The organism is Shewanella halotolerans, assembly GCF_019457535.1.
In the GTDB taxonomy this organism is placed as follows: Bacteria; Pseudomonadota; Gammaproteobacteria; order Enterobacterales; family Shewanellaceae; genus Shewanella; species Shewanella halotolerans.
On sequence record NZ_CP080417.1, the window covers coordinates 1208691 to 1266361 of the forward strand.

Here is a 57671-nt window from a genome sequence, read left to right on the forward strand (position 1 = left end):
TCGAAATCATGGATGATTTCGTAGAGCATCCATGGATGGACTTGCTGCGAGCCAAAAGCGTGTTTGCACGAAAGGTATGCTGAAGGCAATTGATACACCATGAAGTGGTGACATTCCATAACCTTTCAAATACCAGAGTCTGGTAGAGGCTCAAATCAAGGCGTGCTCTATTACGCTAAGGCATTAAATTCTACCTTTACGAAGATAACCCCCTAAATTTCGCCAACAAAAAAGGCGTCTTGTTAGACGCCTTTTCTCATCTGTTACCTAGTTCCGCTATCTATTACGCTTTCTCTGGAATACGTTCCAGTACGGCGAGGAGTAGCTTCCAGTATTGCTCGACGGTCTCAATTAACACCATCTCATCTGGGCTGTGTGGGAAGCGGATGGTGGGGCCAATGGAGACCATATCCATCTCTGGGTAAGGCTTCTTGAACAGACCACACTCCAGACCCGCGTGGATCACCATGATGACGGGTTCCTTGTTGTAGATAGACTCATAGGTGTCTTTCACAATCGCCATCACAGGAGAGCTGCTGTCTGGCTTCCAGCCTGGGTAGGCACCGCTGAATACCACTTCGGCACCGGCCAGGTTGCTCAGGGCGGTGAGGTAGCCTTCGACTTCTTCGCGGCCCGAGTCGATCAGCGAGCGGATAAGGCAGAGGATGCTTACCGATTCGGCTTCTGTGGTGATCACACCAACGTTGAGCGAGGTCTCGGTCACGCCTTGGATCTCGTCGCTCATGCGCATCACGCCGTTAGGGCAGGCGTTTAGCAGGTCGATCAGTGTCTGCTGAGTGGCTTCGCTCATCACCTGGGTGGCGGCCGGGATCTCGCTGAGGGTCAGCAGCATGTCAGGGTCGGCGATGGCCAGTTCCTGACGGACCAGATCTGTGTATTCCTGGATCAGAGTTTCCAGGCGTGGCAGGTTTTCGCTTGGCAGCATGAAGCTGACGCTGGCCTCACGTGGGATGGCGTTACGCAGCGAGCCGCCGCTGAAGTTGGTCAGTTCCAGTGCCAGTTCGTCGGCATGGTTAAACAGGAAGCGGGCCAACAGCTTGTTGGCGTTGCCGCGGCCTAGGTGAATGTTCACCCCTGAGTGACCGCCCTTCAGCCCAGATAGGGTGAGGGTGTAGGTCGACAGACTCGGCTCGGCCGCCTGCCATACCATAGGCACAGTGATCTGGGCATCGACGCCGCCGGCGCAGCCCATGTAGATCTCGCCTTCCTGCTCTGAGTCTGTGTTGATCAGGATCTCGGCGTCCAGGTAACCGGCTTCCAGGCCGAATGCACCTGTCATGCCTGCTTCCTCATCTATGGTTAACAGGACTTCCAGTGGGCCGTGTGGGATGTCGTCGCTGCCGAGGATAGCCAGCGCAGAGGCCATGCCGATACCGTTGTCTGAGCCCAGGGTGGTGCCCTTGGCCTTAACCCACTCGCCGTCTACATAGGCTTCGATAGGATCTTTCTCGAAGTCATGCACCTTGTCGGCATTTTTCTGCGGCACCATGTCGATATGCGCCTGCAGGGCCACGATCTTGCGGTTTTCCATGCCAGGGGTTGCCGGCTTCTTGATGATCAGGTTACCGACCTTATCTTCGACAACGCTGAGTTGTTTGTCTTTGGCCCAGTTTTGGATGTATTGGCTTAGTGCCTGCTCATGCTTGGAAGGGTGGGGAATGGCGCAGATCTGTTCAAACCACTGCCAAAGTGCCTGAGGTTGCAATTGACTTAATGTGCTCACGGACAAACTCCTCTGTAATAAAGGTCTTTGAGGTCTAATTTGGCGATAGTCTATCATAGACTCTAGTGGTGCGGGGGCATGAAAGCGGGTAGGTATCCCTCAAGTGTCATACTAAGTTGCCACCCGCCAAAAGCCGCCTTAGGGGGCGGCATCATTATTTTCATTTGGCATTGGCGCCAGATAGGACAATAATGCCAACACTCACGGCGATTTAACCTTGCTGGACATGGCCTTAACCCAACCCTCAAACCTTGGGTAAGCGGCCTTACAGAGATGGCAGGGGTTAGTATTGTCTTTAGTGAGAGGTTGATATTCATGATAGGCAGGCAAAGATCTGTCAAAGCTCAGGGCGCTTATATGGCTTATATAGGTGCCAGTTGATTCGGCTAAGACCGAAAAACCGCTAGATGAAAAGGATGAGGCATGACCGGGGTTCAATTTATAGATGTAACAGATTCAGAAGCCATTTTTGACGATAACCAGTGGGATGCCGTAGTACTGGTAACCCATGGCCTAGACGCTATCGCCCAAGAGGAGCTGGCCATGCTCGCCAGCCATGGCGCCCAGGTGGATGCCAGGGTAGGGCGCTCGACCACGCTGTTGTTTGCCCCCGGGCTGGCCGGTGGTCGCCTGATTGTGGCGCCGGTGGCAGATGGCGACAGTGATATTCAGGATGTGCGCGGCTATAGCGACGCCGCTCGCCAAGGCATAAAAGTAGCCTTCGATGCCGGCGCCAGACGCCCGCTGCTGATCGTCACGCCATCGACTCAGGCGAGATATGCGCAGTCCATGGGGGTTGCCGCGCTGGGTTGTGCCCAGGCGTTATGGCAGTCGCTGGAGCGCCGCGAGGCACTGGGTGAGATGGATAACATCTCTAAGATCGGCCTGCTGGTGGATGATAAGGCCGCTGAGCTGCTTAGCGCCATCGAGGCGGGTAAACACTTGGCGCGCGACCTTTGCGGCACTGAGCCTGAGCGCATGTCGGCGCCCGCCTTTGCCCAGTATTGTGTCGATGCGCTTAAGGGGCTGGGGTTGACCATGTCTGTGGTCGAAGACAGAGACGTGCTCGAGCGCGACTATCCGCTGCTGAGCGCCGTGGGCCGCGCCTCTTTTGCGGTCTCAAGGCATCAGCCTAGAGTGGTCAAGCTGGAATATAAGGCCGAGGGGCCTATCGAGCGCAGCTACTTCTTTGCCGGTAAGGGCGTTGTGTATGACACGGGCGGGGCCGACCTTAAGGTTGGCGGCGCCATGGCGGGGATGAGCCGCGACAAGGGCGGCGCGGCCGCGGTTGCCGGCTTGATGAAGACCCTGGCCTTGCTGAAACCTAAAGGCGTTCGTGTGGTGGCCGAGCTTGGCCTGGTGCGTAACAGCATTGGCAGCGAGGCCTTCGTGACCGATGAGATCATTACCAGCCACGCAGGTGTGCGGGTGCGTATCGGTAATACAGACGCCGAAGGGCGTTTGGTGCTGGCGGATCTGCTGTCGCACCTCAGACTCAAGGCCCAGGACGCGGTGGCGCCGCAGCTCTTCTCGGTAGCGACCCTGACAGGCCATGTGGTGCGCGCCTACGGTGGCTATACTGCCGTGGTTGAAAATGCCGTGGCGCGTCAGCAGCAGGTGGGTGACAGCCTGCAGGCGATCAGTGAGGCCTGGGGTGAGCCGATAGAAGTATCGCGCCTGCGCCGTGACGATTATCAGAAGATAGTCGATCCTTCTGGCGCGGCGGATGTGCTGTCGTCCAACAACGCGCCTTCCTCCGTGACAGCCAGGGGCCATCAGTATCCCGCCGCCTTTCTGCTGAAGGCCTCAGGGTTGGAGGCCCACGGCCTGACAAGCGACAAGCCGCTGGCCTACACCCATGTGGATATTGCGGGTAGTGCGACCGAGGGTGACCCCTTGTATGGCACGCCTACCGCGGCGCCACTTGTCAGTTTGTGTCAGCTGATCCGTGGCTGAACCAAGCAGACCCTAGCCTAGCTGGGCGCAAAATTTGACCGGGGCAAGCATAGGCTTGCCCCTTTTTGTTGCCGGATCACAATAGGGTGAAAAAGCGTGATCTCGACCCGCCTCGTAATGGAATTTTGATGTAGTAAAATTACAGTTTGAAGGGTTTTTTAAAAAAAATAGAAAAAAAGCTTGTAATAAAACTACATTTTAATATAATGGCTCTCGTTGGTTAGACACAGTGTCTTCCACCTCAAAGTCTATCCAGGATGGATAACTCTCCAAGGAACCGAGCGACAAGTTGACTGCGGCATGGCCCCGGAAATGAAAGGCCTGCCAAGTTTCACTAGAGATTATTTTTTCAACTTTGTTAGGAGTTAATGACTATGTCTTATACAGGAATTCAGCACGTTTATTGGCAGAATACTTGGTTTTGTACCGATGCCCTTCGCGGTGGTCTGTACGCTATGACTTTTAAGGGCTAACTACCCCTGAGATCATTTGAACCTAGTTCACTTGATTAAAGTAGTTGCATCATCCATCAACCTTACCCCATTTGGGGATTTTTAGACTCAAGTTGTCTATTGCTCATTGAGCGGTAGGCCAGTGTAACCCGCTAGCGCGGTAACTCTTTCCTTTCGGAACACTTGAAACATGTCTCGCCTGCTCTTTGAGCAGGCTTTTTTTTGCCTGAAATTTGTCATCTCTGTCTCGCATCCCCGGCGATAAATCTGGCGTAGATCACCTTTATGCAATCGTCTCGAGTCATGGCTCTAATCTGGCTCGCGTTTGCGCAATTATTGCGTATATAATCGTCGCTTGTTATCAAGTCGTTAACTTGGTTTCAACTTTTACCCTACCTAAATAAACCATAATTAAATCAAGGAACCTCGTTCCATGTTAGAAAAAGTCTTTAAGTTAACCGAGCACCAGACAACGTTAAAACAAGAGGTGGTGGCCGGATTGACCACCTTTTTAACCATGGCCTATATCATCTTCGTCAACCCCATGATGTTGGCCGATGCGGGCATGGACCATGGCGCCGTGTTCGTCGCCACCTGTTTGGCCGCGGCCGTGGGCTGTCTGGTGATGGGCATAGTGGCAAACTATCCTATCGCCTTGGCTCCGGGCATGGGGCTCAACGCCTTCTTTACCTATACCGTCGTTGGCGAGATGGGCTACAGCTGGGAGACGGCGCTGGGCGCGGTATTCCTCTCGGGTATCTGCTTCCTGATATTGTCTTTGGTGAAGATCCGCGAGTGGATCGTCAACAGCATCCCTATGTCGCTGCGTCTGGGGATCGCCGCCGGTATCGGCCTGTTTCTGGCGCTGATTGGCCTCAAGAGTGCCGGCATAGTGGTGGCCAGCCCCGCGACTCTGGTGACCATGGGCGATGTGACCGCCTTGCCGGCGGTGATGTCTGTGCTGGGCTTCTTCATCATTATCGCTCTGGTACACAGAGGCTATCAGTCGGCGGTGATCATCAGCATCCTGGGGATCACGGCGCTGGGCCTGCTGCTGGGGGATGTGCAATATAGCGGCATGATCTCGACGCCACCGTCGATTGCGCCCACCTTCATGAAGATGGATCTCTCCAATGTGCTTGAGATCAGCATGCTCTCCGTGGTGTTCGCCTTCCTGTTTGTGGACCTGTTTGACACCTCTGGCACCCTGGTGGCCGTGGCTCAGCGTGGCGGCTTCCTCGACGACAGAGGCAGACTGCCGCGTCTCGGCCGCGCCCTGACCGCCGACAGCAGCGCCACTATCGCCGGCGCCATGTTAGGCACCTCGACGACTACCAGTTATATCGAGAGTACGGCCGGGGTGAGCGCAGGTGGCCGCACCGGACTCACCGCCGTGGTGGTGGGGATCATGTTCCTGCTGTCGCTGTTTATCTCGCCGCTGGCGGGCATGGTGCCGGCTTACGCGACTGCGGGCACACTCTTCTATGTCGCCATCCTGATGATGTCTGGTTTGGTGCATGTGGATTGGGAAGATCTCACCGAGGCGGCGCCTGTGGTCGTGGTCTGTATCCTGATGCCGCTGACCTTTTCGATCGCGACCGGCATAGCCATGGGCTTTGTCGCCTATGCGGGGATCAAGCTCTTCAGCGGTCGCTACAAGGATCTCTCTTTGGGCGTCTTGGTGCTGGCGGCGCTGTTCCTGGCTAAGTTTATTTATGGCTAAGTCTATCTATGGCTAAGTTCTTCTATGGCTAAGTTCATCTATGCTTAGGTTTTTGGCAAGAGCCAAATTTAGCTTAAGTTGACTGCCAGTCAGCTTAGATTAAAGGTCATACAATGTATGGCCTTTTTTATGGGCTTTTATTGAAGGAAAGTAGACTGGCTCTAATCTTTTATCTTACCCGCTACCATTTGCCCTGGGGATTGGGTATAACTTGGGGTTCGGTTTTTTTCTGTCTAAATGTCAATGAACTTAAGTGAGATAGGCTACCGCCGTGTGGTGGTAAAGTTGGGCACTAGCGTGCTCACCTCCGGATCGCGCCAGCTGGATAAGGCGCATATGGTTGAGCTGGCCAGACAAATGGCCAAGCTGATGAAGTCGGGTGTCGAAGTGGTGCTGTGCACCTCGGGCGCCATCGCGGCCGGACGCGAACACTTAGGTTACCCCACACTGCCGGATACGGTCGCCAACAAGCAGCTGCTGGCGGCCGTCGGCCAGAGTCAACTGATCCTCGCCTGGTCACAGCTGTTTAGCATCTATGGGCTGCATGTGGGCCAGCTGCTGCTGACCCGTGCCGATCTGCACGACAGGGAGCGTTATCTCAACGCCAGAGACTCACTCAACGCCCTGCTGGCCAACGGCATCATTCCTATCATCAACGAGAACGATGCGGTGGCCACCAACGAGATCAAGGTGGGTGACAACGACAACCTGTCGGCTCGGGCGGCGCTGCTGTGTGATGCAGACTTGCTGATCCTTTTGACGGATCAGAAGGGCCTGTTCGATGCCGACCCAAGGGCTAATCCTGATGCCAAGCTTATCAAGCAGGTGGTCAATATCGACGACAGCCTGCGCAGCCTGGCGGGCGGCGCGGTTTCCGGCCTGGGCACAGGCGGCATGGCGACTAAGCTGCAGGCGGCGGATATTGCCCGCCGCGCCGGAGTCGAGGTGGTGATCGCCTCGGGTCATCATCCTAAGGTGATCTTAGATGCCGTATGTCAGCTGCCGGTGGGCACCCATTTTACCGCGCTGGAAAATCCGCTGGAGAGCCGCAAACAGTGGATCTTGGCCGGCCCGGCGACCAAGGGCCGGCTGGTGCTGGACAGCGGCGCCATTAATGCCGTGACCCTGAAGGGGCGCAGCCTGCTCTCGAAGGGGATAGTGTCGGTGAGCGGTGTGTTCGACCGCGGCGCCACCCTGCAGCTGGTGGATGAGCAGGGGCGGGAGCATGCCAGGGGCATGAGCCGTTACAGCGCCAAAGATCTGCAGAAGATCGCCGGTAAACATTCGGATGAAATTGAGTCGCTGCTGGGCTACGACTACGGCGATGCCATAGTGCATCGTAACGACATGGTGGTCCTGTAAGGTTTTCGGCAGAGTCAATCTGTGCAGATTAAAGATGAGTGGAACAGAAATGATGGACGATAAACAGCAGTACTTAAACATACTCGGCGAGCAGGCCATGGCGGCCAGCTACGCCATGGCGAGCCTCTCGGCTTCGCAGAAGCGCGACTTGCTTAGGGCAATTGCCGCCAAGCTTACCGATAAGCGCGCGCAGATAGTTGCTGCTAATCAGCAGGATGTGGCCAAGGCACGGGAAAACGGCCTGAATGATGCCATGATAGACAGACTGCTGCTGGACGAGTCGCGACTATCTGGCGTGATTGCCGACATCGAAAACGTGGTGGCCCTGGCCGATCCTATCGGTAGCGAGTTGGAGAGTCAGCTGCTGGATAACGGGCTGCGCTTGTCCCGCCGCCGGGTACCGCTTGGCGTGCTCGGGGTTATCTATGAGGCGCGCCCCAATGTGACCGTAGATATCGCCGTGCTGGCGCTCAAGACGGGCAATGCGGTGATCCTGCGTGGTGGCAAGGAGACCCTGGCTTCTAACCTGGCATTAAGTGAGGCGATCAGGGAAGCCATTAGCGAGCAGGGGCTGCCGAGCGATGCGGTGCAGCTGATCCAAGATCCAGACCGTGCCCTGGTCTCTGGTTTACTCAAGCTCGATAAATATGTGGACATGATAGTGCCCCGAGGTGGTCAGAACCTGCAGCGCCTGTGCGCCGAGCAGGCGACCATTCCGGTGATCCTTGGTGGTATCGGTATCTGCCATCTCTATGTGGATAGCGAGGTGGATCAGCTAAAAGCCATCGAGGTGATCGCCAATGCCAAGGTGCAGCGCCCGACCGTGTGTAACGCCCTGGATACTGTGCTGGTTCACCAGTCTATCGCCCAAACTTTCCTGCCTAAGCTCTATGCCCACCTAAGTGCACTCGGCGTGAGTTTCTATGCCTGTGAACAGGCCGAGGCGATAGGCAAGGATGCAGGCACTGTCACTCATAAGGCGAGCGATGAGACCTTTGGTACAGAGTGGCTGTCGCTGAACCTGGGTGTCAGGGTGGTGGATGATATGGATATGGCGATCGCCCATATTCGCCGCTTCTCCAGTGGCCACTCCGAGGGGATATTGAGCGATAACATTCCTGCCACGGCCCGTTTCATCAACGAGGTGGATGCGGCGGCCGTGTATGTCAACGCCAGTACCCGCTTTACCGATGGTGGCCAGTTTGGCCTGGGCGCCGAGGTAGCGGTATCGACTCAGAAGCTGCATGCCAGAGGCCCGATGGGGCTCGAGGCGCTTACCACCTATAAGTGGATTGGCGTCGGCGACTACACCGCCCGCGGTTAATCGGGCTAACAGCCTGCAGTTTAAAGGAGCCTTAGGGCTCCTTTTTTTTGCTTCGCTAAGTTCTATATAAGTCACTTTATTTAAATCACTTTATCCCTGTAGCTTTATCTCAGTCGCTTTATCCCATGATCGGTAGTGATGAAATTGACCAGATCCCTTGGTGAGTTTCGCAACTTGTTTGGGGAAAACCTTAAATCAAAAATGCAGAATCACCATAAATTGGCACAATTACAACGAGTTACAGTTTTGGCATCTTGCTTGCTTTGTCTTAATCAATCTCACAGGGAGTCGGTTACGGAGCTTAAGATGAAAAACAACATGGTTAACAAGGCATTGGTAAGTTTAAGTCTGCTAGTAGGTTTGATGAGCGTGGGCGCTCAGGCGGCCTCTAGCATCACACTCAACGATGAGTTCGACTATCGCGGCCAGAAGGTGGCGCTGGACATGGATGTGGGTCAGGCGGAGCTGATCGCCGGCGACCAGGATAAGGTGCGGGTCGAGGTGGTCGTAAAAGCCAACGATTCGAAATGGTTTGGCTTCTGGCAAAACAGCGATGTGAGCTCGGCCAAGTTCGATATTCTCGACGACGGCGACAAGCTGGTGCTGCGCCTGGCGGATCAGGATGATGTGAACCAGAAGTGGCGTGTCTATCTGCCCCGTAACGCCGCGCTCAAGGTGGATGCCGGCGTGGGCGAGGTGATCGTCGATGGCCTGAGTGCCAGCATAGAGGTGGAACTTGGGGTAGGCCGCGCGGAGATCACGCACCAGGCGAGCTTTGGTGATGTGTCGCTCGAGTCGGGCGTGGGCGAGGTGAGCATTCGTGACGGTGGTCAGCGCCTCAAGGTAAATCAGAACTTGGTGAGCCAGAGCTATCATCAGCAAGGCACAGCCGGCGATGACCATCTGTATGTCTCGGTGGGTGTGGGCGAGATAGACGTGCGCAACTAGCCACCGAAAATCATTAAGCGATAAGCGTAAAAAAACCGACCCTAGGGTCGGTTTTTTTATGCAAGAGCGTCTATCTCTGACAGCTTATGTTAACCGATGACTTTAGTTCTCCGGCGTCAGCGCAGGGGCTGTTTTGGCGCGCAGGCGTTTAAGCTGAGGCAATAGCTGCTGCAGCGCCAGCGCGGTCAGGATAAGTCCCAGGCCGATAAAGGTCGACGGGGTGATGGTCTCTTGCAGGATCCAGGCGATGAAGCCCACCGAGAGCACGGGGGTGATGAAGACCAGGGTACTCATGCTGGCGGTGCGATCCGCTTTTTTCAGGGCGACCAGCCAGAGGACGAAGGTGACTCCCATCTCAAACAGGCCTACATAGATGCCGGCGCCAAGGGCCTTGAGATCCCAGCTCGGCAGCGACTGGGTCAGCAGCAGGGTCACCAAAATAAACGGCAGTCCCACCAAGAAGCTCAGCAGCAGGCTCACCACAGGGTCGCCCTCATCCTTAGTGTTGACTATCCAGTAGAGGGACCAAAGCAGGGTGCTGGTGAGCGCTAGCAGTACCCCGGTAGCACTCTCGAAGCGCACGCTGGTGATCTCGCCATTGGTGGCGATAACGAAGACACCCAGATAGGCGATCAACGCCGCGGTGAGATCGCTCTTGCGTAGCTTCTGTTTCAATAGTGGCACCGCCAGCAGCGGCAGCAGTATGGCCCAGGTGTAGTTGAGTGATAGCGCTTGCTGGGCGGGGAGCAGGGCGTAGGCCTTGAACAGCACCAGATAATAAAGGAAGGGATTGAGCAGCCCGGTCTGCAGGTAGAACCAGGGACGACTGTTAAATTGGCGCTTAATGAGGTGCAGCTTACCGGTCGCGGCGAGTATGACGCCTAGGGCGAGGATAGAGGTCGAGACGGCGACAAACACTAGCTGTAGGGGCGTAAAATGGCTCAGGGCCAACTTGAAGGCGGTGGCGACGGTCGACCAGAGTAAGATGGCCGCTAAGGCATAGAGATAAGCTTGGTTGGATGATTTCACTGAACCTTCTCACTAAACGAGACAACTAAAAAAATCCCACGCGCCTAGGGCACAGAGGGAGTTTTACTTCGATTGCATGCATTATACGCTTCTTGTTGGCCGCCCGGCAGCTTTTAAGATCAAAAAAATACTCAATTAAGTTAATTTTTATCTTTCTTGCCCTTGTATTCCCAATTGCTGTCCCAATATAGGGTGTTAAGGAAAGATATTGGCTCGGAAAATTAGGCTTGAAAACGAATTCGCCTATCCCCATATCTGAATCAGATAACAAAGTTAGCGTAAGTTAAAAGTTTTTTGGAGGACTCCATGGGTAAAATTATTGGTATCGATTTAGGTACAACTAACTCTTGTGTAGCTGTACTTGATGGCGATAAAGCACGCGTAATTGAAAACGCGGAAGGCGATCGCACTACCCCGTCGATCATCGCATATACAGGCGAAGAAGTATTAGTTGGTCAGCCTGCGAAACGCCAAGCTGTAACAAACCCAAAGAATACCTTCTTTGCTATTAAGCGTCTTATCGGTCGTCGTTTCAAAGATGACGAAGTACAGCGCGACGTAGACATCATGCCATTTAAGATCATCGCGGCAGACAACGGTGATGCATGGGTTGAAGCGCACGATAAGAAGATGGCGCCGCCACAAGTTTCTGCAGAGATTCTGAAGAAGATGAAGAAGACTGCCGAAGACTACCTGGGCGAGCCAGTAACTGAAGCGGTAATTACCGTTCCGGCTTACTTTAACGATTCACAACGTCAGGCTACCAAAGACGCCGGTCGTATCGCGGGTCTGGAAGTTAAGCGTATCATCAACGAGCCTACTGCTGCGGCACTGGCTTACGGTATCGATAAGAAGCAAGGCGACAATATCGTTGCGGTATACGACTTAGGTGGTGGTACTTTCGATATCTCTATCATCGAGATCGATAGCGTAGATGGCGAGCAAACTTTCGAAGTGCTTGCAACAAACGGTGACACTCACTTAGGTGGTGAAGACTTCGATAACCGTCTGATCAACTACCTGGCCGACGAGTTCAAGAAAGAGCAGTCTCTGGATCTGCGTAACGATCCACTGGCGATGCAGCGTCTGAAAGAAGCTGCCGAGAAGGCGAAGATTGAGCTGTCTAGCACCACGCAGACTGAAGTTAACCTGCCATACATCACGGCAGATGCGACAGGCCCTAAGCACTTAGTGGTTAAGATCACTCGCGCCAAGCTTGAGTCTCTGGTTGAAGACCTGATCCAACGTTCACTCGAGCCGCTAAAAGTGGCACTGGCTGACGCAGACCTGTCTGTATCAGACATCAACGAAGTGATTCTGGTGGGTGGTCAAACCCGTATGCCTAAGGTACGTGCAGAAGTTTCTGCCTTCTTCGGTAAAGAGCTGCGTCAAGACGTTAACCCTGATGAAGCGGTTGCTATCGGTGCTGCGGTTCAGGCGGGTGTACTGGCCGGTGACGTGAAAGACGTACTGCTGCTAGACGTAACGCCTCTGTCTCTGGGTATCGAAACCATGGGCAGCGTGATGACTAAGCTTATCGAGAAGAACACCACTATCCCGACTAAGGCTAGTCAGACCTTCTCAACGGCCGATGACAACCAGAGCGCGGTAACCATTCACGTGCTACAGGGTGAGCGTAAGCAATCTAGTGCTAACAAGTCGCTGGGTCAGTTCAACCTGGAAGGTATCGAGCCTGCACCACGTGGCATGCCACAAATTGAGGTGGCCTTCGATATCGACGCCGATGGTATTCTGCACGTATCTGCGACCGACAAGAAGACGGGCAAGGCACAGAACATCACCATCAAGGCCTCTTCTGGTCTGAGCGATGAAGAAGTTGAAGCTATGGTACGTGACGCTGAGGCGCACGCCGATGAAGACGCTAAGTTCGAAGAGCTAGTGACTGCACGCAACCAGGCTGACGGCATGGTTCACGCAACTAAGAAGCAGATCGAAGAAGCGGGCGATGCACTGCCAAGCGAAGACAAAGAGAAGATCGAAGCAGCGATGGCTGAAGTCGATACAGCCACTAAGGGCAACGACAAAGAAGCTATCGAAAAGGCAACGCAAGCCCTGATGGAAGCGTCTGCCAAGCTGATGGAGATCGCTCAGGCTAAGGCGCAAGCTGGCCAAGGCGAGCAGGCTCAGCAGTCTAACGAAGCTCCTGCTGATGATGTTGTCGATGCCGAGTTTGAAGAAGTTAAAGACGACAAAAAATAATTCAGGCCCAGCCTAAATTATTTCCAGCGGGCGTTATGGGGTAACTCTAACGCCCGTTCGTACAACTTAAGGGGCAGTTGATCTTTTTAGATTGAACAAAAAGTAAACCTAAAAGGTCAACAGACCCTAGCGCAGAAAGTATGAGACTATGTCAAAGCGAGATTATTACGAAGTATTGGGCGTAGGTCGCGACGCCAGCGAGCGTGAGATTAAGAAGGCCTATAAGCGCCTCGCCATGAAATTTCACCCGGACCGCAACCCAGGTGACAAGGCGGCTGAAGCCAGCTTCAAAGAGGTAAAAGAAGCCTACGAAATTCTAACCGACAGCGATAAGAAGGCGGCCTATGACCAGTTTGGTCATGCGGGTGTCGATCCTAACCGCGGCGGTGGAGGATTTGGCGGCGGCGCCGACTTCGGTGATGTATTCGGTGACGTATTTGGTGACATCTTCGGTGGTGGACGCCGTGGTGGCCAGCGTCAGGCGGCGCGCGGCTCAGATCTGCGTTACAACCTGGAACTGTCACTGGAAGAGGCTGTACGTGGCCTGACCAAAGAGCTGCGTATTCCGACCTTAGCCACCTGTGATCTTTGTGATGGTAGCGGCGCCAAGAAAGGCAGCTCACCGACCACATGTGGTACCTGTCACGGTCAGGGCCAGGTGCAGATGCGCCAAGGTTTCTTCGCTGTGCAGCAAGCCTGTCCTACCTGTCATGGCCGCGGTAAGATCATCAAAGATCCTTGCGGTAAGTGTCATGGCGAAGGCCGCGTAGAGAAGAGCAAGACGCTGTCGGTGAAAATTCCTGCGGGCGTGGATACCGGCGATCGCATTCGTCTGTCGGGCGAAGGGGAAGCGGGCGAGTTCGGCGCGCCTCCAGGGGATCTCTATGTGCAGGTCACAGTGCGTGAGCATGCCATCTTCGTACGTGACGGTAACAACCTCTATTGCGAGGTGCCTATCTCATTTAGCACGGCGGCATTGGGCGGTGAGATCGAAGTGCCGACACTCGATGGCAAGGTCAACCTGAAGATCCCATCGGAAACCCAGACGGGTCGTATGTTCCGTCTGCGTGGCAAAGGGGTTAAGTCGGTGCGCAGCCATGCGGTCGGCGACCTGCTATGTAAGGTGGTGATGGAAACGCCTGTGAATTTGAGCGACAAGCAGAAAGAGCTGCTACGTGAGTTCGATAACACCCTGACGGGTTCGTCAAAGAAGCACAGCCCTAAGGCGGAAGGCTTCTTCGATGGCGTGAAGAAGTTCTTTCAGGACTTGAACAGCTAAGCCTTGCTGATACACAATTAAAAACCTCGCAATGCGAGGTTTTTTTATCGCTAGATGTTTTATACCAATCGTAGTAAATAATTGATCATACTAGTTTGTTAAAACGCCCGATAACTGCGTTACTATTTTTGATTGTAGAAGAACTACGTATCGAAAAATTCCGCCTTGTTCTCGAGCGTTTTTCCTGCACTATTTCTGAACACTTACTTACCGTGATTGGTATTAGCTATCTTTAAATAGCCAAGAATAAAGTTTCATAACGAGAAGGGATAAGAGATGAAACAGTTAACTGCGGCGCTGGTAATACTTTTATTAGCCGGCTGCGCCACCACACAATCGCCCACAGGGCGTAAACAGACCCTGCTGTTTTCAGCCCAGCAGATGGATCAGATGGGGGCCGAATCTTTTGCCGAGATGAAGAAGCAGCAGAAGGTGAGCCTGGATAAGCAGGTCAATCAGTATGTGGCCTGTGTGGCCAACCGCATCACCTCGGTATTGCCGGGCCGTCAGCCCAACTGGGAAGTGGTGGTGTTCGAATCGGATCAGGTGAACGCCTTCGCCTTGCCTGGAGGGCATATCGGCGTCTATACCGGATTGCTCAAGGTGGCGAAGAGTCAGGATCAGCTGGCGACCGTTATTGGCCATGAGGTGGCCCACGTGCTGGCCAATCACAGCAACGAGCAGGTGTCACGGGCGCAGATGACAGGCGTTGGCATGCAGATCGCCGGCGCCGCCATCGATGTCAGCGGCTTGAGCAACAAAGACCTCTACATGTCGGCCCTGGGCCTGGGCGCTCAATATGGCTTTATCCTGCCTTATGGCCGTGCCCAGGAGAGCGAAGCAGATGTCATGGGCGTCGAGCTGATGGCCAGAGCCGGGTTTGACCCCAGCCAGAGCATTAGCCTGTGGCAAAACATGGCCAAGGCGGGAGGCAGTCAGGGCCCAGAGCTGCTGTCGACCCATCCGTCCCATGACCACCGCATCGCCGATCTGCAGCAGATGCTGCCGGAGGTGACGCCGCTGTATCGAGCCGCGAGCGCCAGTGGAAAAAATCGCTGTGACTAGGGTCAATTTTTGGGTTTTTTATCACAGTCTGTGATAAAATCCGCCGCGAAATTAATTGAATAAATGAGAGTACAATCATTATGTCTGATAAGTTCACCACAATTGAACAGCACGCCAGCTACGGCGTTGGCCGCCAATTAGGCGAGCAACTCGCAGCTAACTCATTCGAAGGTATCGATATTTCAGCTGTTCAGGTTGGTCTGTCAGATGCGTTTGAAGGAAAAGAGAGTGCTGTCTCTATGCAAGATCTTCAAACTGCATTCACTGAGATTAGTCAGCGTATTCAAAAGGTTCAGGAAGAAGCTGCCGCGGCTGCATCGGCCGAAGGCGAAGCTTTCCTGGCTGAAAACCAAAAGCGTGACGGCGTTGTGACCCTGGAGTCTGGTCTGCAATACGAGATCATCACCGAAGGTTCAGGCGACAAGCCAAGCTATGATTCGACTGTGCGTACTCACTACCATGGTACTTTCATCAGCGGCGACGTATTCGACAGTTCAGTACTGCGCGACCAGCCTGCCGAGTTCCCAGTCTCTGGCGTGATCGCCGGTTGGACCGAGGCACTACAACTTATGCCTGTTGGTTCTAAGTGGAAGTTGTATGTACCGCATCACCTGGCCTATGGCGAGCGTGGCGCAGGTGCCTCAATTCCTCCTTATTCGGCACTCGTGTTCGAAGTGGAATTGCTCGACATTATCTAATCGAAATAGCCTAAGCGTTTGCTTAGGCTTTTTTTTGAAATGATTTGGCGTTAGCCTTGTGCTCAAATAACCGCAGCAAATGTTTAGGAGAATTAGATGACAGAGCAAGTAAGAGTGGCGATAACCGGTGGCAGTGGTCGCATGGGCCGAACTCTTATTGAATCGGCAAAACTCAGCAGCAACATCTATTTAGGTGCGGCGGTTGAGCGTGCGGGTTCCACATTGATAGGTGTCGATGCGGGCGAACTCGCCGGTGTGGGCGCGATGAATGTTGCCATCACTGATTCGCTGGACAATGCCGTAGACGATTTCGATATCCTGATCGACTTTACCTCGCCCGAGGCCAGTGTGGTGCATACCGACTGGTGTTCTCGTAACGGTAAGGCGATCGTCATCGGCACCACAGGTTTCAATCATGCCCAGAAAGAGCAGATTGCCGCCTACGCCGAGAACACGCCTATCGTGATGGCGCCTAACATGTCTGTGGGGGTCAACCTGATGTGGCGCTTGCTGGAGCTGGCCGCCGAGGTGATGGGCGACTACACAGATATCGAGATCATCGAGGGTCACCACAGACATAAGAAAGATGCGCCGTCGGGCACTGCACTTAAGATGGGCGAGGTGATCGCCGAAGTCTTGGGGCGCGACCTGGAAAAATGCGCCGTCTATGGCCGTGAGGGGATCACCGAAGAGCGTAGCCGTGAGACCATAGGCTTCTCTACCATTCGCGCCGGTGATTTGGTGGGTGAGCACACCGCCATGTTTGCCGATATCGGTGAACGTCTGGAGATCACCCATAAAGCCTCGAGTCGTATGACCTTTGCCAACGGTGCCATGCGCGCCGCATTTTGGCTGGGCGATCAGGGCCCCGGATTATACGACATGCAACAGGTCTTGGGCCTGAAGGATTAGTATTTAAAAAAAACGCCAATTTGGCGTTTTTTTTTGAAAGAAAGTACCGCTTATCTATAGACGAACTTCACAATTACCTATAAAATTGTCGGAATTTGTCAAAATTTCGTATTTAAGCGGAAGTTGGTATTTTAAAAGCAAAATAAAACCTTATTATTCAATGGCTTGGCTCTTTTCGGAGGTCGCGTTGACAAAGTCTGCCTTACTCGTACTCGAAGATGGAACCGTATTCTCTGGCACTGCAATCGGTGCTGATGGACTCGCAGTTGGTGAAGTGGTATTTAACACTTCCATGACGGGTTACCAAGAGATCCTCACGGATCCTTCCTATTCTCGTCAAATTGTTACTCTAACCTACCCGCACATTGGTAACACTGGTACCAATAGTGAAGATACCGAATCTGAAGCCGTCCATGCATGTGGTCTGATCATCCGCGATCTACCGCTACTGGCGAGCAACTTCAGAAATCAGCAATCCCTCAGCGATTACCTAAAAAGCAACAATGTTGTAGGCATTGCCGATATCGACACACGTAAACTAACACGTATCCTCAGGGAAAAAGGGGCACAAGCGGGTGCCATCTTAGTGGGTGACATGGATGAAGCTAAGGCGCTGGCGGCTGCCAAGGCGTTCCCTGGCTTGAAAGGCATGGACTTGGCCAAAGAAGTGACCACGCAGAAGCAATACCAATGGCGTAGCGGTAGCTGGCGTCTGGTGGGCGGCCTGCCGAGTGACACCCCTGAGTCAGAACTGAAATACAAGGTCGTGGCCTACGACTACGGCGTTAAGCGCAACATCCTGCGTATGCTGGTTGACCGCGGCTGCGATGTGACCGTAGTACCGGCGCAAACCCCTGCTGCTGAAGTGCTGGCGATGAATCCAGATGGCATCTTCCTGTCAAACGGCCCTGGCGACCCAGAGCCATGTGACTACGCCATCGAAGCGATTCAGGCTTTCCTCAAGACTGACATACCACTCTTTGGTATCTGCCTTGGCCATCAGCTGTTGGCACTGGCCTCAGGCGCTAAGACACTGAAGATGAAGTTTGGTCACCATGGTGCCAACCACCCGGTGAGCAACCTGGAGAAGGGCAACGTGATGATCACCAGCCAGAACCATGGTTTTGCTGCCGATGAGACCAGCCTGCCGGCCAACGTTAAGGTGACCCATAAGTCGCTGTTTGATGGCTCGTTGCAGGGTATTCACCTGACCGACAAGCCAGCGTTCAGCTTCCAGGGCCACCCTGAGGCAAGCCCGGGTCCGCACGACGCCGCGCCGCTGTTCGATCACTTTATCGAGTTGATCGAAGAATATCGTCATAACGCCAAGTAGTCCGGGAGAAAGTTTCAGCAATGCCAAAACGTACAGACATAAAAAGTATTCTCATCCTGGGGGCCGGCCCGATTGTTATCGGTCAGGCATGTGAGTTCGACTACTCGGGTGCCCAGGCGTGTAAGGCGCTTCGTGAAGAGGGTTACCGGGTTATTCTGGTGAACTCTAATCCAGCGACCATCATGACAGACCCAGAGATGGCCGATGCCACTTACATCGAGCCTATCCACTGGGAAGTGGTGCGCAACATCATCGCTAAGGAACGTCCCGATGCGATTCTACCGACCATGGGCGGTCAGACGGCACTGAACTGTGCCCTGCGCCTCGAGGCAGAAGGTGTGCTGGCCGAATTTAACGTCGACATGATCGGCGCGACCGCCGATGCCATCGACAAGGCCGAAGACCGTAGCCGTTTCGATGCGGCGATGAAGAAGATTGGTCTCGAGTGTCCTCGCGCCGGTATCGCCCGCAGCATGGAAGATGCCTACGAGGTACTCGAACAGGTTGGTTTCCCTTGTATTATCCGTCCATCATTCACCATGGGTGGCTCGGGTGGTGGTATCGCCTACAACAAGGAGGAGTTCGAGGAGATCTGTTCTCAGGGGCTCGAGCTGTCACCGACCAACGAACTGCTGATCGATGAGTCGCTCATCGGTTGGAAAGAATATGAGATGGAAGTGGTTCGTGACCGCAACGATAACAGTATCATCGTCTGCTCTATCGAAAACTTCGATCCTATGGGCGTGCACACCGGTGACTCAATCACAGTCGCACCGGCGCAGACCCTGACCGACAAAGAATATCAGCTGATGCGTAACGCATCACTGGCGGTTCTGCGTGAGATTGGCGTAGAAACCGGTGGTTCAAACGTTCAGTTCGGCATCAACCCGAAAGATGGCCGTATGGTGATCATCGAGATGAATCCGCGTGTATCGCGTTCATCTGCCCTGGCATCGAAAGCGACAGGTTTCCCTATCGCCAAGATCGCCGCTAAGCTGGCGGTGGGCTTCACCCTGGATGAGCTGAGCAACGACATCACTGGCGGTGCAACGCCAGCCTCGTTTGAGCCTGCCATCGACTACGTGGTTACCAAGGTGCCACGCTTCAACTTCGAGAAATTTGCCGGTGCAAATGACCGTCTGACCACTCAGATGAAGTCTGTGGGTGAGGTGATGGCGATCGGTCGTACCTTCCAAGAGTCGCTGCAAAAAGCACTGCGCGGCCTCGAGGTAGGCGTTAATGGCCTGGATCCTATCGTCGATGTCGAAGATAACGATGCCCTGTCGCGCATTCGCCACGAGCTGAAAGAGCCGGGCGCCGAGCGTATCTGGTATATCGCCGATGCTTTCCGCGCCGGTCTGAGCATGGATGCCATCTTCAAGCTGACCAATATCGACCCTTGGTTCCTGGTGCAGATTGAAGAGCTGCTATCACTTGAGAACCAAGTGAAAGAAGCTGGCATGGCTAGCATGGACAAAGATTTCCTTTACAAGCTCAAGCGTAAAGGTTTCTCCGATGCGCGTCTGGCGGCCCTGATGGGTGTTAGCGAGTCTGAGATGCGTAAGCTGCGTTACCGTTACGAAGTGTACCCAGTGTACAAGCGCGTTGATACCTGCGCCGCCGAGTTCTCAACCGATACCGCCTACATGTACTCGACCTATGAGGAAGAGTGTGAGGCTAACCCATCTAACCGCGACAAGATTATGGTGCTGGGTGGTGGTCCTAACCGTATCGGCCAGGGTATCGAATTCGATTACTGCTGTGTGCACGCGGCGCTTGCCCTGCGTGAAGATGGTTACGAGACCATCATGGTCAACTGTAACCCAGAGACAGTCTCTACCGACTACGATACCTCTGACAGACTCTATTTCGAATCTGTGACCCTGGAAGATGTGCTGGAGATCGTCCGCATCGAGCAGCCTAAAGGGGTTATCGTACAGTACGGTGGTCAGACACCGCTGAAACTGGCTCGTGACCTGGAAGCCGCCGGTGTGCCAATTATTGGTACCAGCCCGGATGCCATTGACCGCGCCGAAGACCGTGAGCGTTTCCAGCAGGCGATTCAACGCCTGGAGATGAAGCAGCCGGAAAACGATACCGTCACTACGGTAGAGGGCGCAGTGATCGCCGCCGAGCGTATCGGGTACCCGCTAGTGGTACGTCCATCCTACGTACTGGGTGGCCGCGCGATGGAGATCGTTTACGACGAGCAAGACCTGCGTCGTTACTTCAACGAAGCGGTTAGCGTCTCTAACGCCTCACCAGTATTGCTGGACCGCTTCCTCGACAACGCCACCGAGGTGGATATCGATGCGGTATGTGACGGCACGACCGTAGTGGTTGGCGCCATCATGGAGCATATCGAGCAGGCGGGTGTTCACTCGGGTGACTCGGGGTGTTCGCTGCCACCATACACACTGAGCCAGGAGATCCAGGATCAGATGCGCGAACAGGTGCGTAAACTGGCGATGGAACTCGGCGTTGTGGGTCTGATGAACGTGCAGTTCGCGGTACAAGACAACACCATCTACATGATCGAGGTTAACCCGCGTGCGGCCCGTACCGTACCATTCGTCTCTAAGGCGACGGGTGTTCCTCTTGCTAAGATAGCCGCGCGCGTCATGGCCGGTCAGAGTCTGGAAGAGCAGGGCTTTACCAAAGAGGTGATCCCACCTTTCTACTCGGTGAAAGAAGTGGTGCTGCCGTTCAACAAGTTCCCGGGTGTTGACCCGCTACTTGGCCCTGAGATGCGCTCTACTGGTGAGGTCATGGGCGTGGGTGCTACCTTCGCCGAGGCTTACGCCAAGGCTGAGCTGGGTGCGACCTCTGAGGTGCCTAAGTCGGGCCGTGCGCTGCTCTCTGTACGTAACAGCGATAAGAAGCGTGTTGCCGACTTGGCCGCCAAGCTGATTGAGCTGGGCTATGAGATCGATGCCACCCACGGCACAGCAGTCGTGCTGGGCGAGGCGGGTATCAATCCTCGTCTGGTGAACAAGGTACACGAAGGTCGTCCGCACATTCTTGACCGTATCAAGAACGATGAGTACACCTATATCGTGAACACTACCGAAGGCCGTCAGGCGATCGAAGACTCACGTCAGCTACGTCGTGGCGCGCTGCGTTACAAGGTGAACTACACCACGACCTTGAACGCCGCTTTTGCGACCTGTATGGCGCACTCTGCCGACAGTCGCACCAATGTTACCTCAGTGCAGGAGCTGCACCAGCGCATTAAAGGCTAAGGGTTAACCCTTACGAAAAGGCCGCGCAAGCGGCCTTTTTTATGGGCATTCAATTGGTTGAAATAGATATAACAAGGCAATCTCGATACTGGGCTAATGGCACCATCTTGCTTGCCTTGCGCGCGCCATGGAACACACAGTTCTGAGGGCGCGCTAACAAACTCTTGGGGATCCGATAGCTTCTCTATGCATCAGGGTATAGAATAGATGGATTCCAAGCGTTCTTTATTCCTGGTCAGTGGCCCAAGTGGTCAGGCTGACTAGGCTGCTTTTGTTTTGAGGAGACGAGTGTTCCTATGAATAAGGTTCCAATGACAGTTGTTGGTGCAAATCAACTGCGTGAAGAGTTAGATTTTTTGAAGTTTGAGAAGCGTCCAAAAATTGCCGAGGCCATTGGGATTGCGCGTGAACTGGGCGATCTGAAAGAGAACGCCGAATACCACGCTGCCCGCGAAGAGCAGGGGTTGTGTGAGGCCCGCGTGCGCGATATCGAAGGCAAGCTGTCTCACGCGCAGATCATCGACGTGACCAAGATGGAAAACACAGGCCGGGTGATTTTCGGCACCACGGTAACCATTTTGAATCTGGATACCGAAGAGGAATTTACCTACCGTATCGTGGGTGAAGATGAAGCCGATATTAAGGCGAACCTTATTTCTGTGACCTCGCCGATCGCTCGCGGCCTGGTGGGTAAATCGGAAGGGGATGAAGTCTCTATTCAGACCCCGGGTGGTATGACAGATTATGAGATCACTGCGGTAGAGTATATCTAAACTGATTTATGCTCGATTCATGCCCACAAAAAAGCCGCTATCGATAGCGGCTTTTTTGTGGGCATGAGTCCAGGAGTTATTTAGCTCTTGGTACGGCAATCTTCATCTCTGGAGATTGACGGAATAGGACCAATACGTGACCGATAAGCTGAACCTTTTCAGCTTGAGTTTCGCGTACAATGGCGTCAACGACTGCATTTTTTAGCTCTCTGTCTCCAGAGGCAACTTTCACTTTGATTAATTCATGATGAGAGAGTGCATTATCAATTTCAGCCAGTACACCTTCAGTCAGGCCATTGGCACCAAGCTGCACAACAGGCTTGAGGTTATGCGCTAAGCCTTTTAGATGCTGTTTTTGTTTGGTTGTTAAGTTCATTTCTACCAACTTTATGCTGAGTTACTGTTGAAAAACCGCTATTCTACCCTCATATAGCCTTTGTGTAACTCATATTTGTTGCGGATTTTAAATGTCAGGTAAAAAACGAACAGCCAGTTCCACCCGTTGGATGCAGGAACATTTCGATGATCATTATGTTAAGTTGTCGCAGAAACGGGGATTGCGTTCGCGCGCTGCGTTTAAAATAGAAGAGATACAACAAAAGGATAAGCTGATCCGCCCCGGCATGACAGTGGTGGATCTCGGGGCTGCTCCAGGGGGCTGGTCGCAGATCGCCGTCAAGCTGGCGGGAGAGACAGGTAAGGTTATCGCCTGCGATATTCTGCCTATGGACCCAATTGTCGGTGTCGATTTCCTGCAAGGCGATTTTCGTGAAGAGAAGGTGCTTAACGCCTTACTCGAGCGCGTAGGCGATGCTAAAGTCGATGTTGTATTGTCGGATATGGCACCTAATATGAGTGGTACGGGCGGCGTAGATCAGCCGCGCGCCATGTATTTGGTGGAGCTGGCACTGGATATGTGTCATCAGGTGTTGGCACCAAATGGTAGTTTTGCTGTCAAAGTCTTTCAGGGGGAGGGCTTTGATGAGTATATGAAGGCGGTGAGAGAGGCATTTACCACCGTTAAAACACGTAAGCCAGACTCGTCGCGACCGCGTTCGCGTGAAGTCTATCTTGTGGCGACAGGTTACAAGTTGTAGTAACCTAACGTCAGTAACCGCAAGACTGTATGAGGTCTAGTAATTTTGAGTGATATGGCAAAAAATTTAATTCTCTGGGTTGTCATCGCCGTCGTGCTGATGTCAGTGTTTCAGGGCTACTCCCCCTCTTCATCGAACTCCATGAAGATGGATTATTCAACTTTCTTGGATGATGTTCGCTCCGGCCAGATCAACACCGTCGAGGTGAAGAGTGACCAGCGTACCATCGAGGGTACCAAAAGAACCGGGGAAAAATTTACCACTATCATGCCTATGTATGATCAGGATCTGATCAACGATCTTGACCGTAAGGGTGTGACCATGAAAGGTCAGGAAGCCGAAGAGTCAGGTTTCCTTACACAGATCTTCATCTCTTGGTTCCCTATGCTGTTGCTCATCGGGGTATGGATCTTCTTCATGCGCCAGATGCAGGGCGGTGGCGGAAAAGGCGCCATGTCTTTCGGTAAGAGTAAAGCCAAGCTGATGAGTGAAGATCAGATCAAGACTACCTTCGGTGACGTCGCCGGTTGCGACGAAGCCAAGGAAGATGTCAAAGAGCTGGTCGATTACCTTAAAGAGCCGACTAAGTTCCAGAAACTGGGTGGCCGTATTCCTACCGGTGTGCTCCTCGTAGGTCCTCCTGGTACGGGTAAGACCCTACTTGCCAAGGCGATTGCCGGTGAAGCCAAGGTGCCTTTCTTCACGATTTCCGGTTCTGACTTCGTTGAAATGTTTGTCGGTGTCGGTGCCTCTCGTGTCCGTGACATGTTTGAGCAGGCGAAGAAGTCTGCGCCTTGTATCATCTTCATCGATGAGATCGATGCCGTAGGTCGCCAGCGTGGCGCGGGTGTCGGTGGTGGTCACGATGAGCGTGAGCAGACCCTTAACCAGATGCTGGTTGAGATGGATGGCTTCGAGGGTAACGAAGGTATTATCGTTATCGCCGCGACTAACCGTCCGGACGTATTGGATGCCGCCTTGCTGCGTCCGGGTCGTTTCGACCGTCAAGTGGTGGTTGGCCTGCCAGACGTACGTGGTCGTGAGCAGATCCTTAAGGTACATATGCGTAAGGTACCTCTGGCCGATGACGTTAAGGCGAGCGTGATTGCTCGCGGAACGCCAGGCTTCTCTGGTGCCGATCTGGCTAACCTGGTCAACGAAGCTGCGCTGTTTGCCGCCCGTGGTAACCGCCGCGTAGTGGGCATGGAAGAGTTTGAGAGCGCCAAAGACAAGATCATGATGGGCGCCGAGCGTCGCACTATGGTGATGTCTGAAGAAGAGAAAGAGATGACCGCCTATCACGAAGCGGGTCACGCTATCGTCGGCTGTCTGGTGCCTGAGCACGACCCTGTGCATAAGGTGACCATCATTCCTCGCGGCCGAGCCCTGGGTGTGACCTTCTTCCTGCCTGAGGCCGATGCCATCAGCCAGAGCCGTCGTAAGCTCGAGAGTCAGATCTCTGTGGCCTATGGTGGACGTATTGCCGAGGAGTTGATCTACGGCAGTGAGCGTGTCTCTACCGGTGCCTCTCAAGACATCAAGTATGCGACTACGATTGCGCGTAACATGGTGACTCAATGGGGCTTCTCTGAAAAGCTGGGTCCCGTGCTATATGCCGAAGATGAGGGCGAAGTGTTCCTCGGTCGTAGCATGGCTAAGGCGCAGCATATGTCGGATGAGACCGCATCGATTATCGACCTCGAAGTGAAGCAGCTGATTGACAACAACTATGGACGCGCGCATCAGTTCTTGACCGATAACATGGATATCCTTCATGCGATGAAAGATGCCCTGATGAAGTACGAGACCATAGATTCAACACAGATTGACGATCTGATGGCTCGCCGTGAAGTGCGCCCGCCAGCCGATTGGAACATGGATGAGAATGGTTCTAACGGTAAGGGTAAAGGTGGCCACGGTGAAGCGGTTACTTCGCCAGAGCCTGGCGAAACGCTTGCCGCTGAACCGGCAAGCGAGCCGAAAGAAGGTGATGAATCACCTGTGATTAAGTAAGCTTTATTGCGATAGGTAAAACCCATAATGTCAGAAAACCCCGTCAGGGGTTTTCTTGTTTCAGTTAATCAGTAAGAGATTAAGGAGCCTGTTTTGCAGCAAGGGTTTCAACTCGTTTGTGGTAATAAGCGTCTGGATCTTTCTCAGCCTAGGGTGATGGGGATCCTCAATGTTACTCCGGATTCATTTTCAGACGGTGGCCGTTTTACCAGCATAGAACGTGCTTGTCGTCATGCCGACACTCTAGTCGGTGAGGGCGCCAGCATCATAGATATCGGCGGTGAGTCGACCCGCCCTGGTGCGGCAGAAGTCAGCGTGCAAGAGGAGCTGGATAGGGTGCTCCCCCTGGTGGAATATGTCAGTGCCAATCATGATGTGTGGATCTCGGTCGATACCAGCAAGCCAGAGGTGATGAGTGAGGCGGTTGCCGCCGGCGCCCATCTGATCAACGATGTTCGCGCCTTGCAGGAGCCTGGCGCCTTAGCCGTGGCCGCCAAGCTGAATGTGCCTGTCTGTTTGATGCATATGCAGGGACAGCCCAGAACCATGCAAGATGCGCCGGTGTATCAGGATATCATAACGGATGTCAGTGCTTTCTTTGAGGAGCGTATCGAGGCGTGTCTGGATGCCGGAATCGCTAGAGACAATCTGTTGCTGGACCCAGGGTATGGCTTTGGCAAGACGCTGTCACACAACTATGAATTGTTAAACCGTCAGGCCGAGCTTAAGGCTTTCGGTCTGCCGTTGCTTATCGGCCTGTCTCGCAAGAGCATGATTGGCAACCTGCTTAATGTACCGCCGAGCGAGCGTCTGGCGGGCAGCCTGAGCGCCGCGCTCTTGAGTATTCAGCAGGGGGCACATATTATTCGTGTCCATGATGTAAAACCGACCATGGATATGATCGAGGTCATGCAGGCTTGCGCCAATTATCAGGCATTATAGAGTGATGCGCGGCGCTAAGAGCGGCCGCGTCAACTGGATTAAATAGGAAAGACCCTGGGATGGGGCAGAGGTAATAACAAGTGAGAAAATTCTTCGGAACCGATGGTATCAGAGGCAAGGTGGGCGCGGGTAAGATGACCCCGGAATTGGCGCTCAAACTTGGCTGGGCGGCGGGGCGTGTATTATCCCGCGCCGGCACTAAGAAGGTGATCATAGGTAAGGATACGCGTATTTCAGGCTATCTGTTCGAGTCTGCGATGGAAGCCGGCCTGTCGGCCGCTGGTTTGAATGTGATGTTGATGGGCCCTATGCCGACACCGGCTGTGGCCTATCTGACCCGTACCTTCAGAGCGGAAGCCGGTGTGGTGATCAGCGCATCTCACAATCCTTACTATGATAACGGTATCAAGTTCTTCTCTACCGACGGTAGCAAACTGGATGACGAGGTAGAGCTAGAGATCGAGCGAGAACTGGAAAAGCCGCTGGAGTGTGTCGAGTCACACCTGCTGGGTAAGGTGTCGCGTATCGAAGACGCCGCCGGTCGTTATATCGAATACTGTAAGGGTAATTTCCCTGCCGAGCATACCCTCAACGGCCTAAAGATAGTGGTCGACTGTGCCCACGGGGCAACCTACCACATTGCGCCGAGTGTGTTTCGTGAGCTAGGCGCCGAGGTGATCACCATAGGTGACAAGCCAGATGGCATCAACATCAACCATGAGGTGGGCGCTACCTCTATGGGTAAGATCCGCGAGACAGTGATCGCCGAGAAGGCGGATCTGGGTATAGCACTGGATGGCGATGGTGACCGCATCATGATGGTGAATCGCCATGGTAAGGTGATCGACGGTGATGAGATCCTCTATATCCTGGCCTGTGATGCTCAGGACCGCGGCGTGCTAAAAGGCGGCGTGGTCGGTACCCTGATGTCTAACCTGGGGCTGGCTCTTGCGCTCAAGGCCCGTGATATTCCCTTTGCCCGCTCTAAGGTGGGTGACCGTTATGTGATGGAGCTGCTCAAAGAGAAAGATTGGCGCATCGGTGGTGAGAACTCTGGCCATATCCTGAACCTGGATCATGGCACCACGGGGGATGGTATCGTCGCCGGTATTTTGGTGCTGGCGGCCATGTGTCGTAAGCAGGCGACCCTTGAGGAGCTGACCGAAGGCATTAAGATGCTGCCGCAGGTGCTGGTGAATGTCAGATTCGAAGGCACTCACAACCCGTTAGAGGCCGATAGCGTATTGAGTGCTCAGGCGGAAGTGGAAGCCAAACTTGGTGAACGTGGCCGCGTATTGCTGCGTAAGTCGGGCACAGAGCCGCTGATTCGTGTCATGGTCGAAGGCGATGTAGCCAGTGATGTAAAAGCCCACGCAAACTATATTGCCGAGGCTATTAAGGCGTTGGTTTAAGGCCCTTGTACAGGATTTAGCCTTGCCGGGTTAAATCCTGTGCTAATCATCCCTCGCAAGGATAAAAAGTAATCGCTTCGACACTTTATCGCAAAAATTCGAGATTTAGGTATTGTAACTTAACAAGTGGTTCGCTATTATTCAGCCCGCTTTCAGAAGGAGACAGTGATGGCACTAAGACGCCCAATGGTCGCTGGTAACTGGAAAATGAACGGTACTGCGCAACTAGCGCAAGAGTTGTTTACCAAGTTTGCTACCAAGCTTCAAAATGATTCTGCGGAAGTGGTCTTGTGTCCACCAAGTATTTTTCTTGAAAGTGTTCGTCAGCAACTCGATGCTAACAAAGAAGCCTTAAACGGCTGCTTGGTTAGAATGGGTGCCCAAAACCTGAGTCAGCATGACTTCGGTGCCTATACAGGCGAAGTCTCTGGGCAGATGCTGAAAGATTCTGGATGTCGCTATGTGATTATCGGTCACTCCGAGCGTCGTAGAATGTACGGCGAAACAAGCGATATCGTGGCGGAAAAATTTGCCGCCGCACAGAAGCATGGTTTGACCCCTATCTTATGTGTAGGTGAGTCGGGTCCAGCGCGTGAAGCAAGACGCACCTTCGAGGTGATTGCAGAAGAGCTGGATGTGGTCATCGAGAAGAATGGCACCATGGCTTTTGATAATGCGATTATCGCCTATGAGCCACTTTGGGCCGTAGGGACAGGTAAGAGCGCTACGCCAGAGCAGGCGCAGGAAGTACATGCGTTTATTCGCAAGCGTCTCTCTGAAGTGTCTCCGTATATCGGAGAGAATATCAGGATTTTGTACGGTGGTAGCGTAACGCCGAGTAATGCAGCAGATCTATTTGCTCAGCCTGATGTAGATGGTGGACTGATAGGCGGTGCTAGCTTAAACTCTACCGAGTTTTTAAGTTTATGTTCGATAGCGATGAGCGCATAATATGTACGAAGTTCTAATGGTTATTTACTTGTTGGTTGCGTTGGGCCTGATTGGCTTGATCCTCATCCAGCAAGGTAAGGGAGCTGACATGGGGGCCTCTTTCGGCGCCGGTGCATCAGCCACTCTGTTCGGTTCTTCTGGTTCGGGTAACTTTTTGACCCGTTCCACAGCGATACTGGCAATTGCCTTCTTTGCCCTGAGTCTGACGATTGGCAACTTGAGCGCAAACCACGCTAAAACAGAAGAATCTTGGAAAGATTTAGGTGCCGATGCGGCGGCCGTAACTGAACAAGTTACCGATGCAGCAAAAGACGCACAAAAGTCAGAAGATAAGATCCCTGACTAATCGCTCGAAAGAGCAAGGCGCGACTTAGATTTGACCCAAGGTTGATTTAGGTAGCGTGACTGGAAAAGATGAGTCTCCTCAAACTCACAAAAATTCTTAACCAGTCGAAGTAACGATCACATGCGGATGTGGTGGAATTGGTAGACACGCCATCTTGAGGGGGTGGTGAGCCTAGCTCGTGAGGGTTCAAGTCCCTCCATCCGCACCAAATTTAGATTGAGCCTAGCTTGGTCTGAATCGATAAAGTGGCAGAGGTTTCTGCCTTTATCATTGCAAATATTGTTCACAATCAATATAATTGCAGCAGTTGACGCGGGGTGGAGCAGTTTGGTAGCTCGTCGGGCTCATAACCCGAAGGTCGTCGGTTCAAATCCGGCCCCCGCAACCAGCTTCCCAGTGATGAAGCAGCGCTTCATTTCTGTTACAGGTTCTGAATGATATGACCTCGTGATTACGGGGTTTTTTGTTATCTGGACTTTTGAAATATCGTCATTTGATGATGTCGTACTGGGGCTTTATGCCCTTTTTTGTTTTTCGGGGGGTAACCTTGGCAACTTTAGAAAGTAAGCTGGAACAGATGCTTATCGCACCAGTTGAAGCATTGGGCCATAGTCTGTGGGGATTGGAATATGTACAGGCAGGCAAGCATTCAGTGCTGCGTGTATATATAGATAATGAAAACGGCATCTTTATCGATGATTGTGCCGATGTCAGTCGCCAGATCAGTGCTGTGCTCGATGTCGAGGACCCGATTTCGACCGAATATACACTAGAAGTTTCCTCACCGGGTGTCGATAGACCATTATTTACTGCAGAGCAGTATGCACGATACCTAGGTGAAACCGTAAAGGTACAACTGACTATGCCTGTCGCTGGTAGTCGTAATTTAAAAGGGACCGTCGCGGGCGTTGAGGGGCAGATGCTGACCCTTACCGTAGATGGCAACGAACTGATTATTGCCCTGGATAACATCCGCAAGGGCAACTTAATCGCTAAGTTTTGATGGATTCGAGCTGAACGAGGCAAGAGAATGAACAAAGAGATTCTGCTAGTCGCTGAGGCGGTTTCAAATGAGAAGGCCGTGCCACGCGAAAAGATTTTTGAAGCGTTGGAGATTGCGTTAGCGACGGCTACCAAGAAAAAATATGAAGGCGATATCGAAGTTCGTGTCGCTATCGATCGTAAGACAGGCGAGTACGAAACCTTCCGTCGTTGGATGGTGGTTGAGGATGAAGGTCAGGCGCTGGAAAATCCTTTCCGCGAGATCACCCTGGAAGCGGCCCGTTACGAAAACCCAGAGATTCAAGTGGGCGAGTATATCGAAGATGAGATCGAGTCAGTCGTCTTCGACCGTATCACCACTCAAACCGCTAAGCAGGTAATCGTACAGAAAGTACGTGAAGCCGAGCGTGCACAGATCGTCGACCAGTTCCTGGAAAAAGAAGGCGAGCTGATCACGGGTGTGGTGAAGAAGAGCAACCGCGAGAGCGTCGTTGTGGATCTGGGTAACAACGCCGACGCCGTGCTGTTCAAAGAAGATCTTATCTCACGTGAGAGCTTCCGTCCTGGCGACCGTGTTCGTGCGCTGCTCTACGCCGTGCGTCCAGAGGCGCGTGGTGCACAGCTGTTCCTGACCCGTACCAAGCCAGACATGCTGATCGAGCTGTTCCGCGTAGAAGTACCGGAAATTGCCGACGAGATGATTGAGATCATGGGCGCCGCTCGTGACCCAGGTTCTCGCGCTAAGATTGCGGTCAAGTCTAATGATCGTCGCATCGATCCTATCGGTGCTTGTGTGGGCATGCGCGGCGCGCGTGTTCAGGCCGTGTCTAATGAGTTAGGCGGCGAGCGCGTTGATATCGTGCTTTGGGATGATAACCCAGCGCAATTTGTGATCAATGCGATGGCGCCGGCCGATGTGGCTTCTATCATAGTCGACGAAGATAACCATTCTATGGATATCGCCGTTGAAGCCGACTCGTTGGCGCAAGCTATTGGCCGTAACGGTCAAAACGTACGTTTGGCGACTCAGTTATCGGGCTGGGAACTAAACGTGATGACAGTGGAAGATATGCAGGCTAAGCATCAGGCGGAAAGCGCCAAGATTGTTAACCTGTTCGTCTCTGCACTGGATGTCGATGAAGATTTTGCTCAAGTACTGGCAGATGAAGGTTTTACCTCACTTGAAGAAGTTGCCTACGTACCTGAGTCAGAGTTGCTTGAAATCGACGGTTTCGACGAGGAGATCGTTGAGGCACTCAGAGAACGCGCTAAGGCTGCGATCTCTACACGGGCTTTGGCATCCGAGGAAGCACTTGACGGTGCTGAGCCAAGCGAAGATTTACTTGCCCTAGAAGGTTTAGAGCGTCACTTGGCGTATGTGTTGGCAAGTAAAGGCGTGATTACGCTTGAAGATTTAGCCGAACAAGGCATTGATGATTTGATCGAGATTGAAGAATTAACAGAAGAAAAGGCTGGTGAGCTCATTATGGCGGCCCGCAATATCTGTTGGTTTGGCGAAGAAGCTTAAGTCGATCAACAGAGGGGATTTTACAGATGGCAGATACCACAGTAGCAAAACTGGCCGAGGAAGTAGGGAAGAGTGCTGATCGATTAGTTGAGCAGTTTTCTGAGGCAGGAATTAAGAAGAGTAAAACAGATACTGTTTCTGAAGAAGAAAAGCAGAAGTTGCTTGAGTTTCTTAAGAAGCAACACGGCGGCGATTCAGCGCCAACCAAGATGACACTGCAACGTAAATCCATTTCGACACTGAGCGTGTCGGGTAGTGGTGGTCAGTCTAAAGATATCAAGGTAGAAGTGCGTAAGAAGCGTACCTTCGTCAAGCGCGACCCGGCGGCAGAAGCCGAGGCGGAAGCTAAGGCCAAGGCAGAAGCTGAAGCCAAGGCAGCTGCCGAAGCAGAAGCTAAGGCAAAGGCTGACGCGGAAGCCAAGGCGAAAGCTGAAGCAGAAGCCGCAGCAAAAGCTAAGGCTAAGGCCGAGGCAGAAGCTAAGGCGAAGAAGGCTGCCGAAGGTAAGCCTGCTGTTGAAGAAACAGCAGAAGAGAAAGCCGCCAAGGTGGAAGAAGCTCGCCTGTTAGCGGCTAAAGAAGCTGCCGCTAAGGCTAAGGCGGATGAAGAAGCTAAGGCTGCAGCCGAAGAAGCACGTCGTCTTGCCGAAGAGAACGAGAAGCGTTGGGCAGAAGAAGAGCGTCTGCGTAAAGAATCTGAAAACAGCGCCGATCACCATGTGACCACATCGACTGAAGCGCGCGCCGCCGAAGATTCGGCGGACAGAGATGCCGAGCGACGTGGTCGCCGTGCGCGTAAGCCTGCCGGTGGCAAGAAAGAGCCTATCGGCAAGAAGCGTGGCGGTAAAGAAGCCCGTGGTGGTCGTAACAACCGTAATCAGCGCAATGCGCCAGAGTCGATGGACCATGGCTTTAACAAGCCTGCTGCGGCCGTTACCCGTGACGTGACTATCGGCGAAACCGTAACGGTTGCCGAGCTGGCACAGAAGATGGCGGTTAAGGCGACCGAGATCATCAAGCAGATGATGAAGATGGGCTCTATGGTGACCATCAACCAGGTGCTGGATCAGGAAACTGCGCAGCTGGTAGCCGAAGAGATGGGCCACAAGGTGGTTCTGACTCGCGAAAACGAGCTTGAGCATCAAGTACTCGCCGATCGTGACGGCAACGTTAAGGTTGAGCCTCGTGCACCGGTTGTGACCATCATGGGTCACGTTGACCATGGTAAGACATCGTTACTCGACTATATTCGTCGCGCTAAGGTGGCTTCTGGTGAGGCGGGTGGTATTACCCAGCACATCGGTGCATACCACGTAGAAACCGACAACGGCATGATCACCTTCTTAGATACCCCAGGTCACGCCGCGTTTACCGCGATGCGTGCACGTGGTGCCAAGGCGACCGATATCGTGGTATTGGTTGTTGCAGCCGATGACGGCGTGATGCCACAGACCATCGAAGCGATTCAGCACGCTAAGGCGGGCGGTGTACCGCTTATCGTTGCGGTGAACAAGATTGATAAGCCAGAAGCGGATCCTGATCGCGTTAAGTCTGAACTGTCTCAACATGGCGTGATGTCAGAAGATTGGGGTGGAAACAACATGTTCGTTCACGTATCTGCCAAATCTGGTGAAGGTATCGACGAGTTGCTGGAAGGCATCTTGCTTGAAGCCGAAGTACTAGAACTGAAAGCGGTACGCGAAGGCATGGCTGCGGGTGTGGTTGTTGAGTCTAAGCTAGATAAGGGCCGCGGCCCAGTAGCGACCATCCTGGTCCAAGAAGGTACCCTGAAGCAGGGCGATATCGTTCTTTGTGGTCTTGAGTACGGTAAAGTCCGTGCGATGAAGGATGAGAACGGTAAGTCGATCACCGAAGCCGGTCCATCGATTCCCGTTGAGATCTTAGGTCTTTCTGGTGTGCCATCTGCCGGTGACGAAGCGACCGTTGTTCGTGACGAGCGTAAGGCACGTGAAGTGGCACTCTACCGTCAAGGTAAGTTCCGTGACGTTAAGCTGGCCCGTCAGCAGAAGTCTAAGCTTGAGAACATGTTCGCTAACATGACAGAAGGCGAAGTCCAAGAGCTGAACATCGTCCTTAAGGCCGACGTACAAGGCTCGCTGGAAGCGATTTCTGACTCACTCAACAAGCTGTCTACCGACGAGGTGAAGGTTAACATCATCGCCAGCGGTGTAGGTGGATTGACCGAGACAGATGCGACTCTGGCGGCTGCGTCAAACGCTATCATGGTTGGTTTCAACGTTCGTGCCGATGCACAGGCGCGTAAGACGATTGAAAGCGAGAGCGTTGACCTGCGTTACTACAGCGTTATCTATCATCTTATCGATGAAGTTAAGGCGGCGATGGGTGGCATGTTGGCACCTGAGTTCAAGCAAGAGATCATTGGTCTTGCCGAAGTGCGTGACGTGTTCAAGTCGCCTAAGATTGGTGCTATCGCAGGTTGTATGGTTACCGAAGGTACCATCAAGCGCAGCGCGCCAATCCGTGTACTACGTGACAACGTGGTGATCTTCGAAGGTGAGCTTGAATCACTGCGTCGCTTTAAGGATGACGTTAACGAAGTTCGTAACGGTATGGAGTGTGGTATCGGCGTGAAGAACTATAATGACGTCAAAGTTGGCGATCAGATTGAGGTCTTCGAAACGGTCGAAATCGCTCGAACCTTATAATACCAATCACAGTAAGTATGTGAGCAGAAATAGCGTATGAAAAACGTTTGAGAAAAGGCAGAATTTTTCGATAAGTAGTTAGACTACAATCAAAAATGCTAACGCAATTATCGAACGTTTTAATACGCTAGGATGATTAGCTATTTACTACGATTGGTATCAGTATCAAGGGGCGGCGCAAGCCGCCCTTTTTGTTCAGGCATGACCCAGAGTCAAGACGCGACCCAAATAGCAGCGGTTGCAGCTTTACCAAGCCGGTCACCTGTTTTTGAGATGGCAAAATATTATGGCAAGAGAATTTAGTCGTACTCGTCGCATCGCTCAGCAGCTGCAACAGGAGCTGGCTCAGGTGCTGCAACGGGACATCAAAGATCCGCGTATCGGTATGGTGACGGTCAACGACGTCGATGTATCTCGCGATCTGAACTACGCCAAGGTCTATGTCACCTTCTTCGAGGAAGACAAGGCGGTTGTAGAAGAGAAGCTGGCGGCGCTGGAAGCGGCTGCGGGTTATGTTCGCTCTCTGGTGGCGGGTCGTATGAAGCTTAGGGTTATGCCCGAAATCCGCTTCATCTATGATGCGTCGCTGATCGAGGGGATGCGCATGTCTAACCTGGTGAGTCAGGTGATCACCAAGGATAAGGCTAAGGCGGTTGAACACGGTCGTGAAGACGAAGAGCAGGACAATACCGAGCAGGACGATAAATAATGGCGCGTAAACCTAGAGGTCGCTTGGTCGACGGCATAGTGCTGCTGGACAAAGACACGGGAATGAGCTCCAACTTCGCCTTACAGAGAGTAAAGCGAATCTATAACGCCGCCAAGGCGGGTCATACTGGCGCGCTGGACCCTTTAGCGACCGGCATGCTGCCGATCTGCCTGGGTGAGGCCACCAAGTTTTCGCAGCATCTGCTCGATGCCGACAAACGTTACCTGGTGACCGCCAAGCTGGGTGTGCGCACAGATACCAGCGACTCTGACGGTGAGGTGGTGCAGACGCGCCCGATTAACTTCACCGAGCAGCAGCTCGAAGAGGCGCTGGAGCATTTTCGTGGTGAGACCATGCAGGTGCCCTCTATGTACTCGGCGCTCAAGTATCAGGGCCAGCCTCTGTACAAGTACGCCAGAGAAGGCAAAGAGGTGCCGCGCGAGGCGCGTCCTATCAACGTCTTCGAGCTTAACTTTATTAAGCTTGAGGGTGACGAGCTGACCTTGGACATCCACTGCTCCAAGGGGACCTACATCCGTACCATTACCGATGATCTCGGTGAGATGCTGGGCTGTGGTGCTCACGTCATCATGCTGCGCCGCACAGGCGTTGCCGGTTATCCTTACGATAAGATGGTGACACTGGAGCAGCTTGAGGCCTTGCTTGCCAAGGCGCAGGAAGAGGAGCGTCCGCCTAAGGAACTACTGGATCCCCTGTTGCTGCCCATGGATACCGCGGTGAGCGGCCTCAAAGAGATCAACGTCTCCGATGAGCTGGCCCATTATCTGATGAACGGTAATCCGGTTCAGGTGGCTAATTTGCCCATCGATGAGTTGGTGCGTATCACCCTAGGTGAGGCGAAACAGTTTGTCGGTATCGGACAGATGAACGACGATGGCTTGCTGGCGCCTAAGCGTCTGGTGGTATTGCACGACGAGCAGGCTTGAGGCTTGCTAAATGGCGCTAAAATCGGTACTATAGCGCGCTCTCTTTGGCTGAGTTAGTGATCGGCTGAAGTTTCTATCTATTTTTGGAGAAAAAAATGTCACTAAGTAAAGAAGTAAAAGCACAAATCCTGGCTGATTTCGGTCGTGGTGAAAATGACACTGGTTCTACTGAAGTTCAGGTTGCTCTGCTAACTGCACAGATCAACCACCTACAAGGTCACTTCAAAGAGCACATCCATGATCATCACTCACGTCGTGGTTTGCTTCGCATGGTTAACTCTCGTCGTAAGCTTCTAGCTTACCTGAAGCGCACTGAAAACGAGCGCTATCAAGAGCTTATCAAGAAGTTAGGTCTACGTCGCTAATCTATCGATTAGTGCTGTAGTGGAAAAAGGAGGCTAAGCCTCCTTTTTTTATGCCTGATTTTCGGAAATGGCTTTAGCTAATCGCTGTGGTGACATTAAAGCGACGATTAAAGCTGACTGATGCTGGCGGTGTTGGGGGCGATATAGCGGTTCTCGAATTCGCTGATATCCAGCGGCTGGCTGTAGTAGAAGCCCTGGCCTATCTCACAATCCATCTGTTTTAGCCAGTTAAGCTGCTGCTCATTCTCAATCCCTTCGGCCACGATATGCAGATTTAGCTGCTTGCCGAGCATCAAGATAGTCGAGGCGATGGCGCTCTCGTTAGGCAGATCCGTCACGAAACAGCGATCTATCTTCATGGTGGTGATCGGCAGATGACGCAGGTAGGAGAGCGAGGAGTAGCCGGTACCGAAGTCATCGACCGCGATTCCAAATCCTGCGCCCTTGAGCTGCTCCAGTTTATGGATGGCGAGCTCGATATCATTCATCAGTGAGGTCTCGGTGATCTCCACCTCTAAAAGACTGGGGTCTATCTGGTATCTCAGCGCCAACTGCTTGATGTCCGGCACCAGGCTGGCATCGGCAAACTGCTGCGAGGCGACGTTGACCGCGATGGGGATGGCGTAGTTGTAGCGCTTACGCCAATGTTTCAGGGTGCGGCAGGCCTCTTCGATGACCCAGCGCCCCAGGGGGATGATGATGCCTGTCTCTTCGGCCACAGGGATGAAAGACATGGGGCTGATGAGTCTGCCATCTTTCTTCCAGCGAATCAGCGCCTCACAGGCGATCACCTTGCCGGTCTTGATATTAAACTTGGGCTGAAAATGCAGCAGGAACTCGTTGTTCTTCAGGGCGTCGTGCAGGGAGGCCTCGGTTCTCAGACGCACCGCGGCCCGCTCAGTCATCTGCTGCTTGAAGAAGGCCCATTGATTAGAGCCAGCCGCCTTGGCGCTGTACATGGCGATATCGGCGTGGCGGATCAGATCTTCGGCGCTCAGACCATCGTCGGGGTAGATGGAGATCCCCACCGACGCGGCGGGATGTATGGTGTGCTCATTCAGCTGTAGTGGCACGTTGAGCTGCATCAGCAGCTTGTCGACAAAGTCGGCGGCCTGATCCGGGGTTCTGGCGTCTTCGGCCAGGATGACAAACTCATCGCCGCCGAGACGCGCCACTGTGCCGCGATCGCCGACGACCCGCTCCAGCACCCTGGCTATACGGGCCAGGAACTGATCCCCCAGGGCATGGCCCAGCGAGTCGTTGACGTTCTTGAAACGGTCGAGGTCGATAAACAGCATGGTAAATTGATGCTTGTGCACCCTGGCGCGCTGAATCGATACCGCTATGGTTTCCAGCAGTAGGGTGCGGTTAGGCAGACCTGTGAGGGGATCCCGGGTCGCCATGCGCCGAAGCTTGCTCTGGGTCTGGCCAAACTGGATTAAGATTTGATTAAATTTTGATGTCACCAGGCCCAGCTCGTCATCCTGGTGGGCGGTTGACGTGGGCAGCAGGTTTTCGTCCGGCAGCTCGGGGTCTATCTTATCAATCGCCTCACTGATCTGGGCGATCGGCTTGGTGAGGAAGCGGTGGAAGATGATGGACAGCGCCATGGTGACCAAGAGTGCCCGGGCCAGGGTGGCCAGAAAGCTAAAGCGTAACTGGGAGAAGAGGGAGTCGGTCAGCTCCTGGGTGTTATAGAAGATGGTCAGGGTGCCGATGATCTGCTGCTTCTCTGTGCCCTCGAAGAAAGAGGGACGGTAGAGGGTGCGGCTTATCTGTTTCAGGTCGCCAAACAGCTTTTCACTGAGCTTACGCACCAGCGGGTTGTCGGTGAAAGGGTTGTTCATGGAGACAAACATGCTGCCATCGTCGAGCTCGATCACCGCCTCGCCCACATGCTCGACCTTGAGTACCCCTTCGAGGGTCTGAGTGGCGAGATTGTCATCCAGTGCCCAGACGGCGTTGGCGGCGGGTTGTTCGATGGAGTCCAGCAGCTCTTCCTGGGCGACCATGAGTTGTTGACGGGCCGAGACACCGACTAAGGCGACTTCGACGATAAAGATGGCAACGGCAAAAAATAACGCTGAAAACACGACCAGTGTCGTCTGTTTCCATGTTAAGGATTTAAACCGAGCGCTCATTTGCCACCCCTTGTTCCTAGTGACCAATCACATTCTATTTTCAGAAAAAGCAGCGATAGACAGAAATTTATCTTTATCTAACCACTTTAGAGAAAAGATTCAGCTTTGTCATCTACATGTGCTCTTTATCTATTGATTAGACTTGCAGTATACTTAGCCGCGAAATTAAGGTTATTAAATTAAGGAAAGGTTCACGTGAATCCAATCGTAAAGAGTTTTGAATATGGTCAGCACACAGTCACACTAGAGACTGGGGTTATTGCACGTCAAGCAGACGCAGCTGTTTTGGCAAGTATGGGCGATACAACAGTATTGGTTACTGTTGTTGGCAAGAAAGCTGAAGAGCCAGGTCGTGACTTTTTCCCGTTAACCGTTAATTACCAGGAAAAAACTTACGCTGCGGGTAAAATCCCTGGTGGATTCTTCAAGCGTGAAGGCCGTCCATCTGAAGGCGAGACCCTCACTGCACGTCTGATTGACCGTCCTATTCGTCCTCTATTCCCTAATGGTTTTAAGAACGAAGTTCAGGTGATCATCACTGTGGTTTCTGTTGATCCAGAAATCAGCCCAGAAGTGATCTCTATGATCGGTACTTCTGCGGCACTGTCTATCTCTGGCATTCCATTCAATGGTCCACTGGGTTCTGCTCGTGTGGGTTATGTCGACGGCGAGTACATCCTCAACCCAACGGTTTCACAGCTAGAAAACAGCCAGCTGGAACTTTCTGTTGCCGGTACTGAAAATGCAGTACTTATGGTTGAGTCTGAAGCCGATGCGCTGCCAGAAGAAGTGATGCTTGGCGCCGTGGTTTATGGTCACGAGCAACAGCAAGTTGTTATCCAGGCGATCAAAGAGCTAAAGGCCGAAGTTAACAAGCCAATGTGGGACTGGACAGCGCCAGTACAAAACGAAGAGTTGGTTGCTAAGGTTAAAGATTTGGCTGAAGCGGGTCTAACCGAAGCGTACCAGATTGTGGTTAAGCAAGATCGTTATGCTCAGGTTGATGTCGTTAAAACCGCGGCTAAAGAAGCATTACTGGCTGAAAACCCAGATGCCGATGCACGCGAAATTGACGGTCTGCTTGGCAGCCTAGAGAAGAAAGTGGTGCGTAGCCGCATCATCGCGGGTAACCCACGTATCGACGGTCGTGAACCAGATATGGTTCGTGCTCTGAGCGTGATGGCGGGAGTACTGCCACGTACTCACGGTAGTGCTCTGTTCACCCGTGGTGAGACTCAGGCGCTGGTGACTTGTACCTTAGGTACTGAGCGTGACGCACAGAAGATTGACAGCATCATGGGCGAGCAAACCAGCCGCTTCATGCTGCATTACAACTTCCCTCCATACTCAGTGGGTGAAACCGGTATGGTTGGCTCGCCTAAGCGTCGTGAAATTGGTCACGGTAAGCTGGCATGGCGTGGTATCCACGCGGTAATGCCAACGGCTGAAGAGTTCCCATACAGCATCCGCGTAGTATCTGAGATCACCGAGTCTAACGGTTCAAGCTCAATGGCGTCTGTGTGTGGTACTTCACTGGCGCTGATGGATGCCGGTGTACCAATCAAGACTTCAGTTGCTGGTATCGCTATGGGTCTGGTTAAAGAAGGCGACGATTTCGTTGTACTTTCTGACATTCTGGGTGACGAAGACCACCTGGGTGACATGGACTTCAAAGTGGCTGGTACCCGTGACGGTGTTACCGCGCTGCAGATGGATATCAAGATCGAAGGTATCACCAAAGAGATCATGCAGATCGCTCTGCAACAAGCCTACGGTGCTCGCGTACACATACTGAATGTGATGGATCAGGCTATCTCTGGCCACCGCGCCGAGATCTCAGATCACGCGCCGCGTATCACCACACTGAAGATCAACCCAGAGAAGATCCGTGACGTGATCGGTAAAGGCGGTGCGACTATCCGTGCACTGACCGAAGAGACTGGCACTACTATCGAGCTGGAAGATGATGGTACGGTTAAGATTGCGTCTGCTAACGGCGATGCGACCAAAGAAGCTATCCGTCGTATCCAGGAGATCACTGCCGAAGTTGAAGTGGGCACTGTCTACAATGGTAAGGTTGTTCGTATCGTTGACTTCGGTGCCTTCGTGACTATCCTGCCGGGTAAAGATGGTCTGGTACACATCTCGCAAATCGCCGAGGAGCGTGTTGCCAACGTTTCTGACTACTTGGAAGTGGGTCAGGAAGTGAAGGTTAAGGTGATGGAAGTCGATCGCCAAGGCCGCGTACGTCTGTCGATGAAAGAAGCTCAGCCGAAAGAAGAAGCGGCTAGCGAATAATCGATAGCGAAAGCGAGTTAAATTTGAAAGGAGACCATTAGGTCTCCTTTTTTATTGGTTTTTTCTCATAGAAGATAGCCGTCACTATTTGGTATTGCTATGATTGAGGCTATTGCAGCGCTGAAAAGGTTAAATGGATGACTCATAAATTACGCTCGGTCTCGTTAGCGGTGATGACCAGCCTAAGTTTGTTACTAACAGGATGTGTATCGACTCAACCGGCGGCGACGGCGGAGCAGGGCAAGTTAATGGTTGCCCCGGTTATGCCCGATTATAAGCTCGAGGTGACCCTCGCCAGATTAAACGATATCTTGGCCTCGGCCGAGCTGACCCCAGAGCAGCGTGCGCGTTTTCATTATGACCGCGGGGTGATCTACGACAGCGTCGGGCTGCGCATCCTGAGTCGCATCGATTTTCATCAGTCGCTGAAGCTGCAACCCAATCTTGCCGATGCCTATAACTTCATCGGCATCTACTACACCCAGGAAGGGGAGTTTGAGAGCGCCTACGAGGCCTTCGACGCCGTGCTAGAGCTGTCTCCAGATTATGATTATGCCTATCTCAATCGCGGTATCGCTCTCTATTATGGGCAGCGCGATGAGCTGGCCGTGGCCGACATGCAGTCTTTCTATCAGGCCAATGAGCAAGATGGCTACCGCGCGCTTTGGCTCTATATCACCGAGTCGAAACTCGATGGCGAGCAGGCGATGCAGCATCTCGCCGCCAATAGAGCCAAACTGGATGACTCACAATGGTCGACCACGCTGGTAGACTTCTATCTGGGTAAGGAGAGCCGCGAGCAGGTGTTTGAGGTGGCCAAGCAGGGACTGAGCCATCCCAACGAATATGCCGAGCGCCTGTGCGAAGCCTACTTTTATATCGCCAAGATCGCCGAGAAGCAGGGCAATTACAGTGACGCCGCGAACTACTTCCGCCTGGCCCTAGCGACCAATATCTATGATTTTGTCGAGCACAGGTATGCCAGAGTCGAGCTGGCGAAGATAAATGAGCTGATTGCTCAGCCCTAGTGCCTGGTTTAGGTCAGCCAAGCTGAACGACTCAGCAACTCAGCAACCTATCACTCTATAAGGCTCGCCATTCTCGGCGGGCCTTTTTACTTAGGTTAGCTGCCCGCCTCAGTTCCGCCGCGCTAAACTAGCCATAGGTGAAGCTTGGCGCTATAATTGCCCGCTTTTAACACTCCATCAAATTCGCAGGTAATCATGTCAGGCTATACAGTTGAAGTCGACAAGCGTCGTACTTTCGCCATCATCTCGCACCCGGATGCGGGTAAAACCACCATCACCGAGAAGGTCTTGTTGTTCGGACAGGCGTTGCAGAAGGCGGGCACGGTAAAGGGTAAGAAGTCGGGACAGCATGCCAAGTCTGACTGGATGGAGATGGAAAAGGATCGTGGTATCTCGATTACCACCTCTGTGATGCAATTCCCTTACCGCGAGGCCTTGGTGAACCTGCTGGATACCCCGGGTCACGAAGACTTCTCCGAAGATACCTATCGTACGCTGACCGCGGTTGACTCTTGCCTCATGGTGATCGACTCGGCAAAGGGTGTTGAGCAACGCACCATCAAGTTGATGGAAGTCACCCGTCTGCGTGATACGCCGATCGTGACCTTCATGAACAAACTTGACCGCGATATTCGTGATCCTATCGAGTTGATGGACGAGGTGGAGAACGTACTGAACATCGCCTGTGCGCCAATTACTTGGCCTATCGGCGCAGGTAAAGAGTTCAAAGGTGTGTACCACCTGCTGCGTGATGAGGTGATCCTCTATCAAAACGGCATGGGTCATACCATCCAGGATTCTCGCGTCATCAAGGGCTTGGATAATCCAGAGCTGGATGAGGCGATCGGCAGCTACGCACAAGACCTGCGCGATGAGATGGAGCTGGTGCTGGGTGCCTCTCATGAGTTTGACCTTGAGGCCTTCCTCAAGGGCGAGCTAACGCCAGTATTCTTCGGTACCGCGCTGGGTAACTTCGGTGTCGACCATATTCTCGACGGTATTGTCGAGTGGGCGCCGCGTCCTCAGCCGCGTGAGTCGGATCAGCGTAATGTTGAGCCCGATGAGCCTAAGTTCAGTGGCTTCGTGTTTAAGATCCAGGCAAACATGGATCCTAAGCATAGGGACCGCGTCGCCTTTATGCGCGTCTGTTCAGGCCGCTACGAGCAAGGCATGAAGATGCATCACGTGCGTATAGGTAAAGATGTGAACGTCAGCGATGCGCTTACCTTTATGGCGGGCGATCGTAACCGCGCCGAGGCGGCCTATCCTGGTGACATCATAGGTCTGCATAACCATGGCACCATACGCATCGGTGATACCTTCACCCAAGGCGAGAAGCTTCGTTTCACTGGTGTGCCTAACTTCGCACCTGAGATGTTCCGTCGTATCAGGCTGAAAGATCCCCTGAAGCAGAAGCAGCTGCTCAAGGGACTGGTACAGTTGTCAGAAGAAGGTGCGGTGCAGGTGTTCCGTCCGCTCGACTCTAACGACCTGATTGTAGGCGCCGTGGGGGTGCTGCAGTTCGAAGTGGTTGTGCAGCGCCTCAAGAGTGAATACAAGGTTGAGGCTATCTACGAGGCGATCAGCGTAGCAACGGCGCGCTGGGTTTACAGCAAAGATGCCAAGAAGCTGGAGGAGTTTAAGCGTAAATGCAGCAACAACCTGGCACTCGATGGTGGCGATAACCTTACCTATGTGGCGCCGACTATGGTGAATCTGAATCTGTCGATGGAACGTTATCCCGACATAGAGTTCGCTAAGACCCGCGAAAACTAATCAAATGAAAAAGCAGCCTAGGCTGCTTTTTTTATGCACATTTTTTGAGCCCTTCAGTATAGTAATACCAATCGTAGTAAATAATTGATCATTCTAGCTTGTTAAAACGTCCGATAACGGCGTTATTATTTTGATTGTAGAACAACTACTCATCGAAAAATTCTGCCTCGTTCTCGAACGTTTTTCCTTCGCTATTTCTGATCTCTCACTTACTGTGATTGGTATTAAGAGCCATTGAAGTGAGGAGTTAAGATGATAGTCAAATGGTGGCGGGCCTATATCGCCTGGTGCGATCGTATGGGCCTCACGCCTGAGAATCAACGCTGCTGCGCGCCCAAGCTGAGCGATCCCCATTTAGATAAACCAGAGTTGGATGCTCCTGAGTTAGGTAAGCCCGAGTTAGATAAACCAGAGTTGAAGGACTCAAATTTAAACTTAAACTCCCTAGAGGAGCAAGAGCCTCAGCAAGCCCTTCAAGAATCTAAAGAATCTCAAGCGCCTAGGGCCAAAGCCGATGATGTCAGCCGCTGATAATCGAGACGGTGACGTCGGCGCTAATCGCCTAACCGTTATCGACAGTCATGTGCATCTGGATTTCGACGAATTTGATGCTGCGCGTGAGCTGCTTGTCGCGAGACTCAAGGCCAATGGCCTCAAAGATGCGGTGATCCCAGGTGTCAGTGCCAGTCAATGGCCTAAGCTGCAGGCGGTCGCCAGCCGCTACGGATTTCACTACAGTCTTGGGGTGCATCCCTGGTATTGCACGCCAGATTGGCGGCAAGATATTGAAAACTTGTCTAAACTGCTTGATGAGCGAGGCGGTGATCCTAAGTTGGTAGCCATCGGCGAGTGTGGATTAGACGCCTTACATAAAGCTTCCTGGGAGGCTCAGCTTCCCTGTTTCGAGGCGCAACTGCAGTTGGCCCAGCAATACGATTTGCCGGTGATTTTGCATAGCGTCAAGGCCCACAACGAGGTGCTGGCGTTACTCAAGCGCTACCCGCTAGCAAGAGGAGGTGTGATACATGGCTTTTATGGCTCGATGCAGCTGGCTCAGCGTTATGTGGATGCGGGGTATTACCTAGGTATTGGGCATCTGTTGCTGGAGGAAAAAGCGAAAAAATTGCAAGAAACCCTTGTCAAGTTACCGTTAGAACATCTGGTGATCGAGACTGATTTAGCCCTGGTTTCCCAGGTGAAAAAGTCGGACTTTGCCGATAAAACCGGCGGATCCAGCTTAATTTTGCATTTGCTAATTGAGAAAATCGCTAAATTGCAAAAAAAATCTAACGTTCTGGTATCAGAACAAGTGTTCCTAAATACACTGCAACTCTTTGACCTCTAGTTTATTTTTGAAAAAACAGATGTTAATCGCACCAAGTTTTTTTTGTAACACCTTGAAATAAAACTTCAAAAACTTGATCAAAACGACGATTTTAACCATTCGGTCGGGTATAATCTGACGGTGAAAAAGGTTGGTTAACAACATAATTAAAAAGTATTAACAATAGGGTGATGGTTAATGGATATTTTAATGAGTTTAGTAGGGGTGGTCGTCCTACTCGCGATAGGTTTTTTGCTTTCTAACAACAAAAAAGCTATCAACATGCGTACCGTATTTGGTGCACTTGCGATTCAGGCATTCTTTGCAGGTTTCGTACTGTACGTACCTATCGGTAAAGACATTCTAAAAAGTGTTTCAGATGGCGTATCTAGCGTTATCGGTTACGCACAAAACGGTATCGGCTTCCTGTTTGGCGATCTGGCTAACTTCAAAGTGGGCTTCATCTTCGCTATCAACGTACTGCCTGTTATCGTCTTCTTCTCATCGCTGATCGCGGTACTTTACTACCTGGGCATCATGCAGTGGATCATCCGTATCATCGGTGGTGGTCTGCAGAAAGCTCTGGGTACTAGCCGTACTGAGTCTATGTCAGCGACTGCTAACATCTTCGTTGGTCAAACTGAAGCACCTCTGGTTGTTCGTCCATTCATCGCGACTATGACTCAATCTGAGCTGTTCGCTATCATGGTGGGTGGTCTAGCCTCTATCGCTGGCTCAGTATTGGCTGGTTACGCGCAGATGGGTGTACCTATCGAGTACCTAGTTGCTGCATCATTCATGGCTGCACCAGGTGGTCTATTGATGGCTAAGCTAATGCATCCAGAAACAGAGAAAACTGTTAACGAAATGGATGAGCTGCCAGAAGATCCAGACAAGCCAGCTAACGTACTTGACGCTGCTGCTGCCGGTGCTTCATCTGGTATGCACCTAGCCCTGAACGTTGGTGCTATGCTGCTAGCCTTCGTTGGTCTGATTGCGATGATCAACGGTATTATCGGTGGCGTAACTGGTCTGTTCGGTGCTGAAGGTATCACCCTAGAGCTGATCCTTGGTTACATCTTCATGCCACTTGCATTCCTAATCGGTGTGCCTTGGAACGAAGCGCTTATCGCAGGTTCTTTCATCGGTCAGAAGATCGTTGTTAACGAATTCGTTGCTTACCTGAACTTTGCTCCATACCTGAAAGACGTTGCTGACGGTGGTCTGCTAGTTGAAGCGACTAACGCTGTAATGAGTGACAGAACTAAGGCAATCATTTCATTCGCTCTGTGTGGTTTCGCGAACCTGTCTTCTATCGCGATTCTACTGGGTGGTCTAGGTGCAATGGCTCCTACCCGTCGCCACGACCTAGCTAAGCTTGGTATCCGTGCGGTAGTAGCTGGCTCTCTAGCTAACCTAATGAGTGCTACGCTAGCGGGTCTGTTCCTAGCGTTATAAGTCTCAGGAAATTCCTTGGGGGGATGCCCCTGAACGACGACTCTGCCCAGCAGGGCAGAGTCAGCGTTAACTCAACCATTTTTCAACATATTAGTAACAAGATGACTATTTATCACAGCCGTTGATGCTTAGTCATGGGTAGATAAACTTCCAGCTGGCCGGTGATAAAACGCCAATATCAGTGATAAATCAGAAGTTTGTTTTAGTGTTAGAATATTGTGTTCGCATTTCTACATTAATTATATTGTGATTTAATACAATTTGAGTAAAATGCGGCGCCGACAAAGAAAGAAACGCTGACTCGTAAAGAGCAGTAAAACCATAAAATAATGGGGTTGATGATGAAAAACGTTAAAACTTTAGCTTTAGCCGCTACCGCAGTAGCAGCAATGTCTAGCAGTGCTTTTGCAGCAGATCGTTCAGATCTATATGCTACCGACTACAAGTGGATGCAGTTCAATGCTATGTACTCTGTAGACGAGCTACCAAGCTCAGGTGCAAGCGGACACAACTACCTAGAGATGGAATTCGGCGGCCGTAAAGGTATCGTTGATCTATACGGTTATGTTGACGTGTTCAACCTAGGCAACGAAAAAGCTGGCGACAAGGCACAAGGTTCTGGCGCTAGCAAGATGTTCATGAAGTTTAACCCACGCTTCTCTCTAGATGCGATCACTGGTAAAGACCTGTCTTTCGGTCCAGTTCAAGAACTGTACTTCTCAACTCTGTTCAACTGGGGTGGCGGAGCTATCGGTGAAGACGTAAACGCGACTTTCTGGGGTATCGGTGCTGACGTAAACGTGCCTTGGTTAGGCAAAACCGGCATGAACCTATACGCTCACTACGACCTGAACAAGAAAGAGTGGAACGGTTACCAGTTCTCTGCTAACTGGTTCAAGCCTTTCTACTTCTTCGAAAACAAGAGCTTCCTATCTTTCCAAGGTTATGTTGATTGGCAGTTCGGTGGTGACGAAGATATGGGTAACGAGTTCGTTCCTATGTCTGACAACGGTGGTGCAGCCTTCTTCGGTCTGTACTGGCACTCTGACAAGTATGCACTTGGCTATGGTCTGAAAGGCTACAAAGACGTTTACCTGCTGAAAGATGGCGCTGGTATCGTTGGCCTGGAAACCACTGGTTGGGGTCACTACTTCACCGCAACTTACAAGTTCTAAATTTAGAATTTGTAGGCTTGGGAGCCGCCTGAAGGCGGCTCCTCATCTCTCTCTTAGGTTTGTCATGATTGTTTAACCTAAGTGAGTAATCTTTATCTAAGCATGGACTATATTAATAGAGCTTGTTTACATAAAGGTTAGTAGTTTTACGCGCTAAAAAGGATTTTTCGCGGAAAGGCTGGAACACTACTCTACAAAGTATAATTACTTAGTTCCCCCTTCCCGGTCTTCAAGGATTCAAGTCGTGACCCTTGTGTCAGGATCGCCGCTGGTTTCACCAGGGCATTGAATACCTGAATTAGTAAACTTGTTGTGTCGTACCGATAAAACTAGTTTACGGCAACGCCTGAAGGCCCGGCCATAAATATAATCAGAAGATGCCAACTCTAGGTGCTGCCATACGTCGATTTCTTGTTTCTGAATTTATAATTTACGTTTCGGAGAGCTAATATGAGTGATTTAAAAAAAGCAGCACAGAAAGCCATTGAGCTGATGGATCTGACGACCCTGAACGATGACGATACCGATCAGAAAGTGATTGAGTTATGTTATAAGGCTAAGACGCCTGCGGGTAACACAGCTGCAATCTGTATCTATCCTCGTTTTATTCCTATCGCTCGTAAGACCCTGAATGAAATGGGTTGTGAAGAGATCAAAATCGCTACAGTCACCAACTTCCCCCATGGTAACGATGATATCGCGATCGCCGTGCTAGAGACGCGTGCCGCCGTTGCCTATGGTGCCGATGAAGTTGACGTAGTATTCCCATACCGTGCCCTGATGGAAGGCAACGAAACCGTAGGCTATGAGCTGGTTAAAGCTTGTAAAGAAGCCTGTGGTGACGACGTACTGCTGAAGGTGATCATCGAGTCTGGCGTACTGCAAGACCCAGCGCTTATCCGCAAGGCCTCTGAGCTGTCTATCGACGCCGGCGCCGACTTCATCAAGACCTCTACCGGTAAAGTGGAAGTAAACGCCACCTTAGAGGCCGCCGAGATCATGATGACAGTTATCGCCGAGAAGAACCCTAAAGTTGGTTTCAAACCAGCCGGTGGCGTGCGTGATGCTGCAGCCGCAGAAGAGTTCTTAGGTGTTGCTGAGCGTCTGCTAGGCAAGGGCTGGGCAACTCCACGTACCTTCCGTTTCGGAGCGTCTAGCCTGCTAAACAACCTGCTACACACCCTGGAATTGGCCGAAGCGCCTAAGGGTCCTCAAGGTTACTAAGCGACGCGGTTAGCTTTATTAGTTAAGTGTGATCTAAATCTATTTGATAACGCCAAAACTTGTATATATTGTTCGTAATTAAATTACGGTTTTGGCGTTAAATAAGAGAATTTGTCACTCAAATACGATTTTTTGTGACAAATTTGGAGGCAGTACCATGTTTCTAGCACAAGAGATTATTCGTAAAAAACGTAATGGCGAAGTGTTGTCTACCCAAGAGATCCAATTTTTCGTTCAGGGGATCACCAACAACACTGTTTCTGAAGGCCAAATCGCTGCACTGGGTATGGCGGTCTATTTCAAAGACATGAACATGGATGAACGTATTGCGCTGACTACAGCCATGCGTGACTCTGGCACCGTCCTTAACTGGAAAAACCTCGGCCTCGACGGCCCTATCATCGACAAGCACAGCACCGGCGGTGTGGGCGATGTGATCAGCCTGATGCTTGGCCCCATGGCCGCCGCCTGTGGCGGATATGTGCCCATGATCTCCGGCCGTGGCCTGGGTCATACCGGCGGAACCCTGGATAAGTTCGATGCGATTCCAGGTTACCAGACTGAGCCAGACAGCGACCTGTTCAGAAAAGTCGTTAAAGAAGCTGGTGTTGCCATCATAGGTCAAACTGGAGACCTGGTTCCCGCCGATAAGCGCTTCTATTCTATTCGCGATAATACCGCAACCGTTGAATCCATCTCTCTCATCACAGCTTCTATTCTTTCTAAGAAACTTGCCGCCGGTCTCGATGCATTAGCCATGGACGTTAAGGTGGGCAGTGGTGCCTTCATGCCAACTTATGAAGCCTCTGAAGAGTTGGCTCGCAGCATTACCGCGGTAGCCAATGGTGCCGGTACCAAGACCACTGCTCTGCTGACCGACATGAACCAGGTGCTGGCATCATGTGCGGGGAACGCGGTAGAAGTGAAAGAAGCGGTGGATTTCCTGACCGGTGCATACCGTAACCCACGCTTGTATGAAGTGACCATGGGTCTGTGCGCCGAGATGTTGCAGCTAGGTGGCCTGGCCGCCAGCGAAGCCGAAGCCCGCGAGAAACTCAACCGCGTGCTGGATAACGGTAAGGCTGCCGATATCTTCGGTCGTATGATTGCCGGTCTGGGTGGTCCAGCCGACTTTATCGAAAACTATGCTAAGTATCTGCCACAGTCGCAGATCATTCGTCCTGTATACGCCGACCGTAGCGGTTTCGCGGCCTCTATGGATACCCGTGAGCTAGGCCTTGCGGTAGTAACCCTAGGCGGTGGACGTCGTAAGCCAGGTGATGCCCTAGATTACAGTGTGGGCTTGACCCAAGTCTGTGCGCTGGGTGATGAGATCACCTCAGATAAGCCGATTGCCATGGTACATGCGCAATCTGAAAGCGCCTTCGAAGAAGCGGCGGCAGCCGTGAAGAAAGCGATTCACATTGGCGATGAAGCGCCAGAGAAAACACCAGAGATCTATCGTTACATTCGTCAGTCAGATCTCTAGGAGAGTAAAAGATGAAAAGAACTGTCATTATGATGCTCGACTCTTTTGGGGTCGGTGCGGCAAAAGATGCTGAAGCCTTTGGCGACTCAGGTTCAAACACCTTCGGTCATATTGCTAAGGCATGCGCCGAAGGCAAGGCCAACGATGGTCGTGAAGGCCCGCTTAAGCTACCTAACCTGGCCAAGCTTGGCCTGGCACTGGCAGCTAAAGAGAGCACAGGCAGCTTTGCTGAAGGCTTCGGTGACGATGTCGAAGTGATCGGTGCCTACGGTCATGCCGATGAGCTGAGCTCGGGTAAAGATACCCCGAGCGGTCACTGGGAGATGGCGGGTGTTCCCGTTTTGTATGAGTGGGGCTATTTTAGCGACCTGAAAGACTCTTTCCCTAAAGAGCTGACCGACAAGATCCTTGATCGTGCCGGTCTATCTGGCTTCCTGGGTAACTGCCACGCCTCAGGCACGGCGATCCTCGAGGAGCTGGGCGAAGAGCATATGCGCTCTGGTCTGCCTATCTTCTACACCTCGGCGGACTCAGTGTTCCAAATCGCCTGTCACGAAGAGACATTTGGTCTGGAAAACCTCTACACCTTGTGCCAAATTGCCCGTGAAGAGCTGGAACCTTACAACATCGGCCGTGTTATCGCTCGTCCATTCGTTGGCACAGGTCCAAGCGATTTCGCCCGTACCGGTAACCGTAAAGACTACGCGGTTGAGCCACCATCAAAGACGGTTCTCGATAAGCTTAAAGAGGCCGGTGGTGAGGTGGTTAGTGTGGGTAAGATTGCCGATATCTATGCGCACTGCGGTATCACCAAGAAGGTGAAGGCCACTGGTTTGGAAGCTTTGTTCGATGCGACCCTGGAGCAGGTGAAGCAAGCGGGTGACCGAACTATCGTGTTCACTAACTTCGTCGATTTCGACTCTCATTACGGCCACCGCCGTGACATCGCCGGTTATGCCCGCGCGCTGGAGTACTTCGACAGCCGTCTGCCAGAGATGTTGGCGCTGCTGGGTGAAGAGGATCTGCTGCTGCTGACCGCAGACCATGGTTGCGACCCAACCTGGCAGGGTACAGACCACACCCGTGAGCGCGTGCCTGTACTTGCCTATGGCGCGGGTCTAGCACCTGGTTCACTGGGTCGTCGTAACAGCTTCGCCGATATCGGCCAGAGCATTGCGAGCTACTTCGGTCTAGAGCCTATGGAATACGGCGAGTCATTCGTCGCCTAGGCAATAAGGATGACTTAAGGTCATCCTGCTACAATATTATGATTTGGTGGCTTAAATTGGGCCACCGCTACTAGAAAAAGACTTAAGTCTAAAAATAGGGGTTATATAGATGGCTACACCACACATTAATGCAGTCGACGGTGCATTCGCTGATACAGTGTTATTCCCAGGCGACCCGCTACGTGCTAAATACATTGCAGAAACTTTCCTTGAGAACGTTGAGCAAGTCACCGACGTACGTAACATGCTAGGTTTCACAGGTACTTACAAAGGCGTTCGTATCTCTGTTATGGGTTCAGGCATGGGTATCCCTTCTTGCTCTATCTATGCGACTGAGCTGATCAAAGACTACGGCGTGAAAAACCTGATCCGCGTGGGTACTTGTGGTGCGATCAGCACAGACGTTAAAGTGCGCGACGTGATCATCGGTATGGGTGCTTGTACCGATTCTCAAGTTAACCGTCTACGTTTCAAGGGCCAAGACTTCGCTGCTATCTGTGACTACAGCCTGTTGAGCGCAGTGGTTAAGGCAGCCGAAGAGAAGGGTACTAAGTACCGCGTTGGTAACGTATTCTCTGCCGACCTGTTCTACACGCCAGATCCAGAAATGTTCGACGTGATGGAAAAGATGGACGTGCTAGGCGTTGAGATGGAAGCCGCTGGTCTATACGGCGTTGCTAAAGAGTTTGGTGCTAAGGCACTATGTGTGGTGACAGTATCTGACCATATCCGTACCGGTGAGAAGACCTCTTCTGACGAGCGTCAAACTACCTTCAACGAAATGATCGAAATGACACTGGAAGCGGCAATTACTCTGTAATTATCACGCGAGTGTTTAATAAAAACGGGCCAATTGGCCCGTTTTTTTATGTCTGTTCCAAGGGTTCTCTGACCAGGGCTTTCCTCTGTCTAAGACTTTCCTCTGTCTAAACCTGGCTTATGTTGAGCGCGAGTCTTGTCTTTGCCCTTTGCCCGGGACGGCTTCTTAATTGCCTTGTTTCTTATCACTGGCTGCATCAGGGGCTGAGTCGTCGCTCTCCTGCGCGTCATCCGCTCCCAGGGTGGCGGCGATTTTCTTACCGATTTTGCTCTTGGTCTTGCGACGCTCGAAGTCGGCCCGTTTAAAGGAGAGAGCGCGAGAGAGCAGCATGCCGATGAGGCCTGCGATGATCAACATCATCTGCTGCTGTTCCATGTTGAGCTGATGCGCCTCCTTGATCTCATTGAAGAAGCGCTGCGGCACCAGACGTACCTCTATGTAACCCAGGTTCTTATCATCCTGCAGCACCGCCTCTACATAGGGCGGGTAAGGAGCTAGCAGGGCCTTTAGCTCTTCCGACTCAGGTTCCAGCTGCTCGTCGGTGACGCTCTGGGCAAATGCTAGGCGTTGTCCCTTCTCGCTGAATATGGTGGCCGACATCACCTTAGGGTCCAGCACCAGGGCGCTGGTGAGCCATTGTAGCTGCTCATCGTTTTGCAGCTGCAGCGCCGGGGCGGCGCCATAGGCGGTCTGCTGCACTAATAATCGTGCCATCTTTTGGGTTTGGGACTTTAGAAGCTGCTGACCTTGTAGTAGGCTAGTTTCCCATAATTGGAACAGGCCCACCATGAGGGCGACCGCCACGGCAATCTGCAACAGTCGCGTCAGCCTCTGGGTCTTTTTGAGTCCTTTAAGAAAAAACACTTTGTACCTGAAGATGATAAGGGTTTTATTAATCATAATGGATTATCTTCTAACCCGATACCCGGAGACGCATTACTAATGGCAAATCAGCAACAAAATCCTCTGTTTTCATGGCTCTATGATGAGGTTAGTGCGAGTCTTACCCTGGATGGCTGTCAGCTTACACGCCATGAGGAAGCGAGCGGCCCCAACGCTGATTTACGCCTGCGCCTGGTCTATCAGGGCTCTCAGTGCCAGGCGATTATCGCCGAGCAGCTGTTGTCCTCTGCGGCGTCTGTGAGCATCGCCCTTATCACCCGCCAAAACGATCTTACCTGTATCGAGCTCTGCCTCGACAAGCAGGCGGGGCAGCAAGTCTGCGATGCACTCGGCGAGCGAGACGATATCGAGCTGCTGCATATTGGCGCTGAGCAGCCTAGGCTGGATAGACCCGGGCTACTCGTGATGGACATGGACTCGACGGCGATTCAGATAGAGTGCATCGACGAGCTGGCGGCCATGGCCGGCGTTGGCGAGGCGGTGGCCGAGGTTACCGAGCGCGCCATGCAGGGCGAGCTGGATTTCGAGCAGAGCCTGCGTGAGCGGGTGGCCAAGCTGGCGGGCGCCGATGCCAGTATCATAGATACCCTGTGTAGCAAGCTGCCGCTGATGCCGGGGCTAGAGGCCATGGTAGCAGAGTTGCAGGATTATGGCTGGCGCCTGGTGTTGGCCTCTGGCGGCTTTACGCCGTTCGTTGGGCACCTCAAGCAGCAGTTAAACCTAGATGCTGCCTATGCCAACGAGCTGGTGATCGTCGAGGGTAAGCTCAAGGGAGAGGTTATCGGCACTGTGGTCGATGCCCAGTTCAAGGCCGATACCGTGCTGCGCAGCGCCGAGAGTTGGCAGATCCCTTTGGGTCAACGTCTGGCTATAGGCGATGGCGCCAACGATATCCCCATGGTGCAGGCGGCCGACTTTGGCATCGCCTATCATGCCAAGCCTAAGCTGAAGGCGGCAGCCGATGCGGCGATTGCCAAGTTGGATCTAAGGGTACTGCCTTACATGTTGGTGAACCTGGCCTAGGCGGAATTCTCGGCCGAATCTAACACAGCATCAAAAGGCTCGCCTTGTGCGAGCCTTATTTTATCCCGAATATAATGGCTAATTTTTTGCCTGATCGAATCTAAAGCTCGCGTTTAAAATCACCCTTTTATCTTTGATCTTTAAGTCATAATTTTGAAACACTTGTTTAAGATGGTTTCAGGCCTGTTTGAGTCTTGTTTTTCTCTCGCTTTACTCTTGTGTTAGTCCTTTAAAGTCAGTAATTTAAATCAAATTTTACCCGGATGTTTTCAGTGTCGACTCTGATCCAAGAATCACGTTTTATTCCCTATCGTCAGGGACAACTCCATCTGCGCCTGCTCAAACGGCCCGATGCCGACATGAGTCGGCCACCCATACTGATGCTTCATGGCGCCATGTCTAACGGACGCGTCTTCTACAGCGATAAGGGCAGGGGGCTCGGCTGTTATCTGGCAGAGGCGGGCTTCGTGGTCTATGTGCTCGATACCTTGGGGCGCGGTTTGAGTACACCCAAATTGAGCACAGGCGCCAGTCATGGTCAGGGGGAGGTGATCCGCGAGCAACTTCCCCTGGTGCAGCACTATATTTTGTCGCAGCATCCCGAGGCTCATAAGGTACATTGGTGCGCCCATTCCTGGGGCGGCGTGCTGATGGCCAGCGCCATCGCGCGTTTCGATTTCTTTCAGACCAGTGTCGCGTCTTTGTTAACTTTCGGCAGCAAGCGCGCCATCAAGGTGCGCTCCTTTAAGAAGTGGCTGATGGTGGATCTTGTGTGGAACAAACTGGCGCCGGCGATTGCCGCCGGTCATGGCTATCTGGCCGCCGACCGCTGGCGCATGGGGATGGATAACGAAACCAAGGCCTCTCTGTCCCAGAGCATCGACTGGGTCAGAGGCGAGTGGATAGATCATGACGATGGCTTCGATTACGCCAAGGCGGCAAGTGCCTTAGGCGCCAAACAGGGCTGGCCTAAGACCTGGTTTATCGCAGGTAAGGGGGATCAGGTGCTGGGCAATCCTGCCGATGTGCAGCGGATGATTAAGGAGTGCCATATCAAGCCGGTGACCTATACCTTACTCAGCAAGGCCAATGGCAACCGCCACGACTATGGCCATGCCGAAATGCTGACCCACAAGGATGCCACAGAGGATCACTTTCCTCTGGTATTGAGCTGGTACCGCGGGCTCTAGTGAAGATCAAAATGGCGCAGGTTTATAGCGCCGGCAGTTACGCTTTCTGTTGCTCAAGCAGCTCTGGATAGCGCAGCATCACCTCGTCTGTAATATCCAGCAGCTCGCCCACGCCTATGATGTGCCACATCAGTTGTTCCAGCTTCTTGGCCTTGTGCTGGGCATGTAGGCCAATATATTCCAGTTCACGCTTGATATAGTTGATATCAGGCTTACCAGCAGCGCCGCGGTAGACGCGAAGCGCCATGAAGCGCCCCAGGTTCTGGCTCTGCCGTATGAAGTGTAGCTGGGCCTGTTGTTCGCCAATCTCCCTTGGCTTCACGCATTTTATCTTGATGCGTCCCTGAGACTGGCGGGAGATCTGCACATAGGTCTCGAAAAACTCGAGTCCGTGTTGTGGCTTCATCTGACGGATAGGGGTGATGAAATCCTCTTTGAGGCGCCCCTTGTCCAGTAGGGCACTGAGGTCGTATTTCAATGCCTCCTGGGTGGTCGCCGCGAAGAGATCGGCGATGGCATTGGAATGTTTGCTCACCCCTAATACGCTGAGTTTGGCCGATTTTGCCGTCTTCTCTATGAAGTAAGGGACGGAAGCCAAGTCGCGCATCAGCAAGTTCTTCAGCCCGTCCGAGAGCTCCTTCATGTCGCTGTTGGCCTCGGTCAGCTTTCTCAGTTTGTCGCGGTTGGCCTCGATGAGGCGGCTGAGGAAGGCGACGCCGACATGGGGCGTGTGGCCGACCATGGCGGCAAGGTGTATGGTGACGCCATTTTTGCGGGTGCGGATAAGCCGATAGGGCAGCTGCGCCAGCCGCGTCTTACCCGCCAGATGTTGCAGCTTGGGAAAGGCCACCATCACAGGGGCCGTGGTATCTAAGTTCGCTGGCTCATCCAGGGTGACTTGCAGCCCCTTGCCCGAGATATCTAAGGTGAAACCGTGGTGTGTCTGTTTGCCCTGGCTGACGGTGACCAGCGTCTTGAAGGAGAAGCGCGCCTCGTTGCGCCGCTCGGTAAATTGTAGCGACAACAACTTGATCTGATCTTCCAGCAGCTTCTCCTGTCCGAAGCGTTTAAGCTCGTTGGCCTGATGGCCTTTGGCATCCCAAGCCTCATATTGCGGCAGCACCTCTTCGTTGGTGAGATCGATCAGCTGCAGCACATGGGTGAAGCACTTGAGCTGGGCCTCGGTCAGCGAGGCGTAATAGCTGGAGTCACCGGGTAACACACTGGATTTATAGGAGATCTCATGGTCTATCTCATGACAGGCCAGCTTGAATATGCGCCAACTGGCCTTGGTGGCACCAAAGCGCAGGAAGAGGCCGAGCATATCGCTCTGTTTTAGCTCGGCCAGGCTGGCGGAATAGAAGAAGATCGCCCCCTGTGCCTGAAAGGTAAAGCAGAAAAATAGGTTATGATCCGGGTCTTGAGGCGCATTAAACAGGGCCTGTAACCGCTCATGGGTCAACATGCTGCCGAGCTGGCTGACCGACTTCTCATCGACAAAATACTGTTGCAGCTTCTGATTGTCGCGGCTCAGTAGCTTGTGGGTGATGCGATGCTGGCCGTCCTTAAACTCCACATACAGCGGCAGGTGCGGCAGATGGGGCAGATAGTGACGCTCGAAACCCAGTCCTGTGGCGGCGACCAGTATGTCGTTGATATCCACCTTGTAGCGAAACTTGTAGCCCTGGATCAGGTTGGCCAGCATGTCAGAGAGGGCATCGCTGCCGCCGACGCGTTTGAGGCGCATCCAGCTGAACTCGTGATTGCTCTCGACATCGACCACCTGATACTCCACCCCTTTCTGCAGGTCATCGAAATAGTATTCGGCGCTCAGTTCCAGCAGCTTGACGATAAGCGGCTGCTCTGGGTTGAGGCCGTGATCGGCTGGCAGGCGAATGCGGGCGCCGCCGACTGAGAGGTCGACCGTGATCCCTTTCACCTCGCTACGCCCCGGTTGTAGCACGCCGATGCGGATCGCATAGTTCATCCGCTCTTCGGCGCGATTGAAGTAGCTGCCTAAGATGGCGCCGCTGGCCACATAGGGGGTGAGGGCGGTGTCGGCCCCTTGGTCGCCTTCGCGCGCCCTTTGCCGGCGCAGTTTATGACCCTCGATCACCTGTTCGTATACGCCAAGGGTGTACTGCCCCTGATACAGGGCCAGGGCCTGAATAAAGTTTTCTTTCGCCGGGGCATCGATAAAGTGAGTCTGGGCGCCGCTGCTAAAGGGCGCGCAGGGCAGTTCGGATCTGTCCCTGAGATCGATAACCCGGGTACAGGGAGAGGAGAGGCGGTTGAGCTCCATCTTGAGCAGAAAACGGGTCGAATTGGACTCGCCTGAGGTCAGATGTTCAAACAGCTCCTGGAAGTTGGTTTCCATCAGCAGGGGTTTTAACTGTTCGATCAATGCCTTATGTTGCTCTAGACTCATGGATTATATCTTTTCGACTCATAGTGGATGATGCGGCTTATCTTCTTGTGTCGGCAGCTCGGGTAAAAACTTGATAGCCTTTTGTTTATTCAGCACAATTTGCTAACGC

Annotated in this window: 44 protein-coding genes and 2 tRNA genes; 40 read left to right on the top strand and 6 right to left on the bottom strand. The window is 52.6% G+C overall.

All coding sequences use genetic code 11. From position 1 onward, the window contains the following. Nucleotides 1-283: 283 nt before the first annotated feature. On the bottom strand, nucleotides 284-1744 hold the full coding sequence (locus K0H81_RS05370) for an aminoacyl-histidine dipeptidase (protein WP_220060162.1): 1461 nt from the start codon (nucleotides 1742-1744) through the stop codon (nucleotides 284-286). 423 nt (nucleotides 1745-2167) lie between these two features. On the opposite strand from K0H81_RS05370, the gene K0H81_RS05375 reads away from it, so the two are divergent. From K0H81_RS05375 to K0H81_RS05395, 5 genes are all read left to right on the top strand, one after another. Beyond that, the gene (locus K0H81_RS05375) at nucleotides 2168-3700 is read left to right on the top strand and encodes a M17 family metallopeptidase (RefSeq protein WP_220060163.1); all 1533 of its coding nucleotides are present in this window, start codon (nucleotides 2168-2170) and stop codon (nucleotides 3698-3700) included. Nucleotides 3701-4585: 885 nt separating this feature from the next. Then, nucleotides 4586-5875: an NCS2 family permease gene (locus K0H81_RS05380; RefSeq protein ID WP_011866646.1), complete on the top strand. Its 1290-nt coding sequence runs from the start codon at nucleotides 4586-4588 to the stop codon at nucleotides 5873-5875. A gap of 243 nt (nucleotides 5876-6118) precedes the next feature. Next, nucleotides 6119-7237: a glutamate 5-kinase gene (gene proB / locus K0H81_RS05385; RefSeq protein WP_041406688.1), complete on the top strand. Its 1119-nt coding sequence runs from the start codon at nucleotides 6119-6121 to the stop codon at nucleotides 7235-7237. 34 nt (nucleotides 7238-7271) lie between these two features. After that, on the top strand, nucleotides 7272-8561 hold the full coding sequence (locus tag K0H81_RS05390; protein WP_220060164.1) for a glutamate-5-semialdehyde dehydrogenase: 1290 nt from the start codon (nucleotides 7272-7274) through the stop codon (nucleotides 8559-8561). Between the two features lie 306 nt (nucleotides 8562-8867). After that, nucleotides 8868-9509, top strand: a complete 642-nt coding sequence (locus K0H81_RS05395; protein ID WP_041406686.1) for a hypothetical protein — start codon at nucleotides 8868-8870, stop codon at nucleotides 9507-9509. Nucleotides 9510-9611: 102 nt separating this feature from the next. On the opposite strand, the gene K0H81_RS05400 is transcribed toward K0H81_RS05395, so the two are convergent. Further along, the gene (locus tag K0H81_RS05400; protein ID WP_220060165.1) at nucleotides 9612-10538 is read right to left on the bottom strand and encodes a DMT family transporter; all 927 of its coding nucleotides are present in this window, start codon (nucleotides 10536-10538) and stop codon (nucleotides 9612-9614) included. A 306-nt stretch (nucleotides 10539-10844) separates the two neighbouring features. Here K0H81_RS05400 and dnaK point away from each other — a divergent pair, with 306 nt between their 5' ends. The 8 genes from dnaK (at nucleotide 10845) to greA (ending at nucleotide 22060) form a co-directional block, all read left to right on the top strand. After that, complete coding sequence (dnaK, locus tag K0H81_RS05405) at nucleotides 10845-12758, top strand: molecular chaperone DnaK (protein WP_144203821.1); 1914 nt, start codon at nucleotides 10845-10847, stop codon at nucleotides 12756-12758. Between the two features lie 148 nt (nucleotides 12759-12906). Further along, nucleotides 12907-14037 carry a molecular chaperone DnaJ gene (gene dnaJ / locus K0H81_RS05410; RefSeq protein ID WP_033537389.1) on the top strand — a complete coding sequence of 377 codons (1131 nt, stop codon included), beginning with the start codon at nucleotides 12907-12909 and terminating at the stop codon, nucleotides 14035-14037. A gap of 276 nt (nucleotides 14038-14313) precedes the next feature. Then, the gene (locus K0H81_RS05415) at nucleotides 14314-15102 is read left to right on the top strand and encodes a M48 family metallopeptidase (protein ID WP_220060166.1); all 789 of its coding nucleotides are present in this window, start codon (nucleotides 14314-14316) and stop codon (nucleotides 15100-15102) included. Nucleotides 15103-15182: 80 nt separating this feature from the next. Further along, nucleotides 15183-15800, top strand: coding sequence for a BamJ family beta-barrel-assembly machinery protein (gene bamJ, locus K0H81_RS05420; RefSeq protein WP_144203819.1), 618 nt, complete (start codon nucleotides 15183-15185; stop codon nucleotides 15798-15800). A gap of 96 nt (nucleotides 15801-15896) precedes the next feature. Further along, on the top strand, nucleotides 15897-16712 hold the full coding sequence (gene dapB, locus K0H81_RS05425) for a 4-hydroxy-tetrahydrodipicolinate reductase (protein ID WP_011866637.1): 816 nt from the start codon (nucleotides 15897-15899) through the stop codon (nucleotides 16710-16712). A 160-nt stretch (nucleotides 16713-16872) separates the two neighbouring features. After that, nucleotides 16873-18045, top strand: a complete 1173-nt coding sequence (gene carA, locus K0H81_RS05430) for a glutamine-hydrolyzing carbamoyl-phosphate synthase small subunit (RefSeq protein ID WP_144203818.1) — start codon at nucleotides 16873-16875, stop codon at nucleotides 18043-18045. A 20-nt stretch (nucleotides 18046-18065) separates the two neighbouring features. After that, a complete protein-coding gene (carB, locus tag K0H81_RS05435) occupies nucleotides 18066-21287 on the top strand; it encodes a carbamoyl-phosphate synthase large subunit (protein WP_144203817.1) in 3222 nt (1073 codons plus the stop codon). Between the two features lie 296 nt (nucleotides 21288-21583). Next, nucleotides 21584-22060, top strand: coding sequence for a transcription elongation factor GreA (greA, locus tag K0H81_RS05440; RefSeq protein WP_144203816.1), 477 nt, complete (start codon nucleotides 21584-21586; stop codon nucleotides 22058-22060). 76 nt (nucleotides 22061-22136) lie between these two features. On the opposite strand, the gene yhbY is transcribed toward greA, so the two are convergent. Beyond that, nucleotides 22137-22436 (bottom strand): ribosome assembly RNA-binding protein YhbY, encoded by a 300-nt coding sequence (gene yhbY / locus K0H81_RS05445; RefSeq protein ID WP_033537396.1) that lies wholly within the window; start codon nucleotides 22434-22436, stop codon nucleotides 22137-22139. A 91-nt stretch (nucleotides 22437-22527) separates the two neighbouring features. Here yhbY and rlmE point away from each other — a divergent pair, with 91 nt between their 5' ends. From rlmE to rpsO, 14 genes are all read left to right on the top strand, one after another. Next, nucleotides 22528-23157, top strand: coding sequence for a 23S rRNA (uridine(2552)-2'-O)-methyltransferase RlmE (gene rlmE / locus K0H81_RS05450; RefSeq protein ID WP_011866632.1), 630 nt, complete (start codon nucleotides 22528-22530; stop codon nucleotides 23155-23157). Between the two features lie 45 nt (nucleotides 23158-23202). After that, nucleotides 23203-25170, top strand: a complete 1968-nt coding sequence (gene ftsH / locus K0H81_RS05455) for an ATP-dependent zinc metalloprotease FtsH (protein WP_220060167.1) — start codon at nucleotides 23203-23205, stop codon at nucleotides 25168-25170. A 156-nt stretch (nucleotides 25171-25326) separates the two neighbouring features. After that, nucleotides 25327-26112 carry a dihydropteroate synthase gene (gene folP / locus K0H81_RS05460; protein WP_220060789.1) on the top strand — a complete coding sequence of 262 codons (786 nt, stop codon included), beginning with the start codon at nucleotides 25327-25329 and terminating at the stop codon, nucleotides 26110-26112. An 80-nt stretch (nucleotides 26113-26192) separates the two neighbouring features. Beyond that, complete coding sequence (glmM, locus tag K0H81_RS05465) at nucleotides 26193-27524, top strand: phosphoglucosamine mutase (RefSeq protein ID WP_220060168.1); 1332 nt, start codon at nucleotides 26193-26195, stop codon at nucleotides 27522-27524. A 168-nt stretch (nucleotides 27525-27692) separates the two neighbouring features. Further along, nucleotides 27693-28475, top strand: a complete 783-nt coding sequence (tpiA, locus tag K0H81_RS05470; RefSeq protein WP_011866628.1) for a triose-phosphate isomerase — start codon at nucleotides 27693-27695, stop codon at nucleotides 28473-28475. A gap of 1 nt (nucleotide 28476) precedes the next feature. Beyond that, nucleotides 28477-28821, top strand: coding sequence for a preprotein translocase subunit SecG (secG, locus tag K0H81_RS05475; protein WP_011866627.1), 345 nt, complete (start codon nucleotides 28477-28479; stop codon nucleotides 28819-28821). Nucleotides 28822-28943: 122 nt separating this feature from the next. Then, a tRNA-Leu gene (locus K0H81_RS05480) sits at nucleotides 28944-29029 on the top strand. A gap of 103 nt (nucleotides 29030-29132) precedes the next feature. Further along, nucleotides 29133-29209 (top strand) — tRNA-Met (locus tag K0H81_RS05485). Between the two features lie 159 nt (nucleotides 29210-29368). Next, the gene (gene rimP / locus K0H81_RS05490; protein ID WP_041407366.1) at nucleotides 29369-29824 is read left to right on the top strand and encodes a ribosome maturation factor RimP; all 456 of its coding nucleotides are present in this window, start codon (nucleotides 29369-29371) and stop codon (nucleotides 29822-29824) included. A gap of 27 nt (nucleotides 29825-29851) precedes the next feature. After that, the gene (gene nusA / locus K0H81_RS05495) at nucleotides 29852-31351 is read left to right on the top strand and encodes a transcription termination factor NusA (protein WP_011866625.1); all 1500 of its coding nucleotides are present in this window, start codon (nucleotides 29852-29854) and stop codon (nucleotides 31349-31351) included. 26 nt (nucleotides 31352-31377) lie between these two features. Beyond that, nucleotides 31378-34035, top strand: coding sequence for a translation initiation factor IF-2 (gene infB / locus K0H81_RS05500; RefSeq protein ID WP_220060169.1), 2658 nt, complete (start codon nucleotides 31378-31380; stop codon nucleotides 34033-34035). Between the two features lie 286 nt (nucleotides 34036-34321). Further along, nucleotides 34322-34744 (top strand): 30S ribosome-binding factor RbfA, encoded by a 423-nt coding sequence (rbfA, locus tag K0H81_RS05505; RefSeq protein ID WP_144203811.1) that lies wholly within the window; start codon nucleotides 34322-34324, stop codon nucleotides 34742-34744. After that, nucleotides 34744-35691 (top strand): tRNA pseudouridine(55) synthase TruB, encoded by a 948-nt coding sequence (truB, locus tag K0H81_RS05510; protein ID WP_220060170.1) that lies wholly within the window; start codon nucleotides 34744-34746, stop codon nucleotides 35689-35691. The genes rbfA and truB overlap by 1 nt, the downstream gene beginning before the upstream one ends. A 95-nt stretch (nucleotides 35692-35786) precedes the next feature. Continuing rightward, entirely contained in the window at nucleotides 35787-36056 is a 270-nt protein-coding gene (gene rpsO, locus K0H81_RS05515; RefSeq protein WP_011866621.1) for a 30S ribosomal protein S15, read from the top strand. Nucleotides 36057-36163: 107 nt separating this feature from the next. On the opposite strand, the gene K0H81_RS05520 is transcribed toward rpsO, so the two are convergent. Beyond that, nucleotides 36164-38197, bottom strand: a complete 2034-nt coding sequence (locus tag K0H81_RS05520) for a putative bifunctional diguanylate cyclase/phosphodiesterase (RefSeq protein ID WP_220060171.1) — start codon at nucleotides 38195-38197, stop codon at nucleotides 36164-36166. Nucleotides 38198-38392: 195 nt separating this feature from the next. On the opposite strand from K0H81_RS05520, the gene pnp reads away from it, so the two are divergent. The 11 genes from pnp to deoD all read left to right on the top strand — a co-directional run bounded on the left by pnp (nucleotide 38393) and on the right by deoD (nucleotide 52018). Further along, on the top strand, nucleotides 38393-40495 hold the full coding sequence (gene pnp / locus K0H81_RS05525) for a polyribonucleotide nucleotidyltransferase (protein ID WP_011866619.1): 2103 nt from the start codon (nucleotides 38393-38395) through the stop codon (nucleotides 40493-40495). A gap of 137 nt (nucleotides 40496-40632) precedes the next feature. Then, entirely contained in the window at nucleotides 40633-41523 is an 891-nt protein-coding gene (nlpI, locus tag K0H81_RS05530; RefSeq protein ID WP_011866618.1) for a lipoprotein NlpI, read from the top strand. 195 nt (nucleotides 41524-41718) lie between these two features. After that, complete coding sequence (prfC, locus tag K0H81_RS05535; protein ID WP_220060172.1) at nucleotides 41719-43299, top strand: peptide chain release factor 3; 1581 nt, start codon at nucleotides 41719-41721, stop codon at nucleotides 43297-43299. Between the two features lie 252 nt (nucleotides 43300-43551). Then, a complete protein-coding gene (locus K0H81_RS05540; RefSeq protein WP_220060911.1) occupies nucleotides 43552-43830 on the top strand; it encodes a DUF5363 family protein in 279 nt (92 codons plus the stop codon). A gap of 52 nt (nucleotides 43831-43882) precedes the next feature. Then, nucleotides 43883-44644, top strand: a complete 762-nt coding sequence (locus tag K0H81_RS05545; protein ID WP_258406393.1) for a TatD family hydrolase — start codon at nucleotides 43883-43885, stop codon at nucleotides 44642-44644. A gap of 177 nt (nucleotides 44645-44821) precedes the next feature. Beyond that, nucleotides 44822-46081, top strand: a complete 1260-nt coding sequence (locus K0H81_RS05550; protein WP_220060173.1) for a NupC/NupG family nucleoside CNT transporter — start codon at nucleotides 44822-44824, stop codon at nucleotides 46079-46081. A gap of 341 nt (nucleotides 46082-46422) precedes the next feature. Beyond that, nucleotides 46423-47256: a nucleoside-specific channel-forming Tsx family protein gene (locus K0H81_RS05555; RefSeq protein ID WP_220060174.1), complete on the top strand. Its 834-nt coding sequence runs from the start codon at nucleotides 46423-46425 to the stop codon at nucleotides 47254-47256. A gap of 450 nt (nucleotides 47257-47706) precedes the next feature. Beyond that, nucleotides 47707-48480, top strand: a complete 774-nt coding sequence (deoC, locus tag K0H81_RS05560) for a deoxyribose-phosphate aldolase (protein WP_220060175.1) — start codon at nucleotides 47707-47709, stop codon at nucleotides 48478-48480. Nucleotides 48481-48637: 157 nt separating this feature from the next. Beyond that, on the top strand, nucleotides 48638-49969 hold the full coding sequence (gene deoA, locus K0H81_RS05565) for a thymidine phosphorylase (protein WP_220043071.1): 1332 nt from the start codon (nucleotides 48638-48640) through the stop codon (nucleotides 49967-49969). An 11-nt stretch (nucleotides 49970-49980) separates the two neighbouring features. Then, entirely contained in the window at nucleotides 49981-51198 is a 1218-nt protein-coding gene (locus tag K0H81_RS05570; protein WP_220060176.1) for a phosphopentomutase, read from the top strand. 109 nt (nucleotides 51199-51307) lie between these two features. After that, nucleotides 51308-52018 carry a purine-nucleoside phosphorylase gene (gene deoD / locus K0H81_RS05575; RefSeq protein ID WP_011866609.1) on the top strand — a complete coding sequence of 237 codons (711 nt, stop codon included), beginning with the start codon at nucleotides 51308-51310 and terminating at the stop codon, nucleotides 52016-52018. A gap of 165 nt (nucleotides 52019-52183) precedes the next feature. Here deoD and K0H81_RS05580 read toward each other — a convergent pair whose 3' ends face one another. Then, a complete protein-coding gene (locus tag K0H81_RS05580) occupies nucleotides 52184-52918 on the bottom strand; it encodes a YtjB family periplasmic protein (protein ID WP_350354834.1) in 735 nt (244 codons plus the stop codon). A 42-nt stretch (nucleotides 52919-52960) separates the two neighbouring features. Here K0H81_RS05580 and serB point away from each other — a divergent pair, with 42 nt between their 5' ends. Next, nucleotides 52961-53944 carry a phosphoserine phosphatase SerB gene (gene serB, locus K0H81_RS05585; protein WP_220060177.1) on the top strand — a complete coding sequence of 328 codons (984 nt, stop codon included), beginning with the start codon at nucleotides 52961-52963 and terminating at the stop codon, nucleotides 53942-53944. Nucleotides 53945-54207: 263 nt separating this feature from the next. Beyond that, nucleotides 54208-55134, top strand: a complete 927-nt coding sequence (locus tag K0H81_RS05590; RefSeq protein WP_220060178.1) for an alpha/beta fold hydrolase — start codon at nucleotides 54208-54210, stop codon at nucleotides 55132-55134. A gap of 37 nt (nucleotides 55135-55171) precedes the next feature. Here K0H81_RS05590 and K0H81_RS05595 read toward each other — a convergent pair whose 3' ends face one another. Then, nucleotides 55172-57562: a PilZ domain-containing protein gene (locus tag K0H81_RS05595; protein WP_220060179.1), complete on the bottom strand. Its 2391-nt coding sequence runs from the start codon at nucleotides 57560-57562 to the stop codon at nucleotides 55172-55174. Nucleotides 57563-57671 lie beyond the last annotated feature (109 nt).

Bases quoted from the DNA above. Each gene is read 5' to 3' on its own strand.
- K0H81_RS05375 (WP_220060163.1), top strand. From the start codon at position 2,168: ATGACCGGGGTTCAATTTATAGATGTAACAGATTCAGAAGCCATTTTT.
- K0H81_RS05395 (WP_041406686.1), top strand. From the start codon at position 8,868: ATGAAAAACAACATGGTTAACAAGGCATTGGTAAGTTTAAGTCTGCTA.
- infB (WP_220060169.1), top strand. From the start codon at position 31,378: ATGGCAGATACCACAGTAGCAAAACTGGCCGAGGAAGTAGGGAAGAGT.
- K0H81_RS05595 (WP_220060179.1), bottom strand. From the start codon at position 57,562: ATGAGTCTAGAGCAACATAAGGCATTGATCGAACAGTTAAAACCCCTG.
- K0H81_RS05590 (WP_220060178.1), top strand. From the start codon at position 54,208: ATGTTTTCAGTGTCGACTCTGATCCAAGAATCACGTTTTATTCCCTAT.
- folP (WP_220060789.1), top strand. From the start codon at position 25,327: ATGGGGATCCTCAATGTTACTCCGGATTCATTTTCAGACGGTGGCCGT.
- carA (WP_144203818.1), top strand. From the start codon at position 16,873: ATGGCTTGGCTCTTTTCGGAGGTCGCGTTGACAAAGTCTGCCTTACTC.
- K0H81_RS05550 (WP_220060173.1), top strand. From the start codon at position 44,822: ATGGATATTTTAATGAGTTTAGTAGGGGTGGTCGTCCTACTCGCGATA.
- deoD (WP_011866609.1), top strand. From the start codon at position 51,308: ATGGCTACACCACACATTAATGCAGTCGACGGTGCATTCGCTGATACA.
- yhbY (WP_033537396.1), bottom strand. From the start codon at position 22,436: ATGAACTTAACAACCAAACAAAAACAGCATCTAAAAGGCTTAGCGCAT.
- K0H81_RS05580 (WP_350354834.1), bottom strand. From the start codon at position 52,918: ATGATTAATAAAACCCTTATCATCTTCAGGTACAAAGTGTTTTTTCTT.
- nlpI (WP_011866618.1), top strand. From the start codon at position 40,633: ATGACTCATAAATTACGCTCGGTCTCGTTAGCGGTGATGACCAGCCTA.
- carB (WP_144203817.1), top strand. From the start codon at position 18,066: ATGCCAAAACGTACAGACATAAAAAGTATTCTCATCCTGGGGGCCGGC.
- dapB (WP_011866637.1), top strand. From the start codon at position 15,897: ATGACAGAGCAAGTAAGAGTGGCGATAACCGGTGGCAGTGGTCGCATG.
- K0H81_RS05415 (WP_220060166.1), top strand. From the start codon at position 14,314: ATGAAACAGTTAACTGCGGCGCTGGTAATACTTTTATTAGCCGGCTGC.
- dnaK (WP_144203821.1), top strand. From the start codon at position 10,845: ATGGGTAAAATTATTGGTATCGATTTAGGTACAACTAACTCTTGTGTA.
- rlmE (WP_011866632.1), top strand. From the start codon at position 22,528: ATGTCAGGTAAAAAACGAACAGCCAGTTCCACCCGTTGGATGCAGGAA.
- secG (WP_011866627.1), top strand. From the start codon at position 28,477: ATGTACGAAGTTCTAATGGTTATTTACTTGTTGGTTGCGTTGGGCCTG.
- K0H81_RS05520 (WP_220060171.1), bottom strand. From the start codon at position 38,197: ATGAGCGCTCGGTTTAAATCCTTAACATGGAAACAGACGACACTGGTC.
- rpsO (WP_011866621.1), top strand. From the start codon at position 35,787: ATGTCACTAAGTAAAGAAGTAAAAGCACAAATCCTGGCTGATTTCGGT.
- dnaJ (WP_033537389.1), top strand. From the start codon at position 12,907: ATGTCAAAGCGAGATTATTACGAAGTATTGGGCGTAGGTCGCGACGCC.
- rbfA (WP_144203811.1), top strand. From the start codon at position 34,322: ATGGCAAGAGAATTTAGTCGTACTCGTCGCATCGCTCAGCAGCTGCAA.
- K0H81_RS05555 (WP_220060174.1), top strand. From the start codon at position 46,423: ATGAAAAACGTTAAAACTTTAGCTTTAGCCGCTACCGCAGTAGCAGCA.
- deoA (WP_220043071.1), top strand. From the start codon at position 48,638: ATGTTTCTAGCACAAGAGATTATTCGTAAAAAACGTAATGGCGAAGTG.
- truB (WP_220060170.1), top strand. From the start codon at position 34,744: ATGGCGCGTAAACCTAGAGGTCGCTTGGTCGACGGCATAGTGCTGCTG.
- K0H81_RS05540 (WP_220060911.1), top strand. From the start codon at position 43,552: ATGATAGTCAAATGGTGGCGGGCCTATATCGCCTGGTGCGATCGTATG.
- greA (WP_144203816.1), top strand. From the start codon at position 21,584: ATGAATAAGGTTCCAATGACAGTTGTTGGTGCAAATCAACTGCGTGAA.
- tpiA (WP_011866628.1), top strand. From the start codon at position 27,693: ATGGCACTAAGACGCCCAATGGTCGCTGGTAACTGGAAAATGAACGGT.
- prfC (WP_220060172.1), top strand. From the start codon at position 41,719: ATGTCAGGCTATACAGTTGAAGTCGACAAGCGTCGTACTTTCGCCATC.
- deoC (WP_220060175.1), top strand. From the start codon at position 47,707: ATGAGTGATTTAAAAAAAGCAGCACAGAAAGCCATTGAGCTGATGGAT.
- K0H81_RS05570 (WP_220060176.1), top strand. From the start codon at position 49,981: ATGAAAAGAACTGTCATTATGATGCTCGACTCTTTTGGGGTCGGTGCG.
- proB (WP_041406688.1), top strand. From the start codon at position 6,119: ATGAACTTAAGTGAGATAGGCTACCGCCGTGTGGTGGTAAAGTTGGGC.
- nusA (WP_011866625.1), top strand. From the start codon at position 29,852: ATGAACAAAGAGATTCTGCTAGTCGCTGAGGCGGTTTCAAATGAGAAG.
- serB (WP_220060177.1), top strand. From the start codon at position 52,961: ATGGCAAATCAGCAACAAAATCCTCTGTTTTCATGGCTCTATGATGAG.
- K0H81_RS05390 (WP_220060164.1), top strand. From the start codon at position 7,272: ATGAGTGGAACAGAAATGATGGACGATAAACAGCAGTACTTAAACATA.
- K0H81_RS05380 (WP_011866646.1), top strand. From the start codon at position 4,586: ATGTTAGAAAAAGTCTTTAAGTTAACCGAGCACCAGACAACGTTAAAA.
- bamJ (WP_144203819.1), top strand. From the start codon at position 15,183: ATGTCTGATAAGTTCACCACAATTGAACAGCACGCCAGCTACGGCGTT.